Origin of the sequence: Stenotrophomonas sp. BIO128-Bstrain (genome assembly GCF_030128875.1) — a bacterium.
GTDB classification, from domain to species: Bacteria; Pseudomonadota; Gammaproteobacteria; order Xanthomonadales; family Xanthomonadaceae; genus Stenotrophomonas; species Stenotrophomonas bentonitica_A.
In genome coordinates this window covers 3,301,204-3,358,874 of sequence record NZ_CP124620.1, presented here as the reverse complement: position 1 = coordinate 3,358,874, position 57,671 = coordinate 3,301,204, and the positions used below count along the sequence as shown (strand labels likewise).

The window sequence follows — 57,671 nt, the reverse complement described above, 5'->3', positions numbered from 1 at the left end:
GCTGCTCTGCGTCCATTACGCGCATATCCGCTTCCTGCGGGTCGACGTCGTGCTTTATGCGGCCTTGCTCGATGCAGTCGTGGCGATCGTCATCACCGCGCTCGGACTGTTTCTGTTTCGTCAGGCGGCCCATTTCTCCGGGCTGGAGCGCGCCCTGCTGGTCCTGTTCTGGGCGATGGGCGGGTATGCATTCGCGATCAGCGTGCCCACCGTGGTCGACCGCTCGCTCTCCTTCTACATCCTGGAGAAACTCCAGCAGCGCGGCGGTGGGATCCAGCAGGCGCGGATGAAAGATGTGTTCATCGACGAGTACATGGTCGAGCATCGCTTGGTGGATATCCGGCTGACCGAACAGCTCCAGTCAGGAACGATCACGATCAACGATGGATGCGTGAGATTGACGGAGAAGGGGCAGAACGTGGCCAGTCTTGGCCGCTTCTACCGCACCCATTTCCTGCCCAAACAGCGGCTGATCATGGGTAACTATTCGTCGGATCTGACCGATCCGTTCCGCAGCAGCGCACAGCAGGTGGACTACCAGTGCCGATGAGACTGACCGCCTTCCTTGCCAGCAAGGCCGGTGCCTGGACCCTACGGGTGGGCGGCATGCTGCTGGTGGCTGCATTCGCGGTCGCATGGGCGGCATTCGTGCTTGGCCCAGTGCCGCTGGATGTCCACGATACCCACTGGATCTGGGGCGACCTGGCACAGGTGCACATCGCCTGGCAGCAGTACCTTTCCGATCCGGATGTGCAGTGGCTGAGTTCCACTCGCCTGAGCTATCCGCAGCCGCTGAGCATCTCGTTGTTCGACCCGATGCCGCTGCTGCTGCTGCTCGCGCGCCCGTTCGCTGCGATTGCCGATCCTGGAACCCAGTTCTTCGGTTATTACTTCCTGTCCTGCCTTGTGCTGCAGGGTGTGTTCGGCTATTTCGCCGCGTTGAACGCGCTTCGCCTCGGCGGCGTGTCGAAGGGAATCTCTTCGATCGTCATCGCAATGCTGGTCGGTGTGCTGTTCGCGAGCATCCCATACACATTCTATCGTTTCCAGGGGCACACGGCACTGTCCTCCCACTGGATCCTGGTGCTGTCGATATGGGTTTCGCTGGCAGGCTGGGACTGGCGCGGCGCACGCTGGTATGCAGCAAACGGTGCGGTGGTGTTCATCGCGACGGGATTGAATCCGTATCTGGCGCTGCTGGTCTGTGCGAGCACGAGCGTGCTGGTCGTGATGTCCTGGCGGGTGCTTGGCCTGCGCGAAGTCGTGCAACGTGTGCTCGTGGTGGCAATGATCGCCGCGCTGGGCCTGGCCTTGTTCGGATTCATGGACGGATCAAATGCCTACAGCGGAGGTTACGGCGTCTATTCCATGAACCTGCTGGGCCCATTCGATTCAAACGGTGTGGCCCGCCTGCTGCCGCTGGACGTGCCCGATGCCACGACCGGGCAGACGTTCGAGGGCTACACCTATGTAGGACTCGGCGTACTGTTGCTGGTGCTGGCCGCGTTGCTTGCCTACGTGAACCATCGCGCCGGGCCGAACCGCTTTCCGTTCGTCCCCGCCCTGTGCGTGGTCGTCTGCTGCACACTGCTGGCCCTCTCGGCCACGGTGACGCTGGCTACCCACGTTCTCGAGATTCCGATTCCCAAGCTCGCGACCTACCTGCTGTCGCGGTTCCGCGGCAGCGGCCGCCTGTTCTGGATGGCCGGTTTCTGGCTCATTCTCATTTCCGTCGTCGCCTGTTCCATGCGATTCGGTGCGCGGCGTGCGGCGCTGCTGCTTTCCGTGCTGGTGGTCGTGCAACTCGTCGATATCCGCTCCATCGGTAGCAACGTGCGCACGACCATCGCCTCCGCGAACGCGCTCCGGATTGCAGGTGTGCCGGCCGGTTCCTACAGCGCACTGCTGGTTTTCCCGGCCTGGCAATGCGACAACCAAGGCACGCCCGGCGGCGGAGTGCGCAATTACGAGGCCGTCGGACAGCTCGCAGCGACGCTCGGCATCCCCACCAACAATTTCTACGCCGCCAGAACGCCGGCCGATCAGTCCGCGTTTCATTGCGACTACGCCGCCCGCCTGAAGCAGCCGGATCCGCGTGCTGTGTACCTCGTCTCGACAGCCTTGCTGGAGACGTACGGTGACGGCTTGCGTGCAGCGCATGCGTGTTCGCCGCTGGAAGGGGACGAAGGAGCCTGGAAATGCATGCCGCAACAGCCGTAAGGATGGCAGGGCGTCCCACTGTCGTGACGGCAGTCGGCTGGGCCGTGGCCCTGCTGGCAGTGGGGTGCGTGCTGTACGCCGCGCTTCGCATCGCGCAGTTCAACCCGACCGATTATGCAGCCTGGCAGGCGGACTGGCGGTTGGCTGCGGAATGCATAGGCCGCGATGCCTATCCCTGTCCAGGGATGAGCAAATTCCCCCTGTCCTATCTGGTGGTCGCCTGGATCGCGGCGACCTTCGATGGCAGTGATCGCGTTGCGTTGACATCGGTCAATCTGCTGTTTCTCACGCTTCCCCTGCTGTGTCTGATCCCACTGCACGGCGTGCGGCGGCTGTGGCTGACCGGCTGGCCCTTCGTGCTGGCCCTCGCGTTGAGCCCGCTGCCGGTGTTTTATGTGGCCAGCGGCGCGCTCGAAATCCAGTCGGGCATCCTTTCCGGCATCTACATCGGCGCGTTCGCAATGGCATTGGCCACGCCCGGTCTGAGGGTCCACGGCTGGCTCGCCGTCATCCTGGTCGTATCCGGCTTTACGTTCCCGCTCTACAAGGACACGATCGGTGCCTTCGCAGGGCTCGCCATCGTTGTTCTGCTGTGGCGGCAGCGTGCGCATCTGGTGGCCGTGTGGAAGCAGGACGGAGGGCGCCGGGCACTGATCCGTACCGCAGCCCTGGCCGCCTTGCCCGTGATGTTCGCGCAGATCGCCGGTGCGGCCTACAGCGCGTTCAAGTACGGGGTGCCGCTTCCGGTGGCCTACATGGAAGAAGCGCAGCACACCGCACCGGGCCTGGCCAAGAGCGCGGAGTTCCTGTTCGGATCGCTGTTCTCGCCTAACGGCGGTCTGCTCATCTTCTGGGGCCTGCCCGGCTTGGTCGCCCTGTGGTGCTGGCGCTGGTCAGGTTGGAAGCTTGATCGGGCTGCGGTCATGGCTGGCATCGCGGTGCTGGCCATCTCCTGCCTCGCATTCGCACGTTGGTGGGCACCATTTGGCTGGGATGGTTGGGGCAACCGTCTGCTGGTCCCGGCCGCGCTCGGACTAGTGGTGGCCATCATGATCTCGCTGCGTCCGGTCGAGCAGGGGGCTGCGGTGCCCGTCATGCACCGGCACCGTGCCTCGATGGTGGCCAGTCTGCCCCTCCTGGTCTGCTCGGCTTACTACGTCGCCATTCCCTATTTGTCACCGGTCGGCGCCGCAATGCCCGCCACGCTCTGGCCGGGTCCGCACTGCGCACGGCTGCAGCAGGCGATTCCCGACGAGGCGCTTGCCAATGGGCTCGCCTTCTGGAAGAGCGGCGTCTACTACAACTGTGCGAGGGAGCGCATGCTGCATGTGCCCGCTCCGCAATACTCACGTCATTGAGATGAGTCGCATGAAGATTGCAATTGCTGGTACCGGTTACGTTGGCCTTTCCAATGGTGTGCTGCTGGCCCGGCACCACGAGGTGGTCGCGCTTGACCTTGTCGCCGAGAAGGTAGAGAAGCTCAATCGCGGTGAGTCGCCCATCGTCGACGCGGACATAGAAGCGGCGCTGGCCGGGAGTGAACTCGATTTTCGAGCCACGCTGGATCCCCGTGATGCCTACGAAGGCGCCACATTCGTCATCATCGCCACGCCCACCGATTACGATCCGGTGACGAATTACTTCAACACGCGCTCGATCGAATCGGTCATCACGCAGGTGCTGGAGATCAATCCGCAGGCGACGATGATCATCAAGTCGACGATCCCGGTGGGCTTCACGACGAAGGCGCGCGATCAGTTCGGCACCGACAACATCATCTTCTCCCCGGAGTTCCTGCGTGAAGGTCGTGCCCTGCACGACAACCTCCACCCCTCCCGGATCATCGTGGGCGACCACTCCGAGGCGGCAAGGACCTTTGCATCGCTGCTGCAGGAAGGCGCAGAGAAGAAGGACGTCCCGGTCCTGTTCACCGATTCCACCGAGGCCGAAGCCATCAAGCTCTTCGCCAACACCTATCTGGCCATGCGCGTGTCCTACTTCAACGAGCTGGACACCTATGCCCAGACGCATGGCCTGGACAGCCGGCAGATCATCGAGGGGATCTCGCTGGATCCGCGGATCGGCGGTGGGTACAACAACCCGTCGTTCGGGTATGGCGGCTACTGCCTGCCCAAGGATACCAAGCAGCTGCTGGCCAACTACCAGGCGGTGCCGCAGAATCTGATCCGCGCCATCGTCGACTCGAACACGACCCGGAAGGACTTCATTGCCGCCGATATCCTCGCGCGCAAGCCCAAGGTCGTCGGCGTGTACCGGTTGATCATGAAGGCCGGCTCGGATAATTTCCGGTCGTCCAGCATCCAGGGGATCATGAAGCGGATCAAGGCAAAGGGCGTCGAGGTGATCGTGCATGAGCCGGCGCTCGAGGCCACGGAGTTCTACAACTCCCGTGTGGTCAACGATCTGGCCAGCTTCAAGGCTCAGTCGGATGTCATCATCAGCAATCGGATGGCGGAGATTCTCACGGATGTGGCCGACAAGGTGTATACGCGGGATCTTTTCGGCGACAACTGACGGTGTAGCGACGGCCCTCGTGCCGTGCAACGAAAAGGGCCGGGTATCGCTACCCGGCCCTTTTCCGTTTGCGAGCTCTGGCGGGCTCAGGCCCGCCCGTAGCTGTCCTCGAAGCGAACGATATCGTCCTCACCCAGATAGCTGCCGGACTGTACTTCAATCAGCTCCAGCGGCAGCCTGCCCGGGTTCTTCAGGCGGTGGGTGACGCCCAGCGGGATGTAGGTGCTCTGGTTCTCGGTGAGCAGGATGACCTCCTCGCCACGCGTCACCTCGGCGGTCCCACTCACGACGATCCAGTGTTCGGCGCGGTGATGGTGCATCTGCAGGCTGAGGGTCGCACCCGGCTTGACCGTGATGCGCTTGACCTGGAAACGCGTGCCGCTATCGATGGAGTCGTAGGCGCCCCACGGTCGGTAGACCTTGCGATGCGCGGCTGCCTCACTGCGGCCGTCCCGCTTGATCTTCCCGACGATCTCCTTGACATCCTGTACACGGTCCTTGTGACCGACAAACACGGCGTCGTCGGTTTCAACCACCACCACGTCCCGCAGGCCGACCATGGTGATCAGTCGCGTGCCGTATGCGTAGCTGTCTTTGCAGTCCAGCGCGATCACATCGCCGTGGTAGGCGTTGCCGTCGGCATCCTTGTCCGATACGTCCCAGAGTGCCGACCAGGAACCGACATCGTTCCATCCGGCATCCAGCGGCACGACGGCGGCATCGGCGGTCTTTTCCATCACTGCGTAATCGATGGAATCGTTCGGGCTGGCGGCAAACGCGTCTGCATCCAGGCGGACGAAGTCATTGTCGCGGCTGGCCTTGTCCAACGCGGTGCGGCATGCGGCAAGGATGGCCGGCTGGAGTGCTTCCAGTTCGGAAAGGTAGCGCGAGGCCTTGAACAGGAACATGCCACTGTTCCAGTAATACTCGCCGGAAGCGACATACTGCTCGGCGGTCTGCAGGTTCGGCTTCTCCACGAAGCGCTCTACAGCGCGTACGCCGTCCCCACTGACGGCCTTGATGTAACCGTAGCCCGTTTCCGGCGCGGTCGGCACGATGCCGAAGGTGACCAGCTTTCCTGCCTCGGCTGCAACCGCGGCCTGCTGCACGGCAGCGTGGAACGCCGGCTCGTTGCGCACCACATGATCCGATGGAAGCACCAGCAGCAGCGCATCGTCGCCATTGGACAATGCCTGCAGCGCGGCGATGGCAATCGCCGGCGCGGTGTTTCGACCAATCGGCTCCAAGATCAACGCTTGGGGAGCCACGTTGCACTCACGCAGTTGCTCGGCCGCCATGAACCGATGTTCCTGGTTGGCGACGACAATCGGCGGCTTGCCGGCGATGGAAGCAACGCGCTTCCACGTGGCCTGCAGCATGGTGTCGTCGCCGACGAGAGGCAGGAACTGCTTCGGATACACCTCGCGCGACAGCGGCCAGAGACGGGTGCCGGAGCCGCCGGAGAGGATCACGGGAATAATAGGCAACATGTTGTTTCTTCCTGAATCAATTATTGGATGGACTGCCGCCGATCAGCGCGGTCAGCTCATCGGTACGGGACTTCAGCAGTGCCGCGTCTCCACGGCTTTCCACATTCAGGCGTAACAGCGGCTCGGTGTTGGAGCTGCGCAGATTGAAGCGCCATTGTGCGAACTCGGCACTGACACCATCGGTATTATCCATGGTCGGCTGCTGGCTTTCGTAATGCGCCAGCACGCGGGCCACCGTCGCCTTGGCGTCATCGACGCGGAAGTTGATTTCGCCGCTGCAAGGGAAGGCTTGCATGCGATCGGCCACCAGCTCGCCGAGCGTCTTTCCGGTGCTGGAAACCAGGCCGGCGATAAGCAGCCACGGAATCATGCCCGAATCGCAATACGCGAATTCACGGAAATAATGGTGGGCGCTCATCTCGCCGCCATAGATGGCGTCTTCAGCACGCATGCGCTCCTTGATGAATGCATGGCCCGTCTTGCTCATGATCGGCACGCCGCCGGCCTGCTCGGCCATCTCCACGGTGTTCCAAGTCAGGCGTGGGTCATGGATGATCTTGCCGCCGGGCGTACGTGCGATCAGGGTGGGGGCCAGCAGGCCAACGAGGTAGTAACCTTCGATGAAGTTGCCCTCGGCGTCGAAGAAGAAGCACCGGTCGAAATCGCCGTCCCAGGCGATACCGAAGTCGGCACCGTGTTCCCGTACAGCGTCCCGGGTCGCGCTGCGGTTTTCCTGCAGCAGCGGGTTGGGAATGCCGTTGGGGAAGCTGCCATCCGGTGCGTGCTGGATGCTGATGAATTCGAAGGGCAGGTGAGGGGCCAGCGCGTCGATGACGATGCCTGCACCGCCGTTGCCGGCATTGGTGACGATCTTCAAGGGCTTCAGATCGTTGAGGTCGACATAGCCCAGAAGATGCTGGATATACGCCGACTTGCCCGTATCCCGGGTCACACTGCCCTTACCCTGGCCCAGCGGCGTATCCGACGCTGCGAAATCCCGGACGGTGAAAAGCCCAGTGTCGCCACTGATTGGCTTTGCATCCTCGCGGACCAGCTTCATCCCGTTGTAGTCCATCGGATTATGGCTGGCGGTGACCATGATGCCGCCGGCCGCCTTGCGATGGAATGTCTGGAAATACACTTCCTCCGTTCCGCACAGGCCGATATCGATGACATCGCGAGCACTGGCGGTCAGCCCCTCGATCGCCGCAGCGTGCAGCTCGGGGCTGCTGAGGCGGATGTCGTGACCCACCACGACGGGGCCAGGCCCGAGCAGGGCGGCGGTGCCTGCACCAATGCGGCGGGCAAGGCGCTCGTCCAGCTCATCCGGAACGCGACCACGGATGTCATAGGCCTTGAAACACGAAAGGGTCATCAATGCACTCCTGACGGGGGTGACCGCTAATTATATGGACAGCTTTCGCAAGGCCGGGTGATCCCGGAGGCATCGCTGTGCCAATGCCGACAGAATCAGTGACGCTGGATAACCCGTTGATTATCCAGCGTCTTGATGCCATGTTCAGCCCAACGCGGCTTCCAGCTCCGGCAGCAGGGTGAACAGATCCCCCACCAGGCCGATATCGGCGATCTCGAAGATCGGCGAGTCCGGGTCCTTGTTGATCGCCACGATGGTCCCGGCGTCCTTGATGCCGGTCAGGTGCTGGATGGCACCGCTGATGCCGACGGCCACGTACAGCTCCGGCGAGATGATCTTGCCGGTCTGGCCGACCTGCAGGTCGCTCGGCACATAGCCGGCGTCCACGGCGGCGCGGGAGGCACCGACCGCGGCACCGAGCTTGTCGGCCAGCTGGAAGATCACCTTGAAGTTCTCTTCCGAGCCCACGCCACGGCCGCCGGACACTACACGCTTGGCGCTCTGCAGGTCCGGGCGGTCGGTGGCACCGGCGGCGAGGCCGATGAAGCGGGTGTGGCTCGGCAGAGTCGCATCGACGCTGGCCGCTTCCACGCTGGCGCTGCCGCCCTTGGCTGCTTCCGGCCAGGAGGCGGCACGCACGGTGGCCACGACGATCTGGTCGGCCGGGACCTCCACGGTGATGATCGCGTTGCCGGCGTAGATCGGGCGCTTGAAGCTGTGGCTGCCTTCGACGGTCATCAGGTCCGAGACCTGGTTGACGCCCAGCAGGGCGGCCACGCACGGCATCAGGTCCTTGCCGAAGGTGGTCGAGGGGCCGAACACGTGGGTGTAGCCGGTGGCCAGCTGCGCGATCTGCGGAGCCAGCACCTGGGCGAGCGCCTGCGCGTTGGGGGCGTTGGCTACGGTCAGCACCTTGGCCACGCCCGCCAGCTGCGCAGCCTCGGCGGCCACGGCGGCCGGATCGGCGGCCAGCACCAGCACGTCGATGCTGGCGCCGCTGATCGCGAAGGCCGCGCTGACGGTCTTGGCGGTGGCGGCGTTGAGCTTGCCGTCGTGGTGTTCAGCGACAACGAGGATCTTGGTCATTACAGCAACCCCTTCTGCTTGAGTGCGGCGACCAGTTCGGCCGCGTCCTTGACCATCACGCCCTTGCTGCGCTTGACCGGCGCGGCGTACTGGGTGGTCTTGAAGGTATCGGCGGCATCCACGCCGAGGTCGGCCAGCTGCAGGGTCTCCAGCGGCTTGGCCTTGGCCTTCATGATGTCGGGCAGCTTGATGAAGCGCGGCTCGTTCAGGCGCAGGTCCGTGGTGACCACGGCCGGCAGGTCGACTTCCAGCGTTTCCAGGCCGGCGTCGACTTCACGGGTGACCGTGGCCTTGCCGTCGGCAATGTCCAGCTTGCTGGCGAAGGTCGCCTGCGGGCGGCCCCACAGCGTGGCCAGCATCTGGCCGGTCTGGTTGGCGTCGTCGTCGATGGCCTGCTTGCCCAGGATCACCAGGTCCGGCTGTTCCTTCTCGACCAGCTTGAGCAGGGTGCGGGCGGCGGTCAGCGGCTGGATCGCCTGGTCGGTCACGACATGGATGGCGCGGTTGGCGCCCATGGCCAGGCCGTTGCGCAGGTGCGCCTGGGCATCGGCCGGTGCGATCGTGGCGACCACGACCTCGGTGGCGATGCCCTTGTCGCGCAGGCGAAGCGCTTCTTCCAGGGCGATTTCATCGAACGGGTTGGGGGACAGCTTGACGCCGTCGGTGACCACGCCGGAACCGTCCGGCTTGACCTGAATGCGGACGTTGTAGTCCACCACGCGCTTGTACGCGACGAGGATTTTCATCTGGTGCTGGATCCTTCAATAACGGGAGAACGTCCGGTTCTTTGACTAGCAACCGGTTCGGGGGTGGGACAGCGATTCTAACTGGCGCAAGGGCACCATGCGAATGCGTATGGTTATGCTGCAGCGCGTCATGAAATCGACGGAAAACGCCGACTGTTCAAGCTGCACGGGCAGTCGTGAAGACGGCCGCCATGTACCCTGTGGCGCTGAGTCGGGGCGCCACCAGGCCCCCTGCACGCACATCGAACAGGAGAACGGGTAGTGCCCACATGGCTTGTCACCGGCGGAGCCGGATTCATTGGCGGTAACTTTGTCCTCGAAGCGGTCGCCAAAGGCGTGCGCGTCATCAATCTCGATGCGCTGACCTACGCGGGCAACCTCAAGACGCTGGCCTCGCTGGACGGCAACCCGGACCACGTGTTTGTCGGGGGCGACATCGGCGACCAGGCGCTGGTCTCGCGCCTGCTGGCCGAGCACCAGCCCGACGCGGTGCTGAACTTCGCCGCCGAAAGCCACGTGGACCGTTCCATCGACGGCCCGGGCGCGTTCATCCAGACCAACGTGGTGGGCACCCTGGCGCTGCTGGAAGCCGTGCGCGATTACTGGAAGGCGCTGCCGGACGACAAGGGCCAGGCGTTCCGCTTCCTGCACGTCTCCACCGATGAGGTCTACGGCACCCTCGGCGAGACCGGCAAGTTCAGCGAGACCACCCCGTATGCGCCCAACTCGCCGTACTCGGCGTCCAAGGCGGCCTCGGACCATCTGGTGCGCGCGTTCCACCACACCTACGGGCTGCCGGTGCTGACCACCAACTGCTCCAACAACTACGGCCCGTACCACTTCCCCGAGAAGCTGATCCCGCTGGTGATCGCCAAGGCCCTGGCCGGCGAACTGCTGCCGGTCTATGGCGATGGCAAGCAGGTGCGCGACTGGCTGTTCGTGTCCGACCACTGCGAAGCGATCCGCACCGTGCTGGCCAAGGGCCAGGTCGGTGAGACCTACAACGTCGGCGGCAACTCCGAGAAGCAGAACATCGAAGTGGTGCAGGCGATCTGCGCACTGCTCGATGCACGCCGCCCGCGTGAGGATGGCCAGCCGCGCGCCGGCCAGATCACCTACGTGACCGACCGCCCCGGCCATGACCGCCGCTACGCGATCGATGCCTCCAAGCTCAAGGACCAGCTGGGCTGGGAGCCGAAGTACACCTTCGAGCAGGGCATCGGCTTCACCGTGGACTGGTACCTGGACAACCAGGACTGGGTCAACGGCGTGCTCGACGGCAGCTACCGCCTGCAGCGCATCGGCACCACCGCCTGAGCGCGGTGATCACCAGACAGAGGACAACCGCATGACTCAACGCAAGGGCATCATCCTCGCAGGTGGTTCGGGCACGCGCCTGTATCCGATCACCAAGGGCGTCAGCAAGCAGCTGCTGCCCGTGTACGACAAGCCGATGATCTACTACCCGCTCAGCGTGCTGATGCTGGCCGGGATCCGCGACATGCTGATCATCAACACGCCGCACGAGCAGGCGCTGTTCCAGAGCCTGCTCGGCGATGGCTCGCAGTGGGGCATGAACATCGAGTACGCCGTGCAGCCGAGTCCGGACGGGCTGGCGCAGGCCTACCTGATCGGCAAGGACTTCATCGGCGGCAAGCCGAGCTGCCTGGTGCTGGGCGACAACATCTTCCATGGTCATGGCCTGCGTGAAGTGCTGCGCAATGCCGACCAGCGCGATACCAGTGCCACGGTGTTCGGTTACTGGGTCAATGATCCGGAGCGCTACGGCGTGGCCGAATTCGACAAAGCCGGCAAGGTCATCGATCTGGTCGAGAAGCCCGAAAAGCCGCGTTCGAACTATGCCGTCACCGGCCTGTACTTCTACGACGGCAACGCGAGCGATTACGCCGCGGAACTGAAGCCGTCGCCGCGCGGCGAGCTGGAGATCACCGATCTCAACCAGCGTTACCTGCGCGAGGGCAACCTGCATCTGGAAGCGCTGGGTCGTGGCTACGCGTGGCTGGATACCGGTACGCACCAGTCGCTGCTGGAAGCCTCCAACTTCATCGAGACGATCCAGACCCGCCAGGGCTTGCAGGTCTGCTGCCCGGAAGAAATTGCGTTCGGCCAGGGTTGGATCACTGCTGAACAGCTGGAGGCGCTTGCCGCCCCGTTGATCAAAAACGGCTATGGCCAATATCTCCATAAGCTGGCTGTGCGAGGAGTGGTGCCGTGAAGATTGTCGAAACCAAGCTGCCGGGTTGCGTGGTGATCGAGCCGGCCGTGTTCGGCGACGAGCGCGGCTTCTTCTTCGAGACCTGGAACGCGGCCCGCTTCGGTGAGCATGGACTGCCGACGAAATTCGTACAGAGCAACGTCTCCAGCTCGTCCAAGGGCGTGCTGCGCGGCCTGCACTATCAGTGGCCGCGGCCGCAGGGCAAGCTGGTCAGCGTGCTTGAAGGCGAAGTCTACGACGTGGCGGTGGATATCCGTCGTGGCTCGCCGACCTTCGGCCAGTGGGCCGCCGTGGTGCTGAGCGCGGAGAACAAGAAGCAGTTCTGGATTCCGGAAGGCTTCGCGCATGGTTTCGCCGTGCTGTCCGAACGGGCGATTTTCAGCTACCTCTGCACCGAGGTGTACCTGAAGGACTTCGACGCCGGCGTCCGCTGGAACGATGCCGACATCGCCGTCGACTGGCCGATCAGCGCACCCACGCTGTCGGCCAAGGACGAGTCTGCGCCGTTCCTGAAGGACATCGCCGAGGACCGCCTGCCGGTCTACCAGCCGTGACGATCCTGCTGCTGGGGGCCAATGGCCAGCTTGGCCAGGAACTGCGACGCGCGCTGGCCCCGCTGGGTACGATCGTGGCGACCACCCGCAGTGGCGCGCTGCCCGATGGCAGCGCGTGCGAAGTGGCCGACTTCGATCAGCCCGCCTCGCTGGCCGCACTGCTGGACCGCGTCCGGCCGACGGTTGTGGTCAATGCCGCCGCCTACACCGCGGTGGACCGGGCCGAGGACGACCGGGAGGCGGCCTTTCGTGCGAACGCCGAAGCCCCCGGTGTACTGGCGCACTGGTGCGCGCAGGCCGGCGTCCCGTTGGTGCATTACTCCACCGACTACGTGTTCGACGGGCAGGGCACGCGCCCGTACCGGGAAGACGATGCGACCGCCCCGCTGGGCGTGTATGGCGCCAGCAAGCTGGCCGGTGAGCAAGCCATCCGTGCGGCCGGGGGACGACACCTGATCTTCCGCACCGCGTGGGTATACGCTTCCCACAGCGCCAACTTCCTGCGCACGATGCTGCGGGTGGGGGCGGAGCGCGACGTACTGCGCGTGGTGGCGGATCAGATTGGTACGCCGACGCCGGCAGCGTTGATTGCCGATGTGACCGCGCAGGCGCTGCAGCACGACGGCGCACTGTCGGGCACGTGGCATCTGACCGCCAAAGGCGAGACCAGCTGGCACGGCTTTGCCGAAGCGATCTTTGCGGACGCGGTCGCAACAGGCGTGCTGCCGCGGGCACCGATCGTCGAGGCGATCTCCACGGCCGAGTACCCGACGCCGGCCAAGCGCCCCGCCTATTCGCACCTGGATGTGGCGAAGCTGGAGCAGGACTTCTATGTCAGCTTGCCAAGCTGGCAGGAAGGACTGAAGCGGGTCATCGCGGACTGCTGACCCAGGCGTAGAGCCACGCCACGCGTGGCTGACGCGGTGTCAGGATTCCAGGCAGGGCAGCCACGCATGGCGTGGCTCTACCCGCAATAAAAAAAACCCGGCCTTGGCCGGGTTTTTTGTTTATCTGTTTGCCGTCGATCAGGTACGCCCGTACGTATCCTCAAACCTCACGATATCGTCCTCTCCCAGATAGCTGCCGGACTGCACTTCGATCAGCTCCAGCGGCAACTTGCCCGGGTTCTTCAGGCGATGGGTCACGCCCAGCGGGATGTAGGTGCTCTGGTTCTCGGTGAGCAGCAGCACTTCCTCACCCCGCGTGACCTCAGCCGTACCGCTGACCACGATCCAGTGCTCGGCACGGTGGTGATGCATCTGCAGGCTCAGCGTTGCGCCCGGCTTGACCGTGATGCGCTTGACCTGGAAGCGGGCGCCATTGTCGATCGAGTCGTAGGCGCCCCACGGGCGGTACACCTTGCGGTGCCAGGTCGCTTCGGGACGGCCATCGGCCTTGATCCGGGCGACCACCTGCTTGATCTCCTGCATGCGGTCGCTCTTGCCGACCATGACCGCATCATCGGTCTCGACCACGATCACGTCATCCAGGCCGACCAGCGCGATCAGGCGCTCGCCGTAGGCGAAGGTGTTGCGGCAGTCGATCGCGATCACGTCGCCGTGGTGCGCGTTGCCCTCGCCATCCTGTTCGGACACGTCACGCAGGGCGGTCCACGAACCGACGTCGTTCCAGCCGGCATCCAGCGGCACGACCACGGCGTCGGCGGTCTTTTCCATCACCGCGTAATCGATGGAATCCGACGGCACGGCGGCGAAGGCGTCTTTGTCCAGGCGGGTGAAATCGCTGTCGCGGCGCGCCTGCTGCCAGGCGGTGCGGCTGCCGGCCAGCATGGCGGGATTGAACGTCTCCAGCTCGGCCAGGAAGCGCGAGGCCTTGAACAGGAACATGCCGCTGTTCCAGAAATACTCGCCCGACTGCACGTACGCGCTGGCGGTTTCCGCATCCGGCTTCTCGACAAACCGATCCACGGCGCGGACATCACCTTTGGAGGCCGCCTTGATGTAGCCGTAGCCGGTTTCGGGGCCGGTCGGCACGATGCCGAACGTCACCAGCTTGCCGGACTCCGCGGCCGGTACCGCACGCAGTACGGCAGCACGGAACGCCTGTTCGTCGGCGATTACATGGTCCGACGGCAGCACCAGCAGCAGCGCATCATCACCCTCGCGCGTCGCTTCCAGCGCGGCCACCGCGATCGCCGGGGCGGTGTTGCGGCCAATCGGCTCCAGCAGGATTGCCTGCGGCTGCACGCCCAGCTGCTGCAGCTGCTCGGCGGCGACGAAGCGGTGCTCCTCGTTGGCGACGATCAGCGGCGCGCGGCCGGCGATCGCTGCCACACGCTGCCAGGTGGCCTGCAGCATGGTCTGTTCGCCGGCCAATGCCAGGAACTGCTTGGGGTAGGACTCGCGCGACAGTGGCCACAGGCGGGTGCCGGAGCCGCCGGAAAGGATGACGGGAAGAAGGTTCTGCATGGTGGGGGTACTCGCCTCAGGCGTCCTTGAGCAATTGGGAAATTTCATCGGTGCGTGCGCGCAGCAGCGCTGCGTCGCCGCGGGTTTCAACATTCAGGCGCAGCAGCGGCTCGGTATTGGAACTGCGCAGGTTGAAGCGCCACTCGCCGAAATCGGCGCTGATGCCGTCGGTGTGGTCCAGCGCCGGCGCCTGCGCGGCGTAATGCTCCATCACGCGGGCGACGGAGCGCTTGGCATCGGCGACCTTGAAATTGATCTCGCCGCTGCACGGGAACTTCTGCATGCGCGCTTCGACCAGATCGGCCAGCGAACGTCCGGACTCGGACACCAGCGCGGCGATCAGCAGCCACGGGATCATGCCGGAATCGGCGTAGGCGAACTCGCGGAAATAATGGTGCGCACTCATCTCGCCGCCGTAGACGGCATTCTCCGAGCGCATTTTTTCCTTGATGAACGCGTGGCCGCTCTTGCACAGCACCGGCTGGCCACCGGCTTCCTCGACCATTTCCACCGTGTTCCAGGTCAGGCGCGGGTCGTGCACGATCTTGCCGCCGGGCTGGCGCGCGAGGATCGCCTGGGCAAGCAGACCGACCAGGTAATAGCCTTCGATGAAGCGGCCGTTATGGTCGAAGAAGAAGCAGCGGTCGAAGTCGCCATCCCAGGCGATGCCGAAGTCCGCGCCATGCTCGCGCACGGCCTGTGCGGTGAGCTCGCGGTTTTCCGGCAGCAGCGGATTGGGGATGCCATTCGGGAAGCTGCCATCGGGCTCGTGGCAGATGCGGATGAACTCCAGCGGCAGGTGCGGGGCGAGCAGATCCACGATCGTGCCGGCGCCGCCGTTGCCGGCATTGACGACCAGCTTCAAGGGCTTGAGGGCCTTGGGCTCGATGTAGCTCAGCAGGTGCGCGATGTAGGCGCTCTTGTCCGGATGCGACTGCAGGCCGGCGCTCGGCTCGGCGGCGGGGGCCTGGTCGGCCTCGACCGCATCGGAGATCGCGAACAGGCCGGTATCGGAGCTGATCGGGCGGGCCTGCTCCTTGACCAGCTTCATGCCGTTGTAATCCATCGGATTATGGCTGGCGGTGACCATGACCCCGCCGGCCGCTTTCAGGTGGTCCACCTGGAAATAGACTTCTTCGGTCCCGCACAGCCCGATGTCGAGCACTTCGCGGCCGGCGCCGCGCAGGCCGGCTGCCAGCGCATCCTGCAGGGCCCCGCTGGTGAGGCGGACATCGTGGCCAACCACCACCGTGCCGGGCGACAGCTGCGCCGCCAGGGCCACGCCGATGCGACGGGCCAGATCTTCGTTCAGTTCATCCGGAACCCGGCCGCGGATGTCGTACGCCTTGAATGCGGGGAGCGTCATCTATTCAGTCCTTCTGACAGTCAGCGCACTAGTTTAGCCGCTGCCGTGTATGGGAATCGTTTTCACCGGGGCGGGCCGGGTCAATGCCGGAGCCCGGGGGCAGGGAAAGCCCCGGGCAATGGCTACAATGGCCGCTTACATCAACGAGGTGAGGGCGTAGATGAGCAAGTCCCCAGACAACGCCGGGCGACGTGGAAAGCAGTACGCCAGTGCGGCTGAAGCGCTGCAAGGCGCCATCGCCGATGGCCAGACCCTGGCGGTCGGCGGGTTCGGCCTGTGCGGTATTCCCGAGGCCCTGATCGCCGCGCTGCGCGATTCCGGTGCCAAGGATCTGACCGTGATCTCCAACAATGCGGGCGTGGATGGCTTTGGCCTCGGCCAGCTGCTGGCGACCCGCCAGATCCGGAAAATGATCTCGTCCTACGTGGGCGAGAACAAGGAATTCGAGCGCCAGTACCTGGCCGGTGAGCTGGAGCTGGAGTTCAACCCGCAGGGCACCCTGGCCGAGCGCCTGCGTGCCGGCGGTGCCGGCATCCCGGCCTTCTTCACCGCAACCGGCTACGGCACGGTGGTGGCCGAGGGCAAGGAAACCCGCGAATTCGATGGCAAGCACTACGTGATGGAGACCGCGCTGCGCGCCGACGTCGCGCTGGTCAAGGCGTGGAAGGCCGACGAGGCCGGCAACCTGGTGTTCCGCAAGACCGCGCGCAACTTCAACCCGGCCTGCGCGATGGCCGGCAAGCTGTGCATCGTGGAAGTGGAAGAGGTGGTGCCGGTGGGCAGCATCGACCCGGACCAGGTGCACCTGCCGGGCATCTACGTGCACCGCATCGTGCACAACCCGCACCCCGAGAAGCGTATCGAACAGCGTACCGTGCGCCAGGAGGCGAACTGAGATGGCCTGGACCCGCGATGAAATGGCACAGCGCGCCGCGCGCGAACTGACCGACGGCGCCTACGTGAACCTGGGTATTGGCCTGCCGACCCTGGTCGCCAACCACATTCCCGACGGTGTGGATGTCTGGTTGCAGTCCGAAAATGGCCTGCTCGGCATCGGCCCGTTCCCGACCGAGGCCGAGGTCGACGCCGACCTGATCAATGCCGGCAAGCAGACGGTGACCGCACGCGCGGGCGCCAGCTACTTCGGCAGCCACGACAGCTTCGCGATGATCCGCGGCGGCCACATCAACCTGGCCATCCTCGGCGCGATGCAGGTCACCGACAAGGGCGACCTCGCGAACTGGATGGTGCCGGGCAAGATGGTCAAGGGCATGGGCGGGGCGATGGATCTGGTCGCCGGCGTGCAGCGCGTGGTGGTGCTGATGGAGCACACCGCCAAAAGCGGCGAGCACAAGATTCTGCCCGAGTGCAATCTGCCGCTGACCGGTGTCGGCGTGGTGGACCGCATCATCACCGACCTTGCCGTGTTCGATGTCACTGACACGGGCCTGGTGCTGGTCGAGGCGGCTCCGGGCGTGGGTATGGATGAGTTGAAGGAAAAGACCGGCGTGGCGTTCAGCGACTGACCGATCCGGCTACACCGGCCGCAACTCTGCCGCGGCCGGTGAAGCTGTCATCCGTGGCGAGCTCCTCCAGCCAGGAGCCCGCTGACCAATGGCCATCAGCCACGCACTGAAGGGGCACTAGTACTCCAGCGCCTTCCAGCTGCAAGTGCTCCACATCCTCGCCAATGGCGGCGCAGGTGTTGCTCAGGAAAGCCAATGCGCCCTCATGGACCTGAGCAAGAGATGCCATCCCGTCATCGGACAGTTCCGGTGAGGAGAATTGAGCCTCGCGCCCGTTCTCAGTGTTCCGGAACCCGCAGAACTGCCCGGTCGGAGCGGCCAGGAGTGCCTCTAGCAGCAAGTCATGCTTCAAGATCGATGAGGTGCTGTCTGGTGCAGAACGACCGTCGTGATAGCGTCCGGCGGCCCAGCCAAAACCGTCCAGTTTGCTCACACTCGCGCGTAGCGCAAAGTACGCTCCGTCCAAGGGGCGGCCGATCATCATGGACAAGTAGGTTTGGATGGTGCCTGCGTAACCGAGGTCTGAGATCAGGACCTGCTGATCGCCGACGGTCTCTTCCCAGTAGCCAAGGTAGTCATCCCGCTCCCGCGCTGCGATGGCCAGTAACGAGGGCAGCGCAGGCTCAACAAGCGCGACAACTTCTGTGAGCATATCGGGCAGGTAGATTTCCTTGTCAGCCTGTGAGCGCAACGCGCCACGTACTACAGCAGCGGCCTCCTCGCCCAGTCGCGAGGACACCATGTTTATCAGAGGGCCGGTGTAGCTTCCATGCAACAGGCGCGGCAAATCGGCTTCGCCTCGGAGGCTGGCCATGCCAGCGGCCCGGCGGGATACGAGCAGGTAATGCGAGTCGAATCCAGTGAGGGCAGGCACCTTGCTGGAAAGCAGATCCCAGGCGCGCTTCAGCAGATACCCTTCTCGGCTGAGAAACAGCACGGCTGCGGTTCCTCTCTCTTTGGCGACGCGAGATACCCAGACCAAGTAGTCCAGGACAACTGGGCCGAGCACGGCATATCCCGTTGCATAGGCATCCAAGGTGGGGGTAGGCGCAATGCTGGCGGGATCCAGATCGCCACGGGCCTGGAACTGGTTGACGACAAGGCCCCGCCACAACTGCTCTGACCAGGGTGCCTGGGTGCCTTCCCGATGTCGAAGAGGGCGTAGGCCTGGCACTACGTCCAATAGGGCAGAACCACGCAGGGCATGCACGGGCGTCAACAATCCAGCCAGTTGTGGCATCTGCACGTCCGCATGCTCATTGTCACCAACATGCAGCCACCGGGTTTTTGGCACGGATTCGCGTGCAGAAATATCTGCCCAGGTGGCAATTTCGTCTTTGCGCCTGCCTGTCTGACATGAGACCCACCATTCTTGCGTCAGGTCTGAGATGGATGCAGGAAGGACGCCCAAGAGCGCCGACGTTGGCAAATACATGTCTGACAATGCCACCAAGCGCTTTCCCTTCAGCGATCGCACTGCCGCTACTAGGCCATCACGCGGGCTCAGCATTCGCCGTTCCATCGATAGCTCCACGTCAAGCAGGAGGCTCGGCTTCTCTACTGAACGGGTCTCAGCGAAGCGCGCATAGATCTCGTCAATTGTTGGGTCGCGACCCAAAGAAAGCCTGGCGCGTTCTTCAGCCTGCTCCCGAAGCTGGTGAAAATCGGGGACGCCGTACCTCGTCGCCACGTGGAAAGAGAGATAAGCCCGTGCTGCCTGCGGCGTCAGGAATGGGCGAGTCACCAACGTATCAAAGACATCCATTGTTACCAGATCTGCATCGAGAGCAGAAAAGAGGAGGCGCTCTGCGACCGGCATCGAGAAGGCATCCAGCCAGTTCCGCTGGCCCTCGCTGGTGAGCATGGGCGTGTCCTGTCCAGCCAAGACGCCAAGAAGGTAGCTTTGCTGTCGGATCAATGTCGCAAAGATCCGCTCCACGGCATGCTGCAGAGTTCCGTCGATCTGTCCCTTCTCTTCAGGGAACTCAGCAATAGCCAGATTCAGCTCGAACAGCGGGCGTAGGGCATCGACCCGTGCCCAGAACATGGAGCCTGCCGGGAAATCGATGTAGGCGTTGCGGTCGATGACAATGCCGAGCCGGGCAGCCAACGCTTCGCCCACCTCTGCATTGCTCAGCCAGGTGTGCGCCCACAAAGGCACACCTTCGTAGCTTTCGGGATAAACCAGCCCCAGACGCGGTTCTGCCTGGAACATGCCGAGGATCCAAGCTACTCGTTGCTCGGTACCTAGCAGGGACGTCAACAGGTAGTGGCGCCAGCTCTCTTGCTCGCTCCCTGTATACAGCGACTTCTTGGTATGGATGTGGCCAATGACATCCAGGCTCAGGATCTCATCCCTGAAGGTAACCAGCATGGGCGCAATGTCTCGGCCACGATTCGGCACGATGCGCACATGCAGAGCAGATACTCGCGAAAGCAAGCCGAAGCGCTGTTCTGCGCGTGCTTTGGCATCTTCATCCATCACGGAGACGAGCAACTCAAAGGGTACGGGCACATTGCCCAGCAAGGTGGCGAACTCCTCGATCAGATCCGGGTAGAAGACGTGTGCCATGATGCCGACGCGCTGCTGGAGCTGCGCCAATGGAATAGGATCTGGGAACGTATGCTCCGCCGGTTGGGCGACCCGACTGCGAGAAGCACTTGCTTGCCGCAGGCGGGAGGAAAAGCCTCTAAGTCCCATCGCGCGAATCACCTTGAATGACCGGCACACAACAGACCACAGTCCCGGCAGCCCTCCGCCGTGACGCGAAATCGCTTGTTCAGCTGCGAGAAAATAGCGCGAAAGCCGCCACATCATGGTTGCAGACCCGCGTCATGTTTGACTACGGAGCATACCGCTGAGCCGGTAAAGACGCTTCGCATGGGCACTTTTGGGGTAGCCGGGCTACTCGCGGGGCTGCCGAGGCAAAACATGACCATTTGTTGCGGTTTCCAAGATGCCGGTCTGGCTGGCATCCATTTTCGATCTTTGGCGGGCAAGGGGCAAATCAACCTGGCCGGTGCTGAGATGCGCATGCCGGCGAAGGGATGCTAGCGTTCCCCCATGGATCTCCACCTCCCCGACGCCCAGGTGCACTGGCACCGCCACTGGCTCTCCCGTGACGCCGCCGACACCCTCCAGCGCACGCTCCGCGACGACGTCCCATGGGAGGTGCACACGATCCGCATGTTCGGCCGCCAGGTCGATTCCCCGCGCCTGAGCTGCTGGATGGGCGACCCGGCCGCGCGCTACCGCTATTCCGGTACCGAGTTCGTGCCGCAGCCCTGGCATCCGGCGCTGCTGCCGCTGCGCGATCAGTTGGCGGCCTTCTGTGGCCATGCGTTCAACAGCGTGCTGCTCAACCGCTACCGCGATGGCGATGATGGGATGGGCTGGCACAGCGACAACGAGCCCGAACTGGGGCCGGCACCGGTGATCGCGTCATTGAGTCTGGGCGCGGCGCGGCGGTTCCTGCTGCGGCGCCGGGACGACCATGCGAAGAAGGCCGAGGTCCTGCTGGACCATGGCGATCTGCTGGTGATGGGCGGGCAGACCCAGCGCCATTACCAGCATTCGCTGCCGAAGAGCGCCCGGCCGCTGGCCGAGCGCCTGAATCTCACGTTCCGCTGGATCAACGCACCCGGGCAGGGGTGACCGCGCTGCGGGCGTGATCCTGCTCGCCGGTCACCAGCGTCCAGCCCACCACGTTCGTGGTCAGTGTCTGCAGCCCCTGTTCCAGCGCGGCGGTGACCTGGGCAACGTCGGTGCTGCCGACCGGGTTTTCCTGGCGGAAGGTGCGGTCGGCGACCACGCGCTGGTCGATCACGTGGATCAGCTTGGCGTTGACTTCGATCAGCGCGGTCGGCGTAGCCTGGCCGCGGTAGTCGGCTTCGAAGCGGCGCACGTCCATGGCCAGTTTGTAGTCGGCCCGGATGCCGGTGGTGACCCGGGCCACCCCGTTGATGCGGCCGGAATCCTCGAAACCGCGCACCAGCGCGTCATCGAGCATGTCGGTGGCCGGCTGGGCCCAGCTCACGCCCTTGTAGACCTCCAGTTCGGAGGGAGTCGGGCGCACGTTGATGCGCGGGCTGTCGACCACGCGCGCGGCGCTGGGCTTGACCAGCACCAGCTGCCAATCGACGGTCGGCCAGCTCGGGTCGGCCTGGATGCGGACCACGGGCGAATAGATGGTCACCGCGCTGCGCTCGTTGCTGCCCAGCAGCGAGCAGCCGCCAAGCGCGGCGATCAGGGCGATCGGCAGCAGGGGCCGGAACAAGGTCGGGCGGCTCATTTGGGTTCGAACTCCTTGGGTGCGTCGCGGCCGAGCAGATAACGTGCCGGGTTGTTGTCCAGGCGGTCGCTGACCCGGCGCAGGTCGCGGATCAGGCCGCGCAGCTCGGTCAGGGTCGGGCCGAGCTGGGCCAGGCCATCGTTGGCGAAGCTGTTGATCGCCGCACGGTTCTCGCCAAGGATCGAATCGGCGTTTCCGGCGGCCGAATCCAGCTTGCTCAGCGTGGTTTCCAGCTTGTCCAGGATCGGCGGCAACTGCTGCACCAGGTTCTTGTCCAGGCGCTGGATGGTGCCGTTGGTGCTCTTGAGGGTGACATCCAGGCTGCGCGCGGCGTCGCGCGCGCTGAGCAGCAGCGCCTGGGTGCCCTGGTCGCGGTCGGCCAGGCCGCCGCTGATGGTTTCCAGGTTGGCCAGGGTCGCGTTGATGCTGGCCACGTTGCGGTCGCTCAGCACCTGGTCCATGCGCTCGACGATGCGGTTGGCCACGTCGGTGATGTTCTGCAGCGCCGACGGCGTGGTCGGGATGATCGGGGCCGGGTCCTTGTTGACCGCGGTCAGCGCGGCGGACTGCGGCGTGCCGCCACTGAGCTGGATGATCGACGGACCGGTCAGGCTGGTGATCGCCAGTTTGGCGCGGGTGTCGGTCTTGACCGGCGTATTGGAGTTCAGCCGGATCCGCGCGACCACCTGGCGCGGATCGTCCGGGACCAGGTTCAACTCGGTGATCGAGCCGACCGCGATGCCGTTGTACTGCACCGGGCTGCCCACCGACAGGCCGGTGACGGCCTCGCGGAACACCACGCGGTATTCCGTCCAGGTGCGGTCGGAGGAGTACTTGGCGGCCCACAGGCCGAAGGCCAGCAGCGCCAGTCCCACCACCAGGGTGAAGGCGCCGATCAGGACGTAATTGGCTTTGGTTTCCATGGCTTACTCGCTCTCGTGCTTTGCATCGCGCGCAGCACGCGCGCGCGGTCCGTGGAAGTACTCCTGGATCCACGGGTGGTCCAGTTGTTCGATCTCGTGCAGCGGGGCATTGGCGATGACCTTCTTGTCGGCCAGCACCGCCACCCGGTCACAGATCGCATACAGCGTGTCCAGATCATGTGTGATCAGGAAGACAGTCAGGCCCAGCGCTTCCTGCAGGGTCTTGATCAGGCGGTCGAAGGCGGCCGCGCCGATCGGGTCCAGCCCGGCGGTGGGTTCGTCCAGGAACAGCAGCGGTGGATCCAGCGCCAGCGCACGGGCCAGGCCGGCGCGCTTGCGCATGCCACCGGACAGCTGCGAGGGCAGCTTGTTGATCGCATCGGCGGGCAGGCCGGCCAGCTTCACCTTGAGCAGGGCCAGTTCGTAATGCCAGCGCTCGGGCAGCTCGCCGTGATGTTCCTTCAACGGCACCTGCACGTTCTCGCCCACGGTCAGCGAGGAGAACAGTGCACCATCCTGGAACAGCACGCCGGTATTGCGTTCGATATGCAGGCGGTTGGCCGGGTCGCTGGAGCGGGCATCGACGCCGAGCACCTCGATCTGACCATCGTCAGGCGTGCGCAGGCCGAGGATGCTGCGCATCAACACTGATTTGCCGGTGCCCGAGCCGCCGACCACGCCGAGGATCTCGCCGCGACGCACATCCAGGTCCAGCCCGTCGTGTACCACCTGCGCACCGAAACGGTTGGTCAGCCCGCGCACGCGGATCAGCAATTCGCCGTCATCGGTGGCGGCAGCGTCGCGGTCAGGGGCCGGGGCGGTGTCGGTGATCATCGGTTACCAGCCCATCTTCATGAACCACAGCGCGGCGAACGCGTCGAGGATGATCACCAGCGAAATGGCCTGCACCACGCTGGAGGTGGTGCGCTCGCCGACCGACTGCGCGGTGCCTTCCACCTTCAGGCCTTCCAGGCAGCCGATCAGGCCGATCACCAGCGCGAACACCGGCGCCTTGGACAGGCCCACCAGCATGTTGCGCACTTCCATGGTGTCGTGCATCCGCGCGATATACATCTGCGGCGGGATATCCAGATCGAACGCACCCACGGTGATGCCACCGGCCAGGCCGGCGACCATCGCGATGAAGGTCAGCAGCGGCAGGGTGATCAGCAGGGCGATCAGCCGCGGCAGCACCAGCAGATCGACCGGGTCCAGGCCCAGCGTCTTCATCGCGTCGATTTCTTCGCGCGCCTTCATCGCACCGATCTGCGCGGTGAACGCACTGGCGGTGCGGCCGGCCAGCACGATCGCGGTCAACAGCACGGCGAACTCGCGCAGGAAGGCGATGCTGACCAGTTCGACCACGTAGATCTCGGCGCCGAAGTCGCGCAGGATCGTGGAGCCGAGGAAGGCGATCACCGCACCCACCAGATACGACAGCAGTGCCACCAGCGGCACCGCATCCAGGCCGACCTGTTCCATCTGGGCGACGGTGGCGGTGAGCCGGAAACGGCGCGGTTCCTTGATCAGGCGCGCGCCCTTGACCAGGTTCTCGCCGAGGAAGCTGGCCAGCGCCACGATGTTGTGGCCCATGCCGTGCACGCTGACACCCAGCCGTTCCAGTGCGGCCAGCACGCCGAAGTCGCGCTTGGCCTTGGGCCGGTCGTCGGCGACTTCCTCGATGGTGGAGACCAGCGCACGATGCTCCTCGCGGAACGTCACCGCGTCCTCGCCGAGATCGGCGCGGTGGGCCACGCGCAGCAACTGCAGCACGCCGGCCGAGTCGAGCAGGGTGATCCCGCTGGCGTCCAGACCGGTCACCTTCTCCGGAAGGCCACGCAGCACCTCGGCCGCGTCCAGCGCGGTGCGTAAAGTCCAATGACCAGACAACCGGATCAGACCGGGGTCTTGGGCATCCTGCTCGAGATGGGGGGCTTGGTCTGAGGTCATGTAGGCGTCCTGCGCGCAGCATAACCTGTCCGGGTGCATGGCTCGCGTATGCGCCGGACCGGGCTGAACGCGTTGCTCGGCAACACCGGGGGCGTCATGCCGCGATGCGATGCCACCGGGATTCTTCAGGCCGGGGCGTGTTCGGGTAATACTACGCCGCATGTCTGCCGACGCCCCCACCATCGTTGCACCACCGGCCACCTACGCACAGCGCGTGGCCTTCGTTTCGGAAATGGCCGGGCGCCTGCACAGCTATGGCACTACCGCGCAGCGGCTGGAAGCCGCCGTGGTCGCGCTGGCGCAGCGGCTGGACCTGGATTGCGAGCCGTGGTCGAACCCGACCGGCCTGATCCTGAGTTTCAGCGACCCGACCAAGGCGATCGGTTCGTCGGACATCACCCGCGTGATCCGGCTGGCGCCGGGCGAGAACGACCTGCATAAACTCAGCATCGCCGATCAGATCACCGATGCGGTGGCCAGCGGCACCATGAGCATCGCGCAGGGCCATACCGCGCTGCGCCAGCTGGACAAGGATCCGGGCCGCTGGGGCAAGATCCGCACCATTCTTTCCTACAGCCTGGGCGCGGCAGGCGTGGCCGGCCTGTGGAAGTTGCCGTGGCTGGATATCGCCACCGCAGGCGTGATCGGCCTGCTGATCGGCGTCATGGGCATGTATACCGACCGCCGCCCGGCCACGCGCGAGGCCAATGAAGCATTGGCGGCGCTGCTGGCCGGCTCGGTGGCGACCCTGGTGGCCTCCTTCATCGGGGCGCTCAACCTCAACACGGTGATCATCGCCTCGCTGGTGGTGCTGCTGCCCGGGATGTCGCTGACCAATGCGGTCAACGAGCTGGCCAGCCAGCACTGGGTCTCCGGCACGGCGCGGTTTGCCGGTGCGGTGACCACGATTCTGAAGCTGACAGTGGGCGCGGTGATCGCAGTGACGCTGTCGGGCATCGTCGGGCTGGAGCCGCTGGTGCGCGCCTCGCGGCCGCAGGCCGATTGGGTCGAATGGGGCGCGTTGCTGCTGGCCGCGTTCGCGTTCGCGATGCTGTTCAAGGCCAACCGTCGCGATTTTCCGTGGGTGATGGCGGCGGCCGTCGCCGGCTATGCGATCTCCAAATTCGCCGGACAGGCGTGGGGCATCCCGGCCGGCATTTTCATGTCCGCGATGCTGCTCACCGCCGCAGGCAATCTGTTTGGTCGGCTGGCGCAGCGCCCGGGCGCGATCATCCGCCTGCCCGGCATCATCATGCTGGTGCCCGGCAGTACCAGCCTGCGCGGCGTGTTGACCCTGGTCCAGCAACAGGACATGAGCGCCGGCCAGACCGTGCTGATGACCGTGCTCAACGTGGTGATGGCGCTGGTGGCCGGCCTGCTGTTCGGCAATCTGCTGATCCCGGCGCGCAAGAATCTTTGACCCTTCCGGTCACCGCGCGCGCCATCAACGGGTACGAAAACGCCGGCGCGAGGCCGGCGTTTTCATGTGAAGCAGTGACTGACCGGCTTACTTCTTGATCAGGAACTCTTCAACCTTCTTGCCCTTGGCAGTATGCGCAGCCAGCCAGCGCGGCTGCTTGCCACGGCCGGTCCAGGTTTCCTTCGGGTTGGCCGGGTTGCGATACTTCGGAGCGACCTTGCCGAGCTTGCGCACGGCCTTGGCCGGGGCCTTGGTGGCCTTGCTCGCGGCACGGCCACGTGCGGCCGGGGCGGCACCGCCGAACAGTTCTTCCACCGAATAGCCCTGGGCCTTGGCCAGCTTGGTCAGCTGTGCGCGGACCTTGGTGATCGCCGGACGCTTGGCCACGATGGTCTGCTGCTTCTTGGCGTTCTTGATCAGCGCGCCCAGCTCTTTGGCGGACAGGCCGCTCAGGTCGATACTCATCTACTACTCCGCAATATATGAAGGACAGGGTGAGCCGGTCCTTGGCGTCGGAAACAGCATACATTCTCTTTTGCGAAATACACAAACAAACCGGAGTTATTGAAACCGGGTCCGCCATTGAAAAGGCCGGGTTATTCACCCGGCCTTTGTCATTACTTCGTCAATTTTGCCAGCAGCGCGTCCTTGTCGAGGACCTCCGCTTCGGCGGCATTGCGCGCGCGGTACTCGAACGTGCCGGCGGCGACGCCGCGTTCGGACACCACGATCCGGTGCGGGACGCCGATCAGTTCCATGTCGGCGAACATCGCGCCCGGGCGCAGGCCGCGGTCATCCAGCGCCACATCCAGGCCGGCGGCCTGCAACTGCGCAAGCAGCTCGGCGGCGGTGGACGACACGGTCTCGTCCTGCTTCGGATTGATCATGCAGACCACGACCTGCCACGGCGCCATCGCGTCCGGCCAGATAATGCCGGCATCGTCGTGATTCTGTTCGATCGCCGCCGCCACGATGCGCGAAATGCCGATGCCGTAGCAGCCCATCGCCAACACCGCAGCCTTGCCGTTTTCGTCAAGCACGGTCGCATTCAACGCCTGCGCATACTGGCGGCCGAGCTGGAACACATGGCCGACTTCGATGCCGCGCGCGATCTTGAGTTCACCGCCATCGGCGGCACGATCACCGGCCTTGGCGTTGCGGATGTCCGCCACTTCCGGTTCGGGCAGGTCGCGGCCCCAGTTGACGCCGGCGATATGGGCACCGGCTTCGTTGGCACCGATGACGAAATCGGCCAGCGCGGCGACGTCGCGGTCGGCCACGATGCGGATCGGCTGGGCCGGATTGAGCGGGCCGAGGAAGCCCGGCTCGCTGCCCAGATGCGTGGCGATCTCCGCCTCGCTGGCCATGCGGTAGCCCTGCAGACCCTCGACCTTGCCCAGCTTGATTTCATTGACGTCGTGATCGCCGCGCACCAGCGCCAGCACGAAGCCGGCCTCGCTCATGATCGCGACCGACTTGACGGTGCGCTCCAGGCCCAGGCCGAGCAGGGCGGCGACGGCTTCGCAGGTCTTCTGCGTGGGCGTATCGATCCTGCGCAGCGCTTCGCTGGCGGCCGGGCGCTCGCCCGGGGCCGCGGCGATGGCCGCTTCCATGTTGGCCGCGTAATCCGAGCCGGTGGAAAACACCAGCGCGTCTTCGCCCGACTCGGCGATCACGTGGAATTCCTGCGAGGCGTCGCCACCGATCGCGCCGGAGTCGGCCTGCACCATGCGGAAATCCAGGCCCAGGCGGGTGAAGATGCGGCTGTAGGCCGACTTCATGTTCTCGTATTCGCGCACCAGGCACGCATCGTGCAGGTGGAAGGAATAGGCATCCTTCATCAGGAATTCGCGCGAGCGCATCACGCCGAAGCGCGGGCGGATCTCATCGCGGAACTTGGTCTGGATCTGGAAGAAATTGACCGGCAGCTGCTTGTAGCTGGACAGCTCCTGGCGCGCGAAGTCAGCGGCAGCCTCTTCCGCGGTCGGGCTGTAGCAGAACACCTGCTCCTTGCGATCCTTGAGCTTCAGCAGCTGCGGGCCGAACTTTTCCCAGCGGCCGGTGGCTTCCCACAGTTCCTTGGGCTGGATGGTCGGAATCTGGAATTCCACCGCGCCGGCGCGCTCCATTTCCTCACGCACGATGCGCTCGACCTTGCGCAGCACGCGCAGGCCCAGCGGCGACCAGGTGTACAGCCCCGAGGCCAGCTTGCGGATCATGCCCGCGCGCAGCATCAAGCGGTGGCTGGTCAGCTCCGCGTCGCTGGGGGTTTCCTTGGTGGTGTGCAGGTGGAACTGGGAGAGGCGCATCGTCGGCTTCGCTGAACGGCAGAAGCCGATATTCTGCCAGTCCGGCCGCCGCGATGGGTGTTGCGGTTGGTTTTGGCCGCCTCGACGGGGCCGGTGGCTCAGGCCTTGGGGGTGCAGTAGGCCTGGATGGCGGCCTCGGCCAGGGTCTTCTGGGCGCTGCGCTGCTCGTCGGTCAGGGCGGTATCGGCCGTGCCGTCGCCATCGGCGTCCTGCATGACCTTGCCCGGCCCGTTGAGCAGGGTGAGATTGCCGCGGGCGTCGGTGCAGGCCTTGTTCTCGGCCGGGGCGGCGGCGGTCTCGCGCGGGAGCGGGTCCCGGTTCTCGACCTGGCGGGCCTCGTACTTCTGCCCGGCCGGTGGCTTCTCCGAATACTGGGTGACGCCGTTGGCATCTTTCCACTTGTAGACAGTGCCGGCGCTGGCCGTGGCGCTGGCGAGCAGCAGCAGGCCGCTCAGACGGGACAGGGCACGCATGGCAACTCCGGGAACGGGGCAGAACCGCGATTGCAGCACCCCGGGCCGGTGCTGGCAAGCTAAACTGGCCGCATGGATCAGATGAAACCCCCGCCGCGCTCGCGCAGCATTTACCTGCTGCCCAACCTGTTCACCACCGCAGGCCTGTTCGCCGGCTTCTACGCGATCATCGCCGCGGCCAACGGCGACTTCGTGAATGCCGCGGTCGCGGTGTTTGTCGCAGCGGTCATGGACGGCCTGGACGGCCGCGTGGCCCGCCTGACCGGCACCAGCAGCGAATTCGGCGTGCAGTACGACTCGCTGGCCGATCTGGTCAGCTTCGGCATGGCCCCGGCCCTGGTGATGTACCACTGGTCGCTGTCCTGGCTGAAGTTCGACGACCCGGTGATGGGCCGCGTCGGCTGGGCGGTCGCCTTCCTGTATGCCGCCTGCGCCGCGCTGCGCCTGGCCCGTTTCAATACCCAGGTCAGCGTGGTCGATAAACGCTGGTTCATCGGCCTGGCCAGCCCGGCCGCCGCGGGCCTGATGATGTCCTTCGTCTGGGCCTTCGCCGATGGCAACCTCGGCTGGGACGGCAACCAGCTGCGCTATGTCGCGCTGGGCGTGACCCTGGTGGCGGCGCTGCTGATGGTGAGCCGGATTCGCTTCTGGAGCTTCAAGGGCAGTGGCGAGAAAGGACCGCGCGCCGATCGCGTGCCGTTCCTGGCGCTGGCCCTGGTGCCGATCGCCATCGCGATCATGGTCATCGATCTGCCGCGCGTGCTGTTCGCGGTAGGCGTGGTGTATGCCTTGTCCGGCCCGTGCTACTGGGCGTGGCAGCGCACCCGCAAGACGGTCGAGCCGAACGCGTGAGCGGGCAGGCGCTGCCGCCATTGTGGTCGCCGGCGCAGCAGTCCTGGCTGCAGGCGATGGGCTATACGGTGTTCGTCGACGGCAGTGTCGAGCCGGAGGCCGCTGCCGTACCTGATGTGCAGCTCAGCGCGGCGCCGCTCGCAGAGTCGTCCGTGCCCGTGCGCCAGTCGCGGCCGGCACCGGCGGTGGATGCGCCCGCACCGGTGCGCCGAAGCGCGCCGCGCACGGTCGAAGAAGGCGCGCCGCCGCCCGTTCCGGCGGCCACGCCGGCACGCGCAGGCGGAGGCCGCCGCGCCGCGGTGCGGATGCCCGATCGCCTGCAGATCGCCCTGCTACGCGCCTCCGGCTGCAACCCGGCCGAGCCGGACACCCAAGTCTTGATGGCCAGCTGGAACCTGGATGAACTGCGCAGCAGCGCCGCCGCCAAGCGCGCGTTGTGGCCGCAGCTGCGCGCCCTGCGCAAACGGGGCCGGTCGTGAGTGCGGTGAGCTCGCCGCGGCCGTTGTCGCTGCGCGCGCTGCGCGAAAGCGACCTCAATGCGGTGATGGCCATCGAGGTGCGCGGTTACCCGTACCCGTGGACCCGCGGCATCTTCCAGGACTGCCTGCGTGCCGGTTATCCCGGCCTGGCGATGGAAGAGGACGGCCTGCTGATGGGCTACGGCCTGCTCAGCATCGCTGCCGATGAAGCCCATATCCTCAACATCTGTGTGGACCCGCTGTGCCAGTCCCGTGGCCACGGCCGCTACCTGCTGCGCGCGCTGGTGAAGCTGGCACGCGACCATGGCGCGCACCGCGTGTTCCTGGAAGTGCGCCCGTCCAATACCTCGGCCGTGGCCCTGTACCACAGCGAAGGGTTCAATGAGATCGGCCGCCGGCCGCGCTATTACCCCGCCCGCGACGGGCGCGAGGATGCGCTGGTGATGGCGATCGAGCTGGTCGACGACGACATCCAGGTGATGCCGCCGCTCTGACGTCCCGATGTAGAGCCACCCCATGGGTGGCTGCTGTTCGATCCGGCCCGTACGGGGTGTGGCTGTCGTAGACAGGCGCAGCCACCCATGGGGTGGCTCTACGTGATCCGCAGCACCACTGCCCCGAGCACGATCAGGCCGGCGGCGATCCAGCGTTGGCGGGTGACCCGTTCGTGCAGGATCCAGGCCGAGATCAGGATGCCGAACAGGATCGAGGTTTCGCGCAGCGCGGCGATCATCGCAACCGGCGCCACGGTCATGGCCCACAGCGCCAGGCCGTAGGAGATCAGTGTCCCGAACCCGCCCACGATGCCGTAGGCCCAGTTGCGGCGGGCATAGTCACGCAGCGCGCCGGCGCGGGTGCACAGCGCCCACAGGGGCAGGGGCAGGCCGGAGAGCAGGAACAGCCACAGGGTGTAACTCACCGCGGCGCCCGAGTGGCGCGCGCCCCAGGCATCGACCAAGGTGTAGGTGGCGATGACGCCGGCATTGAGCAACGGCAGCCACAGATGCTGGCGCGAGGTGCCGCGGGTCATGCACAGGATGCCCAGGCAGATCAGCGCGATTCCGCTCCACGCGATCCACGCCAGGCGCTCACCCAGAAACAGCGTGCTGATCAGCGCCACCAGGATCGGCGCGCAGCCGCGCATCAGCGGGTAGGACGCGCTCATGTCGGTCAATTGGTAGGTACGTGCGACGAGGACGTAATACCCGACCTGGAGCAGGGTCGAGGTCGCCAGCCATGGCCAGCTCTGCGCGGCGGGTGTGGGCATGAACGGCAGCGCGATCGCGGCGATCACCGCCGCCGAGCCGGTGACCAGGATCGTGGTCAGCAGCGTGTCGGTGCCGCGTTTGACGATCGCGTTCCAGCTGGCATGCAGCAGGGCGGCGAACAGCACGATGCAGAAGAGGGACAGCGACATCGTGTCGGCGGTCATTCAATCCGTGGACGAACCCGCATCATGCCGCAGATGGGCAGCCATCGGGCCCGTAACCGCGCGGGCCGGGCCCTACCTACGTTATCGGCCCAGGGTAGAGCCACCCCATGGGTGGCTGCACGCCATCCCGCCCCGGAAGGCAGCCACGCATGGCGTGGCTCTACCCTGGCCCCGCAGAAGCAGCCACGCATGGCGTGGCTCTACCCTGGCCCCGCAGAAGCAGCCACGCATGGCGTGGCTCTACCCTGGCCCCGCAGAAGCAGCCACGCATGGCGTGGCTCTACCCGTGCGCTTACAGCTTCGCGCGCTGCGAGCGCAGGCCATCCAGCTGGGCGGTCCATTCGACCAGGCGCACGCGCTCCTGCTCGACCACGGCCGCGGGCACCTTGTCGGTGAACTTGGCCAGCTTGGTCTCGCTCTTTTCCTTCTCCGATTCCACCCGGGCGATTTCCTTGTCCAGGCGCGCGCGTTCGGCGCCCAGATCGACCAGGCCCTCCAGCGGCACCAGCAGGGTGAGATCGCCCACGATCGCAGCGGCGGCCGGCGGCGTGTCGCTGCCGTTGGCCAGCCATTCGATGCGCTCCAGCTTGAGCAGGAAAGACAGCGACGAGGTGAAACGGGTCATGCGCGCGCGGTCGTCGTCGTTGCCACCCTGCAGCAGCAGCGGCACCAGCTTGGACGGCGGCACGTTCAACTCGCTGCGCACGCGGCGCAGCGCGTTGACCATCGACTTCAGCCATTCCACGTCGGCTTCGGCACGGGCGAAATCACCCGCGAACTCCTCGGCGGTCGGGTACGGACGCAGCGAGATGGTGTCGTCGGTGATGCCCAGGCGCGGGGCGACCTGGCGCCACAGCTGCTCGGTGACGAACGGGGTCAGCGGGTGCAGCAGGCGCAGCAGCGCTTCGAGCACGTACAGCAGGGTGTGGCGGGTGCTGTTGGCATCGTCGGCGTCGGCACCGTTGAGGGCCGGCTTGGTCAGTTCCAGGAACCAATCGCAGAACTCGTTCCAGGCGAATTCGTACAGGCACTGCGCCAGCAGATCGAAGCGGTAGTTGGCGTAATGCGTCTGCGCTTCGGCCGAGACCGCGGCCAGGCGTGCCAGAATCCAGCGCTCGGCATCGGTACGCGGCTGCGGCACGCCGGTGAAGCTGCTGCCCTCGGTGTTCATCAGGGTGAAGCGGCTGGCGTTCCACAGCTTGTTGCAGAAGTTCTTGTAGCCCTCGGCGCGGTTCATGTCGAACTTGATATCGCGGCCGTGGGTGGCCAGCGCGGCGATGGTGAAGCGCAGCGCATCGGCACCGTGGGCGATGATGCCCTCGGGGAATTCGCGGCGGGTCGCCTTCTCGATCTTCGGCGCGTCCTTGGGCTTCATCAGGCCGGTGGTGCGCTTGGCGACCAGGTCCTCGATGGAGATGCCATCGATGATGTCCAGCGGGTCGAGCACGTTGCCCTTGGACTTGGACATCTTCTGGCCCTGCGCATCGCGGATCAGGCCGGTGATGTAGACGTCCTTGAACGGAATCTTCCCGGTGAAGCTGTCGGTGGCCATGATCATGCGGGCCACCCAGAAGAAGATGATGTCGAACCCGGTGATCAGCACCGACGACGGCAGGTAGCGCTCGAAACCGCGCGCGTCCATCGCCTGCTCGTTCGGCCAGCCCAGGGTGGAGAACGGCCACAGCTGCGAGGAGAACCAGGTCTCCAGCACGTCGCTGTCCTGGTGCAGGGCGAGGTCGGCAGCGAGGTTGTTCTTCGCGCGGGCCTCGGCTTCATCACGGCCGACATAGCAGTTGCCCGCGTCGTCGAACCACGCCGGAATGCGGTGGCCCCACCACAGCTGGCGGCTGATGCACCAATCCTGGATGTTCTCCATCCAGTGGCGGTAGGTGTTGATCCAGTTGGCCGGGACGAACTGGATGCTGCCGTTCTCGACCAGCTCCAGGCCGCGCTTGGCCAGCACGTCCATCTTCACGAACCACTGGTCGGTGAGGTACGGCTCGATCACCTGCTGGGTACGATCACCGCGCGGCACCTGCAGCTTGTGCGCCTTGGTCTCGACCAGGATGCCGAGGTCTTCCAGCTCGGCCAGGATCACCTTGCGCGCTTCGTAACGGTCCAGCCCGCGGTACTTCTCCGGGGCGTTGTCGTTGATCGCCGCCACCGGGGTGAACAGGTTGATCATCGGCAGGTTGTGGCGCAGGCCGACCTGGTAATCGTTGAAATCGTGCGCGGGGGTGACCTTGACCACACCGGTACCGAACTCGCGGTCGACGTAATCATCGGCGATCACCGGGATCTCGCGGTCGGTCAGCGGCAGCTTCACCATTTTGCCGATCAGATGCGCATAGCGCTCGTCGTCCGGGTGCACCATCACCGCGGTATCGCCGAGCATGGTTTCCGGGCGGGTGGTGGCCACGGTCAGGGTGCCGCTGCCATCGGCCAGCGGGTAGCTGATCGACCACAGGAAGCCGTCTTCCTCAACGCTTTCCACTTCCAGATCGGAGATGGCGGTCTTCAGCACCGGATCCCAGTTGACCAGGCGCTGGCCACGGTAGATCAGGCCCTGCTCGTGCCAGCGCACAAACGCCTCGACCACCGCTTCGGACGGCTGCGGGTCCATGGTGAAGGTGCTGCGCGACCAGTCGCTGGAGGTGCCCAGGCGGCGCATCTGGCGCTCGATGGTGTCACCGGACTGCGCCTTCCACTCCCACACCTTCTCGATGAAGCCGTCGCGGCCCAGCGAATCGCGGGTCTCACCGGTGTTGGCCAGCGCCAGGTTGCGCGACACCACCATTTCGGTGGCGATGCCGGCGTGGTCGGTGCCGACCTGCCACAACGTGTCGTAGCCGCGCATCCGGTGGTAGCGCACCAGCGCATCCATCAGGGTCTGCTGGAAGGCATGGCCCATGTGCAGCGTGCCGGTCACGTTCGGCGGCGGCAGCAGGATGGTGTACGGCTCGCCCTTGCCGGACGGCTTGAAATGGCCGGCATTCTCCCACGCGTCGTACAGCGCGGTTTCAAAGGTTTTCGGGTCGTAGCTGGAGGCGAGTTGGGTCATGCGGGAACCAGGATCGAATACGGAAAGTGGGGGTGCCGGAAGCTCAGCGCCCGAAGGCGCGGCGGATCTTCTGGTCGGTATGGAACTGTGAGACCGCGTAGGCGGCCCAGATCGCGGCGGGCCGCCAGCCAGACAAGGACAGCCGACTGACAGTCGGCTCTACCTTCGAGACGTTGAGGATGCCTGTGATCGGGCGGCCGATGGTGAAGAAGGCGAACCAGGGAAAGATCAGGGCGATCAACAGGCGCATCAAGGGTCTCCGGGGGCGGCGGCGACCGGACGGGCGCCGCGCGGGTTACATGTCGTACTTGTTCAGCTCAAAGCCCAGCGCCTTGTACTGGCGCCAGCGCTCGCGCAGCGGTTCGCGCGCTTCCGGGTCGGCCGGGACCACCTCCAGCACGCGGTCGCAGGCGGCCAGGTAAGGATCGTCACGCAGGTTGATGACCAGCGGCCGGGCCGGGGCCTCGGTACCGGGAACGGCGATCAGCACCAGCGCCTCTTCCTCGTCCATGTCTTCGCCGGCGATCTGGTGCGGGATGTAGGCATCGTTGTCGAACGCCCACAGCAGTTCGTCCAGTTCTTCGGCCTGGGCCTGGTCGCGTGCCAGCACCAGGGTGAACAGCCCGGCGTCGTTGGCCTTGCGGGCCAGCTCACAGACCAGCCGCAAGGGCTCGGTCAGGAAGCGGGGCTTGGCGATCAGGTAAAAATCAGCACGGGACATGGCAGGGCCTGGAGCGAAGGGAGAACCCGGCGCCAGGCCGGGCGGGATCGCGGCTACCGATGGGCGGCCGCGATCGGGCAGGGCATCAGGCGCGGGCGACCTGGTCCAGCAGCCACTGGCTCAGCAGGCCGACCGGGCGGCCGGTGGCCATGCCGCGCTTGCCTTCGTCGCTGGCCACGCCGGCGATGTCCAGATGGGCCCAGCGCTGGCCTTCGGCGAAGCGCGACAGGAAACAGCCCGCGGTGATCGCACCGGCCCAGCGGCCGCCGATGTTGTAGATATCGGCGAAGCTGGAATCCAGCATCGGCTGGTACTCGTCCCACAGCGGCAGGCGCCAGGCGCGGTCGAACACATGCTCACCGGCGGCCAGCAGCTCGTTGGCCAGGTCGTCGTGCTTGGTCATCAGGCCAGCGGTCTGGTGGCCCAGCGCGACCAGGCAGGCACCGGTCAGGGTAGCCACGTCGATCAGCGCGGCCGGCTCGAAGCGCTGCGCGTAGGTCAGCGCGTCGCACAGGATCAGGCGGCCTTCGGCGTCGGTGTTGCCCACTTCGATGGTCTTGCCCGACATCGAGGTGATCACGTCCGAGGGGCGGTAGGCATTGCCGTCGATGGCGTTTTCCACCGCCGGCACCACCACCACCAGGTTCAGCGGCAGCTTGGCCGTGACGGCCGCGACGAAGGTGCCGATGACGTTGGCGCCACCGCACATGTCGTACTTCATCTCTTCGATGCCGCCCTGGGTCTTCAGGTTGACGCCACCGGTATCGAAGGTGATGCCCTTGCCGACCAGCACGTAGGGCTTGGCGTCGCCGCCGTTGTTCCACTTCAGCACCACCAGGTGCGGGCGGTTGGCCGAGCCACGGGCCACGGCCAGCAGCGAGCCCATGCCCAGCGCTTCCATCTGCTGTTCGTCCAGTACCTCCGCTTCGGCGCCTTCATGCGCCTGCGCGAACGCGACCGAGGACTCGGCCAGGTAGGCCGGGGTGCAGACGTTCGGCGGCAGGTTGCCCAGCTCGCGGGCGTACTGCACGCCGGCGGCGATGGCCTGGCCCTGGGCCAGCGCCTGGGGGTCGGTGCCGGCGATGGCCAGCGTGGTCAGGCCCGGTTCGTCGGCCTTCTTCTTGCCCAGCGTGGCGCTGTAGCGGTAGGCGGCGTGGTCGGCGGTGATGATGGCCTGGCGGATGTTCCAGGCGGCATCGCGGCCCTTGACCTCGATCTCGGTCAGGGTGAACAGCGCGTGGTGGTTGACCCCGCTCTTCAGGGCGCGGCTGGCATCGCCGACCGCCTTGAGGTACTGCGGCACGCCGAATTTGGCCGGTTCGCCCAGCCCGATCACCAGCACGCGTGCGGCGGTGACGCCGGGCAGATCGTGCAGCAGGGTCGTGTTACCGGTCTTGCCGCCCACGTCGCCGCGGGCGATCAGGGCCGACAGGCGGCCACAGGACGCGGTGTCCAGGGCCTGTGCCGCCGGGCTCAGGGTCTGGTCGGCATAGGCGCCGACGATGACGCAATCGCACTCGGCCGAGGCCGGTGCTGCGTGGTTCAGGGTGAATTCCAGGGCCATTGATCAGATTCCGTTGGCAAATCCGTACAATCGCGAGCTGTTTACGTCCCGTCAGTAGACTGGGCAGCACCGCGAACGAATCCGAGAGTTTAAACCACCGCCCCATGTCGAAGCTCGATCGCTATCTCCTGCGTGATTTCGTCCAGAGTTTCCTGGCCACCCTGATCGTGTTGCTGGTGGTGAGCGTCGGTGGTGTCCTGGTGGACATCCTCGGCAACATCGCCGACGGCCGCCTGCCTGCCCGCCTGCTGTTCTCCCAGCTGGGCCTGCAGTTCATCGTCTATATGCCGCTGATCCTGCCCCTGGCGCTGATGCTGGGCCTGCTGCTGGCCACGGCCCGGCTGTACCGGGACTCGGAAATGGCGGTCATCACCGCCATCGGGGTCGGCCCCAAGCGCCTGCTGCGCCCGCTGCTGATGCTGGTGGTGCCGGTGGTCGGGCTGATCGCCCTGTGCTCGCTGTGGCTGGGCCCCTGGGCCGATCGCACCGGCGAGACGATGATCGACGAGGCCAACCGCAGCGTGGTCATGGCCGGCCTGGAGGCGGGCAAGTTCACCCCGCTGCCCAATGGCGGCGTGGTCTACCTGTCCTCGGTCTCCCCGGACGGCACCCAGCTGGGAAAGGTCTTCCTGCAGCGCCAGAAGGAGGATCGCCTCGAGGTGATCTCCGCCGATCACGGCCGGATGTACTTCGAAGGTGCCAAGCAGCGCTATCTGGAACTGGACGATGGCCACCAGGTGGAAGGCCCGGCCAATGGCGCGCTGGACTACAAGCTGATGACCTTCGCCCGCAACGACGTAGCCATGCCCGACGGTGCCGAGACCCGCAAGGACGATGACCCCGAGCTGCTGCGCACCACCCAGCTGTTCGGCGATGAACGCCCCGAGGCCCAGGCCCAGCTGCACTCGCGTATCGCCCCGCCGCTGATCGCACTGGCCTTCGCCCTGATGACCCTGCCGCTGGCCCGCAGCTCGCCACGCCAGCAGCGCTATGGCCGGATGATGCTGGCCTTCCTGGCCTACATGGTCGGCATGAACCTGATGTTCATCGGCACCCGCTGGATCGCCGATGGCAAGATCCCCGCCGTGGCGGGCCTGTGGTGGCTGACCCTGCCGCTGCTGGGCCTGGCCCTGTGGATGTATTTCCGCGACGGCAAACTGTCGCGCCCCCGGAGGACCGCATGAACGTGTTGCGCCCCATGCGGTTTGATCTGTACCTGGGCCGTGCCGTGTTCGGCACCGTCCTGCTGACCTGGGCGGTGCTGGTCGGCCTGGACGTGGTGATGGCCTTCTCCGGCGAGTTCAAGGACGTCGGCAAGGGCAGCTATACCCTTGGCCACGCCGCCGCCTGGGTGCTGTACACCGTGCCCCGCCGTGCCTACACCTTTTTCCCGACCGCCGCCGTGATCGGCGCGCTGATGGGGCTGGGCCAGCTGGCCGCCACCTCCGAACTGACCGCGCTGCGTGCGCTGGGCCTGTCGCGCAAGCGGCTGAGCGTTTCGGTGGCGATCGCGCTGTCGCTGATGACCGCGGTGATGGTGTTCAGCGGCGAAACGCTGGGCCCGTGGGGCCAGAGCAAGGCCGACGACATCAAGATCAGCGCCAAGTGGGGCAGCAGCCTCAGCGCGGCCCGCTACTCGGGCGTATGGGCGCGCGAAGGCGATACCTTCCTCAACGCCCAGAGCGGCGATGAGCAGTTGCAGGCCGGCGGGGGCACGCGGCTGATCCTGCACGACGTGCGCCTGTACAAGATCGCCGACGACGGCCGCCTGGCCTCGCTCACCTATGCGACTACCGCCGAGCACGGCGCCGACGGCTGGGTGTTGAACAAAGTCCGCCGCGACACGTTCGGTGAGCGTTCGGCCACCCGCGAGACGGCCGAGTCCGAGCCGTGGGATTCACGCCTGGATGCGGCGGCGCTGGCCAGCGGCATTTCCAAGCCGCGCAATCTGACGGCGATGGATCTGCGCACCAGCATCGAGTACCGCAAGCGCAATGGGCTGGACGCGCGCGATTACGAGGATGTGTACTGGAGCCGCTGGTTCTATCCGATCAATGTGCTGGCGCTGTGCCTGGCGGCGGTGCCGTTCGCGTTCGGTTCGCTGCGCAGCGGTGGCATGGGCAAGCGCTTGTTCCTGGGCATTCTGTTCGCGCTGGGCTTCTGGTTGCTGCAGTTGTTCTTCGGGCGCATGGCAGGTGCGTTGAAGTTCGATTACCGGATTGCGTATGCGCTGCCCCCGATCGTGATGATGGTGGTATCCGGGTTGTTGTTCCGACGAAAGTCGGGCTGATTTTTCTGCTCGAGCGGAAGATGTCAAACGCTGCAAGAGCCAAAGACCAAAGCCAAAGACCAAAGCCAAAGCGGCCACCATGATCTCTCAGGCAGGCGCGACGGGCTCACCATTCCGGGACCCGCCGCAAGTCCCGCTCCGCGGCCGGCCCAGCTGCTGGCGGCTGTGCGTTCGACCGGATGCGAGGCAGTGCCTCGCGAGCCATCCGCTCTCACCCATGTAGGCTCGTGTGCTGCCATCCATGGCAGCACACGGTCCCGGCCTGGTAATCCCGCCGCGCCTCCGACAGTGTGCTGGTGGGGGAGGGAGAGCAGCCGGGCATGGCCCGGCTCTACCGTCCTGATGGGTTGGCGCAGTGCTTCGGTAACCGAACAACCCGCGTCCCGCTGGCCCGGTCATGCCAGGTCAACCGCTGCCGATCCACCAGCGCCCACCAGAACCCCAGGCCGGCCGTCAGCACCGACAGGGACCCCACCGCATACCGCAGCCACAACTGCCTGCGCGTCGGCCCTGTGTCGTCCAGCGACACCACCCGCAACCGCCACGGCCGCATCCCCAGCGTCTGCCCGCCGCGGCGCCAACTCATCGTCGCGTACAGGCCTGTCACGACCCAGCAGCATGCCCACAACGCCCACTGCCACGCGCTGAACGGGGCGATGTTCTCCCGCGCTGCGTGACCGCTGATCGTGTAGACCGCCACGAACACCGCCCCCAGCAGCATCCACAGCGCCAGGGCGGGGAAGAAGTCGTACAACAGTGACAACAGACGCCACAGCAGCAACGATGCAGGGCGATCAGCAGCGGGGGACGACAGCGCGGTATCGGTCATGACCCGGAGCATACCCGGCCCGCTGCCCGCGTTCGATGGCCCACGCACGGCCTGCTCCGTATGCTGTGCGCATGTCCGATGCCACCACCCCCGCACTGCGCCGCCAGCTCATCCAGCACCTGCCCGAGCTGCGCGACGACGACAACGTCCGCATCCAGCGCTTCCTCGACACGGCCTGGGCCGAACACGGCCTCGCGCGTGCCAGTCTGGACAGCTACCGGCGCGATCTGGAAGGTCTCGCGCGCTGGCGCGATGGCGCGGCCGGGGGGCTGGCCGGTCTCGATCGCGCCGGGCTGTTCGACTACCTGGCCTGGCGCTCCCGCCATGGCTGGTCGCCGCGCAGCAATGCCCGCCTGCTTTCCGCGCTGCGGGCCTTCTTCGCCGATGCGGTCCGCCGCGGCGAGCGCAGCGATGACCCCAGTGCGTTGCTCGATCCGCCGAAGCTGCCGCGGCTGCTGCCCAAGGCGCTGGCCGAAAGCCAGATCGATGCGCTGTTGGCCAGTCCCGACATCGACACGCCGCTTGGGCTGCGCGACCGCGCCATGCTGGAGTTGATGTATGCCGCGGGCCTGCGCGTCAGCGAACTGGTCAACCTGCCGGCCAATGCCGTGAATCTGCGCCAAGGTGTGCTGCGCGTGACCGGCAAGGGCAGCAAGGAACGGCTGGTTCCGCTGGGGGAAGAATCCCAGCACTGGCTCGAACGTTATCTGGCCGAATCGCGCCCGCAGCTCACCGGCAAGCGCAACGTGCCGACGCCACAGGACGGCGCTGTGCCGATGTTTTTGGAGCCCTCCCTGCATCCCTTGAGCCGCCAGCAGTTCTGGGGGCTGGTGAAGAAGTACGCGGTGCTGGCCCGGATCGACCCCGCCCGGATCAGTCCCCATGGCCTGCGCCACAGCTTCGCCACCCACCTGCTCAACCGGGGCGCCGATCTGCGCGCCCTGCAGATGCTGCTCGGCCACAGTTCGCTGTCCACCACCCAGATTTACACGCTGGTGGCCCGCGAGCACCTGCAGAAGCTGCACGCCAAGCACCACCCGCGCGGCTGAGGCGGGGCCAAACGCGGCCGCGCCTCACCGTTCCACTGCGGTCCAGCTGCGTGAGCAGGCAGCTGTGCGAGAATCCAGCCTGACCTCTTACACCGGAATGCTCGATGCTCCGTGTTGCCATTGCGGCGCTCTTCGGCGCGCTCAGCCTGTCTGCCTGCGCGCAGCAACCGTCCGCTCCGGCGGCCAAGACCACTGCCGCCACCCCGGCCACTGCCGGTGATGCCGACCAGCGCGTGCGCACCGCGCTGCAGCAGCTGGACCCCACCTTCCAGCCTGATTTCATCGGGGCCGCGCCGTTTGCCGGTTTCCGCGAGGTGCTGGTCGGTGGCCAGGTGCTGTACGTCTCTGATGACGGCCGCTACCTGATGCAGTCCCAGCCGTACGACATCCAGAACAAGGCGCCGGTCAGCAGCCAGGGCCTGCTCAGCTACCGCCGCAAGCTGCTCGATGGCGTGCCGCACAACGAGCGCATCGTGTTTGCCGCGCCGAATGCCAAGTACACCGTCAGCGTCTTCACCGACATCGAGTGCGGCTACTGCCGCAAGCTGCACCAGGACATCGCCGAGCTCAACCGCAACGGCATCACCGTGGAATACCTGGCCTTCCCGCGCATGGGCCTGGGCAGCCAGGACTACACCGACATGATCTCGGTCTGGTGCGCTGCCGACCGCAAGCAGGCCCTGACCGCCGCCAAGACCGGCAAGGCCGTCACCCCGAAGAACTGCACCAATCCGGTGGCCATGCAGTACAAGCTCGGCCAGCAGATGGGCGTCAACGGCACCCCGGCGATCTTCGCCGCCGATGGCACCCAGCTCGGTGGCTACCTGCCGCCGGCGCAGCTCAAGGCCGCGCTGGAACGTGTCTCGGCAGGCGGCAGCCGCTGAAGACAGAACGCCCCGGCCAGGCCGGGGCGTTTTCGTTGTTGCGATCAACGCGGCGCGTCCCTGCGGGATCCGCGAGGCAGCGCCCCGTGTCAGGCGGGCTTACTTCAAGCCGTCACTGATCGCCTTGGTCAGGGTGCCCTGCGCATCATCGCCGCTGAACTCCCAGAAGAATGCACCGCCCAGGCCCTGTGCTTTCACATAGCCCATCTTCTCGGTGACCATCGCGGGCGTATCCAGACTCCAGAACGTGGTGCCGTTGGAGATCCACGTGGCCTTGGCGACGTTGTCGGTGTACACCGGCCAGTTGAGGGTCTTCAGCACCTTCCAATCTTCGATACCGGCTTCGTACGTGCCCGGTGCCGCGCCGCTGGCGCTCTTGTAGAGCCCATTGTTGCCGCTGGCCACGCCGGTCCAGCCACGCCCGTAGTAGCCGATGCCCAGGTTCAACTTGCTGGCCGGTACCCCGCGGCTGAGGAAGGCTTCCATCGCATCGTTGCTGTTGTAGAGCTTCTGGTCGCCGGTGGAGGGATCAGCCGGTGAATCGAACAGGGCCGAGTGATGGTTGGTCTGCGGATCCCATGCGCCGTGGAAGTCGTAGGTCATCACGTTGATGAAATCCAGGTACGGGTGGTAGCTGGCCGGATCGGTCACCCGGATCTTGTCCACGCCTGCGCCCACGGCCACCGTCAGCAGCAGCCCGGGCCGCACTGCGTCGAGCTGGCGGCGGAATTCGGCCAGCAGGGCGGTGAAGTTGGCATTGTCGGCCGGTGTGCCGCAGCTCAACCCGCAGGCCACCGGGTACTCCCAGTCGATGTCGATGCCATCGAACACGCCGAGTGCCGCACCCGCGCCGCCGGCACCATCGGCGACCGGCAGGTTGCCCTTGATGTAGGCATCGATGCACGAGGCCACGAACGCCTGCCGGTTGGCCGGCTGCGCTGCGCTGGAGAACCCGCGCGACCAGGTCCAGCCGCCGAGCGAGATCAGCACCTTGATGTTCGGGTGTTTGGCCTTGAGCTGCTTGAGCTGGTTCCAGTTGCCACGCAGCGGCTGGTCCCAGGTATCGCCGACGCCACTCACGCTGGCCCCGGCAGCGAAGGATTTGCCGTAATCAGCGTACGCATCGCCGCCCACGCCGGTGTTCGGGTCGGAGGCCTGGGTCACGCCCACTTCGCAGCGGTTGTTGCGCACGTTGCCGAAGGCGTAGTTGATGTGGGTCAGCTTCGCTGCCGAGCCGCTGGTATCGATGTTCTTGACCTGGTAGTTGCGGCCGTAGATGCCCCATTGGGTGAAGTAGCCGATCACCCGCTTGTTGCCGCCGCCCCCGCCACCGGCGGCCGTGGTCACGCTGATCGAACTGCTCTGCGCCGACGCATTCCCGGCGTTGTCACGCGCGCGCACCGTGTAGGTGTAGGCCGTGCTCGCGGTGAGGCCGCCGTCGGTGTACTGGGTGGCACTCGGCGAGCCGACCAGGCTGCCGTTGCGGTACACGTCGTAGCCGGCCACGCCGCTGCCGCCGCTGTTGTCGGTGGCGGCATTCCAGGCCAGGTTCACCGTGGTGGCGGTCCTGGAAGGTGAAGCCAGCCCACCCGGCACGCTGGGCGGCGTGGTGTCGTTGCTGGCTGCGGTGACGGTCACGCTGACCGTGGCCGAGGAGGTCACCGCATTGTTGTTGTCGGTGGCCACCGCCTTGAAGGTGTGGCTGCCCGCCGAGGCATTGCTCCAGACCACGCTGTACGGCGCGCTGGTGTCGATGCCCAGCGAGGTGCCGCCGCGGAAGAATTCCACCTTGCTGACGCTGCCGTCGGTATCGCTGGCGTTGGCGCTCACGGTGATGTTGCTGCCGGCGGTGAAGCTGGCCCCGGCGGTGGGCGAGGTCAGGCTGACGGTGGGCGGTTGGTTGCTGCCGCTGCCATCGCAGGCGCCCAGGTTGGTGTAGTAGGGCGCGCCGGCCGGGTGGTCCGGCGGTGCGTTCCAGATGTCCTGGTTGGCGCGGTACAGCACGCCTCCCTTCTGCAGGGTCTGGCCGGCCAGATAAATGGCCGCGCCGTTCCATTCGGGCGCCCCGGTACAGTTCGCGGCCTGCACCAGGGTGGGCGTGCCGGCCGCAGCGGCCAAGGCCAGGGCCAGCAGCCAGCGCCGCGGACGCAGGGTGGGGGCTGGGGAGGTAAACGATGTCACTGCACGGCGCGCAATCGGGTCTGGCATGGTCGGTCTCCGATCAGGTGGTGTGTGCATGCCGCCGGGATGGCGGCATGCGTGCAGCAGTTCCGGACGCCGGTGAGAGAGGCCGGCAACGACATGGGGGACGGACGGCACCTGGCCGTGGGCCAGGTGGTGATAACGTTATCATGTAATCGGCGGCCAATCCGTGAACCAGTGCATGGTTCGGGTGTGAACTGGGCTGGGCACCGCCTGGGCCTGCCGATCCCCGGGGCCGGGCCGCGGCGGCCGAGTTGGGTACAATAGTGGGCCCCGTTCCCAACCACGGTTCCCCGGACATGATGGTCCTCGAGGGCGCATCCGCCCTTTCGCCGTTCCGCCGCGAACGTCTTGAATCCCGCCTGCAGTCCCTGGCCGCCGATCTGCGCATCACCGGTGCCTGGCATGTCTACTTCATCCAGACCGAGGGCGATGCGGCCCCGGACCCGGCGATCCTGAGCCGGATCCTGGAAGCCCAGCCCGCGCTGGCCGGGCGTGAGGACGGGGCGGTATCGCGCTTCGTGGTGCCGCGGTTGGGCACGCTGTCGCCGTGGTCGAGCAAGGCCACCGAGCTGGTCCGCGGTGCCGGGCAGCCGATCCGCCGGGTCGAACGTGGCCTGCGTATCGATCTGGCCGGATGGCCGGCCGACGCGGCCGCGCAGGAAGCGGTGATCCGCGCGCTGCACGACCCGATGACCCAGTCCGTGCTGGCCGAGACCGCGCAGGCGCAGGCGCTGTTCAGCGCCCCGGCCCGCGGTGAGCTGGAACGGATCGCGCTGGATGACCTGGAAGCGGCCAACACCCGCCTCGGCCTGGCGATGGCCCAGGACGAGATCGACTACCTGCGCCAGCGCTTCGGCGAACTGGGCCGCAAGCCGTCGGACGTGGAACTGATGATGTTCGCGCAGGCCAACTCCGAGCACTGCCGCCACAAGATCTTCAATGCCAGCTGGACCATCGACGGTGCCGAGCAGTCGCACTCGTTGTTCCGGATGATCAAGAACACCCACCAGCAGACCCCGCAGCACACGCTGAGCGCCTACAGCGACAACGCCGCGGTGGTCGCCGGTTTCCCGGCCGCGCGCTATCGCCCGGACCCGGCCAGCGGCCAGTACCGCAGCGAGGCCGTGGTCGATTCGGCGTTCTGCATCAAGGTGGAAACGCACAACCACCCGACCGCGATCGCCCCGTTCCCGGGTGCGGCCACCGGTGCGGGCGGCGAAATCCGCGATGAAGGTGCGACCGGCCGCGGCGGCAAGCCCAAGGCCGGCCTGACCGGCTTCTCGGTCTCGCATCTGCGCATCCCGACCCTGCCGCAGCCGTGGGAAGCGCCGCGCGCGCTGAACCCGCGCATGGCACCGGCGCTGGACATCATGCTGGACGGCCCGCTCGGCGGCGCCGCCTTCAACAACGAGTTCGGCCGCCCGAACCTGCTCGGTTACTTCCGCAGCTTCGAACTGCCCGAAGGGCAGGGCCTGACCCGCGCTTATGACAAGCCGATCATGCTGGCTGGTGGCCTGGGCGCGATCGACCAGAACCAGGTCGAGAAGCTGCGCCTGCAGCCCGGCGACGCGGTGATCGTGCTCGGCGGCCCGGCGATGCTGATCGGCCTGGGCGGTGGTGCCGCCAGCTCGGTGGCCTCCGGTGAGAGCGCCGAAGACCTCGATTTCGCCAGCGTGCAGCGCGACAACCCGGAAATGGAACGTCGCTGCCAGGAAGTGATCGACCGCTGCGTCGCGCTCGGCCTGGACAATCCGATCCGCTGGTTCCATGACGTCGGCGCCGGTGGCCTGTCCAACGCGATTCCCGAACTGCTGCACGACTCCGGCGTGGGTGGCGTGATCGATCTGGGCAAGGTGCCCGCCGATGACCCGTCGCTGTCGCCGATGCAGTTGTGGTGCAACGAATCGCAGGAACGTTATGTACTCGGCGTGCCGCAGGCGCGTCTGGCCGAGTTCGCCGCGCTGTGTGCGCGCGAACGTTGCCCGTTCGCCGCCGTTGGCGTCGCAACCGCTGAAGAGCGGCTCGTCGTGGCGTACGGCGCTACCGTGGGCAATACCCCGGTGGATGCCCCGATCGATCTGCCGATGGACGTGCTGTTCGGCAAGGCGCCGAAGATGCACCGCGACACCGTGCACCCGTCGGCGCCGCGCTGGCCGGCGCTGAAGACCGCGGGGCTGGACCTGCACGAAGCGGGTCTGCGCGTGCTGGCCCATCCCTCGGTGGCCTCGAAGAACTTCTTGGTCACCATCGGTGACCGCAGCGTCGGTGGCCTGACCGCACGCGAACAGATGATCGGCCCGTGGCAGCTGCCGCTGGCCAACGTCGCCATCACCTTGGCCGGTTTCGACACCGTGGCCGGCGAAGCGATGTCGATCGGCGAGCGCACCCCGCTGGCGCTGCTGGATGCGGCCGCGTCGGCGCGCATGGCGGTCGGTGAAGCGATCACCAACCTGTGTGCGGCGCCGGTGGATGCACTGGAAACGGTGAAGCTGTCGGCCAACTGGATGGCCGCGGCGGGCCATCACGGCGAAGACGCGCTGCTGTATGACGCGGTGCGTGCGGTCGGCATGGAGCTGTGCCCGCAGCTGGACCTGAGCATTCCGGTCGGCAAGGACTCGCTTTCCATGCAGGCGCAGTGGCAGGACAACGGGCAGGCGCACAAGTCGGTGTCGCCGGTGTCGCTGGTGATCTCGGCGTTCGCGCCGGTTGCCGATGCGACCGGCCAGCTGACCCCGCTGCTGGACCGTGACGCCGACAGCGAGCTGTGGCTGATCGGCCTGGGCGCTGGCAAACAGCGTCTGGGCGGCTCGATCCTGGCCCAGGTGCACGCCGACCATTCCGCGCTGCCGGCCTTCGCCGGTGCCGTGCCGGATCTGGACGATGCACAGCGCCTGCGCGCGTTCTTCGAACTGATCCGCGATGCGCGCCAGGCCGGCCTGCTGTTGGCATACCACGACCGCAGCGATGGCGGTGCGTTTGCCGCGCTGTGCGAGATGGCCTTCGCCTCGCGCCTGGGCCTGGACATCACCCTGGATGCCTGGGGCGATGATCCGTTCCGCAGCCTGTTCAATGAAGAGCTGGGTGCGGTGGTGCAGATCGCCAAGGAAGACCGCGCCGCGTTTGCTGATCTGGTCGAACGCCATGCACTGACCGAATGCGCGCAGCGCATCGCGCGTCCGACCACCGCCCCGGTGGTGCGTGTCTCGCTGCAGGGCGAAAGCCTGGTCGAGTGGCGCTGGGAAGCGCTGTTCGATGCCTGGTGGTCGGTCACCCACGCCATGCAGAAGCTGCGCGACAACCCGGACAACGCCGACCAGGAGCGTGCGATCGCGCGCAACTTCAACGCGCCGGGCCTGAAGCCCAAGCTGACCTTCGATATCAACGAAGATGTGGCGTCGCCTTTCATCAACACCGGCGCACGTCCGCGCGTGGCGGTGCTGCGCGAGCAGGGTGTCAACGGCCAGATCGAAATGGCGAACGTCTTCGAACGTGCCGGCTTCAGTTCGTTCGATGTGCATATGAGCGACCTGATCGAAGGCCGTGTCGCGCTGTCCGATTTCACCGGCCTGGTGGCCTGTGGCGGCTTCAGCTACGGCGACGTGCTCGGTGCCGGCCGCGGCTGGGCCACCTCGGTGCTGGAGCGCAGCGCGCTGCGCGATGCCTTCGCGGCGTTCTTCGCCCGCGAAGACAGCTTCGCGCTGGGTGTGTGCAACGGCTGCCAGATGATGAGCCAGCTCAAGGACATCATCCCCGGTGCCGAGCACTGGCCGCAGTTCCGCCGCAACCGCAGCGAGCAGTTCGAAGCGCGCACCGCGCTGCTGGAAGTGGTGGAATCGCCGTCGATCCTGCTGCGTGGCATGGCCGGTTCACGCCTGCCGGTCGCGGTGGCACATGGCGAAGGCCAGGCGGTGTTCGCCAATGCGGTCGATCAGGCGGCGGCGCGCGTGTCGCTGCGTTACATCGATGGCGACGGCAACGTAGCCACCCAGTACCCGCTGAATCCGAACGGCTCGCCCGACGGCATCACCGGCCTGACCACCACCGATGGCCGCACTACGATCATGATGCCGCACCCGGAACGCAGCCCGCGTGCGATCAACCACAGCTGGCATCCGCAGGACTGGAACGGCGATTCGCCGTGGCTGCGGATGTTCCGCAACGCAAGAGTATGGTGCGGCTGATACTGCGCATCGCCTCCCATTCGAGGCAGTGAAAACCGCGTGAAGAAACCGCCGGCTTGCCCGGCGGTTTTCTTTTGTACGCCCCACAACATGATCGGCAGCAATGAGTTACATCACGTTACAACGTGAAATGACGTTATCGCCGTTACTCACATGTATCTAACAAAATCCTTCAATAACGCGTGGTTTTTGTGACGCACTTCGCGGTCATATGAATTTCAATGTCAAAGTCTTGACGTTGTTCAAACTGTACGTTAACACTGCATCCTCATTTCGACAGCGTTCAGTTCCACAGTAACCGCATGGATGGCGTGCACGCTGTAGGTATCTGCCAGCCATTGCGCACAACGCAGTAAATCAAGCGAAAAAACGCCCCCAGGGGACGTTGGACCACGCGGTCCGGCGTTGGCGTCGCTTTGCCTAAAACCAGCCCAATCAGGAGCCGCATCGATGAATCGGATTTATCGCAAGGTCTGGAACAAAGCACTGGGGCAGATGGTCGTCGCCTCGGAATTGGCCAGCAGCCAGTCCTCGGGTGTCGTCATCGATCAGCGCCGAACCTCTGGCGGACGCAACACCGCACTGCTCTGCGCCGCCATCGCGTTGACGCTGGGAGTGGGCATGGCAGGCGGCGCGCAGACAGCGCGTGCGCAGTCGGTGGAGGTGGGTGGGAACGCGAACTGCGTGGTTCTGAACAGCACGGTCATCGACAGCTGTGTCGTTGATGGCAATGCCACCGCCTCGGGCACCAATGCGGTGGCGATCGGCAGCAACAGCACGGCCTCCGGGGCGAACAGCGTGGCGCTGGGCGCCGGCTCGAAGACCAACCGCGCCAACACGGTATCGGTGGGTGATGCGGGCAAGGAACGGCAGGTTACCAACGTGGCCGCCGGCACCGCCGCCACGGATGCGGTGAACAAGGCACAGCTGGACAAGGTTGCAGTGGCAGCCGAAGGCGCGACCCGCTATTTCAAGGCCGACGGTGACGGCAACGATGCCGACGCGGCGAAGATCGATGGCGAAGGTGCGCTGGCCGCAGGGGCGAGCGCCAACGCGGACGGTGACGGCGCAACGGCGCTGGGCCACAGCAGCCAGGCCATCGGCAATGCGACCACTGCAGTGGGCAGCGAAGCACTCGCGGTCGGCCTCGGGGCGAGCTCGTTCGGCCAGGGCAGCCTGGCCTTCGGTGATGCGAGCATCGCACTCGGCCAGAGCGCTGCGGCGTTCGGTCTGGGCGATGTCGCGCTCGGTGCATCGGCAGTGGCGGCCAGTGAAAACGGCGCGGCCACCGCGATTGGCGGTCTTGCCGAAGCCAGCGCCGATGGCGCGACCGCGATTGGTGGCGGCGCACTGGCCATCGGCCCTGGCAGCACCTCGCTGGGCCGCGGCGCGGCCAGTGCCGGCGAAGCGTCGGTGGCGGTCGGTGCGTTCAGCGTCGCGGTCGCCGATTTCAGTGCGACGCTGGGTGCGAATTCCGCTGCGGTTGCGGTAGGCAGCGTGGCGCTCGGCGCCGGCTCGTACGCCGATCGCGTCGACACGGTGTCGGTCGGCAATGCGCAGAGCGGCCTGCGCCGCCAGATCACCAATCTCGCCGACGGCACCGATGACAGCGATGCGGTGAACAAGGCGCAGCTCGATGCCGTCGGCGCCGTCGCCGCCAACACGGACAAGTACTTCCAGGCCACCGGCAGCAGCGACAGCGATGCCGGTGCCTTCGCGGCAGGCGACAACGCTACGGCGATCGGTGAAGCATCCAACGCGCTGGCCGACGGTGCGACCGCGCTCGGCAGCGGCGCCACGGTGACCGCGCAGAACGCAACGGCGGTCGGTTACAACGCCAGCGCCACCGGCCAGAACAGCGCGGCCTTCGGCACCAATGCGCAGGCCAATGGCCCGGGCAGCGTGGCGGTCGGCGGTGCTGCGGTGGATGCCGATGGCAATCCGCTGATCACCAATGGCGGCGTACCGGTCGATACTGGCGCGACCAGCGCCGGCGTGGGTGGCACGGCGGTCGGTGCAAGTGCGGAAGCCTCCGGGTTCGCTGCGTCGTCCTACGGCGTCGGCGCGTACGCGGCCGGTGCACAGGCGTCGGCCTTCGGCGCGGTGGCCAACGCCACCGGCGACTATTCCACTGCGGTCGGGACGCAGAGTGTGGCGACCGGCAACAGCAGCACGGCCATCGGTGGCCCGGCGGATCTGCTGCCGGGGCTGGGCTTCTTCGTGCAGACCCAGGCCAGCGGCGAAGCCGCCACGGCCGTCGGCGCAGGTGCGATCGCCAGCGGCGATTACGCCGTGGCCAACGGCACCCTGAGCGAAGCCTCGGGTACTGAAGCCACCGCCGTGGGCTACTTCGCCTATGCCCCGGGTGAGGGCGCCACTGCACTCGGCGCGGAGACCTGGGCCAGCGGGGAACTGAGCACGGCGGTCGGTTTCTACAGCACCGCGCGCGGCGCCAACAGCGTCGCGCTCGGCGCCAACTCCACTGCCACCCGTGACAACACCGTCTCTATCGGCGACGTTGGCAATGAGCGGCAGATCACCCATGTCGCTGCAGGCAGCGAAGCGACCGATGCGGTCAACAAGGCCCAGCTCGATGCAGTGGCCAGTTCGGCCTCGGCGACATCGGCGCAGTTCAAGGCGAACGGTGCGGCCGGCGGTGCGGTCGGTGCTTACGCGCAGGGTGAGGATGCGCTGGCGGCCGGTGAGGCCAGCAACGCATTGGGGGCCGGTGCAACGGCAGTGGGTGGCGGCGCGACCGCCGTCGGCGATGACACCGTCGCGCTGGGCCGTAACAGCAGCGCCACCGGCAATGGCAGTGTCGCCATCGGTGGGCTGGGCCAGGCCTATGACGAGTACAACCAGCCGCTGGTCGATGAGCAGGGCAATGCGATCCTGATCGGTGCGACCGCGGCGCCGGACAGCGTGGCGGTCGGTGCCGGTGCTCAAGCTACCGGCACCACCAGCAACGCCTTCGGCAGCGGCGCGCAGGCCACCGGCAGCAACAGCCTGGCCAGCGGCTACAAGGCCCGCGCGACCGGCGATTACAGCGTGGCGCAGGGCGACAATGCCTTCGCCAGTGGCGAAGAAACCACGGCCACCGGTGCCTATGCATGGGCCACTGCCGATGGCGCCACCGCCTTCGGTTCCAGTGCATGGGCGACCGAAGCCAACGCGACCGCAGTCGGCCAGTCGGCCTGGGCCAGCGGCACCGGATCGACCTCGATCGGCTACAACAGCTGGGCGCGCGGCAGCAGTTCCACCGCGCTCGGCCGTGGTGCCTTCGGCTACGGCGACAACAGCGTAGCCGTAGGATTCCAGGCCCTGGGCAACAGCATCAACACCATCGCCATCGGCACCAATGTGGTGGCCGGCGGTGAAAGCGCGATCGGTATCGGCGCCGGCAGCAATGCCAGTGCGTCCAACAGCGTGGCGCTCGGCGCGGGTGCGGTCGCTGATCGTGCCTACACCGTCTCGGTCGGCAACGATGGCCGGCAGCGCCAGATCACCCAGGTCGCCGCCGGTACCGAAGGCAGTGATGCGGTCAATCTCGATCAGCTGAGCGCAGCCACCGATCAGTTCCAGGCCAGCGGTGATGGTGTTGCCGTCGCCGGTGGCGAGGAGAGTGTGGCCGCCGGTGCAAACGCGGCGACCGATGGCGATTACGCCACCGCAGTCGGTTCGAGCAGCTTCGCAGCCGGCACCGGTGCAGCGGCGATCGGCAGCGGCGCGTTTGCGCTGGCGGACAACGCTAGTGCCGTCGGCTTCAACGCCGTCGCCAGCGGTGCCAACGCAAGCGCAACCGGTGCCAACGCACAGGCGACCGCCGAATACGCAACAGCCAGCGGTGCCGAAAGCCTGGCCTCGGGTGAGCAGAGCACCGCGACCGGTGCGGCCAGCGTCGCCTCCGGCGCCGGCAGCCTGGCCGGTGGCGCGCTGTCCGACGCGGCCGGTGAAGAATCCGTGGCGTTGGGCTACTTCAGCAGCGCCAGTGGCGACGGCGCGACCGCGGTAGGTGCCGAAAGCGTGGTCAGTGGCACGCTGTCGGCCGGTTATGGCTTCGCCTCCGAAGCCACCGCCAACTACACCACCGCGATCGGCGGGTATGCCGTGGCCTCGGCTTTCAACGCCACCGCGCTGGGCAGCTTCGCGCAGGCGACCGGCTCCAACAGCGTGGCCCTCGGTGGTGATGCTGAAGCCTCCGGAGCCTACAGCACCGCCACCGGCCAGGGCAGCCTGGCCAGTGGCATCAACAGCGTGGCCGTCGGTGGTGCGCTGTTCGGCCTGCTGCCTACCGAAGCGTCGGGCAATTACTCCACGGCTGTCGGTGGTGGAGCATGGTCGCCCGGCGTGAACAGCACCGCGCTCGGCAACGCAGCAACCTCCACCGGGGCCAACAGCGTTGCGCTGGGCGCGGACTCGATCGCCGACCGCGATGACAGCGTCTCCGTCGGCAGCGCCGATGCGCAGCGCCAGATCACCCACGTCGCCGCCGGTACCGACGGCACCGATGCGGTGAACGTGAACCAGTTGAATGCGGTGGCCGATGCGGCCGCCACCACTAGCAAGTTCTTCCAGGCCAGTGGCAGTGCCGACAGCGATGCCGGTGCCTACGTGGAAGGCGACAACGCGCTGGCTGCCGGTGAGGCCGCCAATGCCATCGGCAACGGCGCCACCGCGCTGGGCAGTGGCAGCACCGTGATCGCCAATGAATCCACCGCCCTGGGCTTCAATGCCACGGTCACCGGGGACAACGCCGTGGCGATCGGCAGCAACGCCAGCAGCAGTGCTGCCGGGGCAGTCGCCATCGGCGATCTGAGCGCGGCGTCCGGTGCGGCGTCCGTCGCCATCGGCGGTGGTTCGCTGTCGCAGGGCTTCGGTGCGGTCGCGATCGGCGCTGGCTCGGAGGCGGCAGGCCTGGCCGCGACGGCGGTCGGGTACGGTGCGTGGGCGCTGGGCCGCGAGTCCACCGCGATCGGCAACTTCGCCACCGCCGACGGCTGGCAGGCCAGCGCGTTCGGCGCCAATGCCAGTGCCGCCTTCTTCGGCACCGCGCTGGGCAGCAATGCGCAGGCGGGCGAGGTCGCCACGGCGGTCGGCCAGGGCACGCGTGCGGACATCGCCGGCGCCGCCTTCGGCGTGCAGGCCAACGCCGGCCAGTATGGTGTGGCGGTCGGCAACAACGCCGCCACCGCCGAGGACGGCGTGGCCGTAGGCTTCAACGCGTTGGCCGGTGCGGATGCGGGCAGCGTCACCCAGGGCATCCAGACCACGGCCATCGGCAGCGAAGCCTGGGCAACCGAAGACGGTGCCACCGTGGTGGGCTACAACAGCTACGCGCAGGCGCTGAACTCCACCGTGGTCGGCAGCAACACGTGGACCACCAAGGACGCCGACAACAGCGTCGCGCTCGGTGCCGGTTCGCTGGCCGACCGTGCCAACGCCGTGTCGGTCGGCGCCGCAGAAGCCTGGACAGACGCCGCGGGCGTGGTGCATGCGGCCATCGACCGGCAGATCACCAATGTCGGTGCCGGTACCGAAGACACCGATGCGGTCAACCTTGCGCAGTTGAAGGAGGTGGCGGCCACCGCCGAAGCCACCAGCAAGTACTTCCAGGCCAGCGGCAGCGACGACAGCGACGCCGGTGCCTACGTGGAAGGCGACAATGCGCTGGCTGCCGGTGAGGCCGCCAACGCCATCGGCAACGGCGCCAGCGCACTCGGCAGCGGCGCCACCGCCATCGCGGACAACGCCACGGCCGTCGGTTTCAATGCCCTGGCCAGCGCTGACGGCGCCGCGGCCCTGGGCAGTGACGCGCAGGCGACCGGCGAAGACAGCGTGGCGATCGGCAACGGCGCCAGTGCCAGCGAGATCGGTGCGAGCGCCACCGGCGCCGGTGCACAGGCCGGTGGTGCATACGCCACAGCGACCGGCAGCCAGTCCACGGCGGCCGGCCAGCAGGCCACCGCCAATGGCTTCCGCGCCAATGCCTCCGAAGCCGGTGCATCGGCCTTCGGCAGTTACAGCGAAGCGACCGGCCAGCTCTCGTCCGCGCTGGGCTACGGGGCGGTCGCCTCCAACGCCTACGCCGTGGCGGTGGGTGCGGCCTCGACGGCCTCCGGCGCTGGTGCGGTGGCGGTGGGTGAGTACTCCGAAGCCACCGGCGATGAGAGCGTGGCGATCGGTGGCACGACCTTCTTCGGTCTGCTGCCGTCGCGCGCATCGGGTACCGGTGCCTCGGCCTTCGGTGCGGGCGCGTGGGCAACCGATGATTACGCCACGGCGATCGGCTGGAACTCGTGGGCCGATGCGGGCAATGCCACGGCACTGGGTGCCAGTGCCAGCGCGGAAGGCGTGAACAGTGTTGCGCTCGGCGCCGGTTCCACCGCGGATCGCGACAACTCGGTCTCGGTCGGCACCGCCACCGCGCAGCGGCAGATCACCAACGTCGCCGCTGGTACGGAAGGCACCGACGCGGTGAACGTCGATCAGCTCAGTGCGGTCGCCGATGTGGCCGAAACCACCAGCCGGTTCTTCCAGGCCTCGGGCAGCGGCAACGGCGATGACGTCGGCAGCTTCGTCGACGGGGCGTATGCCACTGCGGCGGGTGAGGCGGCCAATGCGTTCGGTACCGGGGCCTCGGCCTACGGCAGCGGCGCGCTGGCGTCGGGGCGCAATGCCTCTGCGTCGGGCTTCAACGCCTCGGCCACGGCCGACTCGGCGACCGCCATCGGTGGTGCGTTGTATTACGAAGATGAGAACGGCAACGTGTTGCTCGACAAGGCCACCAGCGCCAGCGCCGTCGGTGCCACCGCGCTCGGTGCGGGGGCGCAGGCCGACGGAAGCTTCAGCACCGCGACCGGTGCCGGTGCCACGGCGGCCGGGTTGCAGTCCTCGGCCTTCGGCTACAGCGCCGAAGCCGGCAGTGACTACAGCACCGCCGTCGGCACGTTCAGCGCGGCCAGCGGCGCGCGCACCACGGCGTTGGGCTACGGAGCCGAAGCCAGTGGCGATTACGCCTCCGCACTGGGCTGGGGCAGCGCCGCCTCGGGCAGCTACGCCAATGCGATCGGCTACGCATCACAGGCCAGCGGCGACAACAGTGTGGCTGCCGGTTCCAACGCCTGGGCAACCGCGGCACGCACCACGGCGGTCGGGCAGCTGGCCTGGGCGACCTCGCAGGGGTCCACCGCCATCGGCCAGGACAGCTATGCCTACAGCGGCATCAATGCCACCGCACTGGGCACCAGTTCGTCGGCCAGTGGTGCCGGCAGCGTCGCGCTCGGCGCCGGTGCCCGCACCAGCGAGGCAAATGTGGTCTCGGTCGGCGGCGGTAACGGCACCACCGGCCCGGCGACGCGGCGCATCACCAATGTCGGGGATGCGGTCAATGCCAGTGACGCGGTGACCAAGTCGCAGCTGGATTCGGTCGCTACCACGGCCGATGCGGTCGGCAAGCACTTCCAGGCCAGCGGCAGCGGCGTGGCCACGGCCAGCGGCAGTGATGCACTCGCCGCCGGTTCCGGCGCCACGGCCAGCGCAACACGCAGCAGTGCACTGGGTACCGCAGCGGTCGCCTCGGCCACCGGTGCCACGGCCGTCGGTGCCGATGCCTCGGCACGCGGTGCCAACAGCACCGTGATTGGTCGCCAGGCCTCGACCAATGCGACCAACGGCGTGGCGATCGGCAACGGTGCGTTCGCCAGCAACGGGGCCAACAGCATCGCGATCGGGTCGGCGGCAGGCGTCTCCGGTGCCAACGCGGTGGCATTGGGCGCCGGCTCGCGCGCGGTCGAAGCCAATGTGGTCTCGGTCGGTGGCGGCAACGGCACCGATGGCCCGGCGACACGCCGCATCGTCAATGTGGGTGCCGGTCGCATCGCGGCGGGCAGCACCGATGCGGTGACCGGCGGCCAGCTCAACACCACCAACCAGCGCGTGGGTGCGGTGGAAACCCAGGTCGGTGATATCGACACCCGGATCGGCTCGGTCGAGAACGTCACCGCCAATGCGCTGACCTACGACGACAGCAGCCGCGACACGCTCACCCTCTCGGGTCTGCAGGGCACCACGCTGGACAACGTCGGCAGCGGTTCGATCGCATCCGGCAGCCGCCAGGCGATCAACGGCGGGCAGTTGTTCCAGTCGCTCACCGATGTCGCCACCTTCCTCGGCGGCGGGGCCAGTGTCGGCATGCAGGGCGTGTTCGTTGCGCCGAACTATGTGATCCAGGGCGCGACGTACAGCAATGTCGGCGATGCACTGGGTGCGCTGGACCGCAAGGTCAGCGACCTCGATCAGCGTGTCGCCGGTGGCAGCAGTGGCAGTGCACGTGCACGGACTGCCTCGCTGGCGACTGCCAGCGTCGCAGCGGACACCAGCGCTGTGCAGGAGGCCAGCGTCATCAGCGCTGCCAGCGAAACCGTCGTCGCCAACGTGCAAGGCGCGCCGACCGCTGCAAGTGTCGGCAGCAGTCAGCCAATCAACGCGCCGGCGGCCGCACCTGCCGCCGTCAACGCGGTGGCGATGGGTGACGGTGCCGTCGCAAGCGGGGCCTCGGCCACGGCCATCGGCCAGGGCGCGACCGCCTCGGCGGCCAACTCGGTGGCGCTGGGCCAGGGCTCGGTCGCCGATCGTGCCGACACCGTCTCGGTCGGCAGCGTCGGCAACGAGCGACAGGTCGCCAACGTCGCGGCCGGTACGCAGGCCACGGATGCGGTCAACAAAGGCCAGCTGGATGGCGGCATCGCGACCGCCAACAGCTACACCGACCAGCGCTTCACCTCGATGGCCGACAGCTTCGACATCTACAAGGGCGAGATCGACCAGCGCCTGCGTCACCAGGACCGCCGCATCGATCGCCAGGGCGCGATGAGCGCGGCCATGCTCAACATGGCCACCAGCGCCGCCGGCGTGCGCACCCAGAACCGCGTCGGTGTCGGCGTCGGTTTCCAGGGCGGTGAATCGGCCCTGTCGCTGGGCTACCAGCGTGCGCTCAGCGAGCGCGCCACGGTGACCCTGGGCGGTGCCTTCAGCAGTGATGACAGCTCGGTCGGCGTGGGTGCCGGCTTTGGCTGGTAAGCCGTTTCAACGCGGGGCCGTGCGCGGCCCCGCCGCAACGCAATGCAAGGCCTGAGGGGGCGGGTCACGGGAACCCTGGCCAGGGCCGGCCAGGGAGCTCGCATGGAGTGTTGGCC

Annotated in this window: 41 protein-coding genes and 1 pseudogene (1 of these 42 running past the window's edge); 21 read left to right on the top strand and 21 right to left on the bottom strand. The window is 66.5% G+C overall.

All coding sequences use genetic code 11. The features are described 5' to 3' along the window. The 4 genes in view from POS15_RS15355 to POS15_RS15340 are tightly spaced (at most 44 nt apart) and all read left to right on the top strand, a layout consistent with a single transcriptional unit that may run on beyond the window. Window positions 1–550, top strand: partial view of a hypothetical protein gene (locus POS15_RS15355; protein WP_284128410.1) — the 3' portion only. Its footprint begins 50 nt before the window's first position; 550 of the gene's 600 nt are visible here — the last part of the coding sequence; the start codon falls outside the window, past its left edge; the stop codon is at window positions 548–550. Continuing rightward, on the top strand, window positions 547–2,220 hold the full coding sequence (locus POS15_RS15350; RefSeq protein WP_284128409.1) for a DUF6311 domain-containing protein: 1,674 nt from the start codon (window positions 547–549) through the stop codon (window positions 2,218–2,220). The genes POS15_RS15355 and POS15_RS15350 overlap by 4 nt, the downstream gene beginning before the upstream one ends. Window positions 2,221–2,264: 44 nt before the next feature. Then, window positions 2,265–3,578, top strand: a complete 1,314-nt coding sequence (locus tag POS15_RS15345) for a hypothetical protein (RefSeq protein WP_284128408.1) — start codon at window positions 2,265–2,267, stop codon at window positions 3,576–3,578. 10 nt (window positions 3,579–3,588) lie between these two features. Next, window positions 3,589–4,755, top strand: a complete 1,167-nt coding sequence (locus tag POS15_RS15340) for a nucleotide sugar dehydrogenase (protein ID WP_284128407.1) — start codon at window positions 3,589–3,591, stop codon at window positions 4,753–4,755. A gap of 86 nt (window positions 4,756–4,841) precedes the next feature. On the opposite strand, the gene POS15_RS15335 is transcribed toward POS15_RS15340, so the two are convergent. The 4 genes from POS15_RS15335 to POS15_RS15320 form a co-directional block, all read right to left on the bottom strand. Then, window positions 4,842–6,245, bottom strand: coding sequence for a mannose-1-phosphate guanylyltransferase/mannose-6-phosphate isomerase (locus POS15_RS15335; protein ID WP_284128406.1), 1,404 nt, complete (start codon window positions 6,243–6,245; stop codon window positions 4,842–4,844). A gap of 16 nt (window positions 6,246–6,261) precedes the next feature. Beyond that, window positions 6,262–7,620 carry a phosphomannomutase gene (locus POS15_RS15330; protein ID WP_284128405.1) on the bottom strand — a complete coding sequence of 453 codons (1,359 nt, stop codon included), beginning with the start codon at window positions 7,618–7,620 and terminating at the stop codon, window positions 6,262–6,264. A gap of 144 nt (window positions 7,621–7,764) precedes the next feature. Further along, complete coding sequence (locus POS15_RS15325) at window positions 7,765–8,706, bottom strand: electron transfer flavoprotein subunit alpha/FixB family protein (protein ID WP_284128404.1); 942 nt, start codon at window positions 8,704–8,706, stop codon at window positions 7,765–7,767. Further along, on the bottom strand, window positions 8,706–9,452 hold the full coding sequence (locus tag POS15_RS15320; RefSeq protein ID WP_121042567.1) for an electron transfer flavoprotein subunit beta/FixA family protein: 747 nt from the start codon (window positions 9,450–9,452) through the stop codon (window positions 8,706–8,708). The genes POS15_RS15325 and POS15_RS15320 overlap by 1 nt, the downstream gene beginning before the upstream one ends. Window positions 9,453–9,713: 261 nt before the next feature. On the opposite strand from POS15_RS15320, the gene rfbB reads away from it, so the two are divergent. Genes rfbB through rfbD form a run of 4 tightly spaced genes read left to right on the top strand, consistent with a single transcriptional unit; the run spans window position 9,714 to window position 13,129 of the window. Further along, the gene (rfbB, locus tag POS15_RS15315) at window positions 9,714–10,769 is read left to right on the top strand and encodes a dTDP-glucose 4,6-dehydratase (RefSeq protein ID WP_284128403.1); all 1,056 of its coding nucleotides are present in this window, start codon (window positions 9,714–9,716) and stop codon (window positions 10,767–10,769) included. 31 nt (window positions 10,770–10,800) lie between these two features. After that, the gene (gene rfbA, locus POS15_RS15310; RefSeq protein ID WP_284128402.1) at window positions 10,801–11,688 is read left to right on the top strand and encodes a glucose-1-phosphate thymidylyltransferase RfbA; all 888 of its coding nucleotides are present in this window, start codon (window positions 10,801–10,803) and stop codon (window positions 11,686–11,688) included. Further along, window positions 11,685–12,242 (top strand): dTDP-4-dehydrorhamnose 3,5-epimerase, encoded by a 558-nt coding sequence (rfbC, locus tag POS15_RS15305; protein WP_019182577.1) that lies wholly within the window; start codon window positions 11,685–11,687, stop codon window positions 12,240–12,242. Before rfbA ends, rfbC begins: the two co-directional genes overlap by 4 nt. Then, window positions 12,239–13,129, top strand: coding sequence for a dTDP-4-dehydrorhamnose reductase (rfbD, locus tag POS15_RS15300; RefSeq protein ID WP_284128401.1), 891 nt, complete (start codon window positions 12,239–12,241; stop codon window positions 13,127–13,129). Before rfbC ends, rfbD begins: the two co-directional genes overlap by 4 nt. A 138-nt stretch (window positions 13,130–13,267) precedes the next feature. Here the strand turns inward: rfbD and POS15_RS15295 are convergent, their stop codons facing one another. Further along, on the bottom strand, window positions 13,268–14,671 hold the full coding sequence (locus POS15_RS15295; protein WP_284128400.1) for a mannose-1-phosphate guanylyltransferase/mannose-6-phosphate isomerase: 1,404 nt from the start codon (window positions 14,669–14,671) through the stop codon (window positions 13,268–13,270). Between the two features lie 16 nt (window positions 14,672–14,687). Beyond that, window positions 14,688–16,037, bottom strand: a complete 1,350-nt coding sequence (locus POS15_RS15290) for a phosphomannomutase (protein ID WP_284128399.1) — start codon at window positions 16,035–16,037, stop codon at window positions 14,688–14,690. Window positions 16,038–16,197: 160 nt separating this feature from the next. Here POS15_RS15290 and POS15_RS15285 point away from each other — a divergent pair, with 160 nt between their 5' ends. Both POS15_RS15285 and POS15_RS15280 read left to right on the top strand, forming a co-directional pair. Then, window positions 16,198–16,932: a CoA transferase subunit A gene (locus tag POS15_RS15285; protein WP_284128398.1), complete on the top strand. Its 735-nt coding sequence runs from the start codon at window positions 16,198–16,200 to the stop codon at window positions 16,930–16,932. A gap of 1 nt (window position 16,933) precedes the next feature. Further along, window positions 16,934–17,563: a CoA transferase subunit B gene (locus POS15_RS15280; RefSeq protein ID WP_284128397.1), complete on the top strand. Its 630-nt coding sequence runs from the start codon at window positions 16,934–16,936 to the stop codon at window positions 17,561–17,563. On the opposite strand, the gene POS15_RS15275 is transcribed toward POS15_RS15280, so the two are convergent. Continuing rightward, window positions 17,553–20,381, bottom strand: coding sequence for a rhamnan synthesis F family protein (locus POS15_RS15275; protein ID WP_284128396.1), 2,829 nt, complete (start codon window positions 20,379–20,381; stop codon window positions 17,553–17,555). The genes POS15_RS15280 and POS15_RS15275 overlap by 11 nt on opposite strands. Before the next feature lie 246 nt (window positions 20,382–20,627). Here POS15_RS15275 and POS15_RS15270 point away from each other — a divergent pair, with 246 nt between their 5' ends. Continuing rightward, complete coding sequence (locus POS15_RS15270) at window positions 20,628–21,218, top strand: alpha-ketoglutarate-dependent dioxygenase AlkB (RefSeq protein WP_284128395.1); 591 nt, start codon at window positions 20,628–20,630, stop codon at window positions 21,216–21,218. On the opposite strand, the gene POS15_RS15265 is transcribed toward POS15_RS15270, so the two are convergent. From POS15_RS15265 to POS15_RS15250, 4 genes are read right to left on the bottom strand one after another with little or no spacing between them, the layout of a single operon-like run. Beyond that, a complete protein-coding gene (locus tag POS15_RS15265; RefSeq protein ID WP_284128394.1) occupies window positions 21,196–21,855 on the bottom strand; it encodes an ABC-type transport auxiliary lipoprotein family protein in 660 nt (219 codons plus the stop codon). The genes POS15_RS15270 and POS15_RS15265 overlap by 23 nt on opposite strands. After that, a complete protein-coding gene (locus POS15_RS15260; protein ID WP_121042588.1) occupies window positions 21,852–22,778 on the bottom strand; it encodes an MlaD family protein in 927 nt (308 codons plus the stop codon). Before POS15_RS15260 ends, POS15_RS15265 begins: the two co-directional genes overlap by 4 nt. 3 nt (window positions 22,779–22,781) lie before the next feature. Next, window positions 22,782–23,612 carry an ABC transporter ATP-binding protein gene (locus tag POS15_RS15255; protein WP_284128393.1) on the bottom strand — a complete coding sequence of 277 codons (831 nt, stop codon included), beginning with the start codon at window positions 23,610–23,612 and terminating at the stop codon, window positions 22,782–22,784. Between the two features lie 3 nt (window positions 23,613–23,615). Beyond that, window positions 23,616–24,728, bottom strand: coding sequence for an ABC transporter permease (locus POS15_RS15250; RefSeq protein ID WP_070426576.1), 1,113 nt, complete (start codon window positions 24,726–24,728; stop codon window positions 23,616–23,618). A 160-nt stretch (window positions 24,729–24,888) separates the two neighbouring features. Here POS15_RS15250 and POS15_RS15245 point away from each other — a divergent pair, with 160 nt between their 5' ends. Beyond that, the gene (locus POS15_RS15245; RefSeq protein ID WP_284128392.1) at window positions 24,889–26,148 is read left to right on the top strand and encodes a threonine/serine exporter family protein; all 1,260 of its coding nucleotides are present in this window, start codon (window positions 24,889–24,891) and stop codon (window positions 26,146–26,148) included. A gap of 90 nt (window positions 26,149–26,238) precedes the next feature. Here the strand turns inward: POS15_RS15245 and POS15_RS15240 are convergent. From POS15_RS15240 to POS15_RS15230, 3 genes and pseudogenes are all read right to left on the bottom strand, one after another. Continuing rightward, a pseudogene (locus tag POS15_RS15240) lies at window positions 26,239–26,613 on the bottom strand (H-NS histone family protein); the annotation flags it as partial. Between the two features lie 152 nt (window positions 26,614–26,765). Beyond that, complete coding sequence (locus POS15_RS15235) at window positions 26,766–28,457, bottom strand: proline--tRNA ligase (protein ID WP_284128391.1); 1,692 nt, start codon at window positions 28,455–28,457, stop codon at window positions 26,766–26,768. A gap of 98 nt (window positions 28,458–28,555) precedes the next feature. Then, complete coding sequence (locus POS15_RS15230) at window positions 28,556–28,930, bottom strand: DUF4124 domain-containing protein (protein WP_284128390.1); 375 nt, start codon at window positions 28,928–28,930, stop codon at window positions 28,556–28,558. A gap of 72 nt (window positions 28,931–29,002) precedes the next feature. Between POS15_RS15230 and pssA the strand changes: the two genes are divergently transcribed. Genes pssA through rimI form a run of 3 tightly spaced genes read left to right on the top strand, consistent with a single transcriptional unit; the run spans window position 29,003 to window position 30,755 of the window. Continuing rightward, the gene (gene pssA / locus POS15_RS15225; protein WP_284128389.1) at window positions 29,003–29,782 is read left to right on the top strand and encodes a CDP-diacylglycerol--serine O-phosphatidyltransferase; all 780 of its coding nucleotides are present in this window, start codon (window positions 29,003–29,005) and stop codon (window positions 29,780–29,782) included. Continuing rightward, a complete protein-coding gene (locus POS15_RS15220) occupies window positions 29,779–30,261 on the top strand; it encodes a hypothetical protein (RefSeq protein ID WP_284128388.1) in 483 nt (160 codons plus the stop codon). Before pssA ends, POS15_RS15220 begins: the two co-directional genes overlap by 4 nt. Continuing rightward, entirely contained in the window at window positions 30,258–30,755 is a 498-nt protein-coding gene (gene rimI, locus POS15_RS15215; protein ID WP_121042847.1) for a ribosomal protein S18-alanine N-acetyltransferase, read from the top strand. The genes POS15_RS15220 and rimI overlap by 4 nt, the downstream gene beginning before the upstream one ends. A 98-nt stretch (window positions 30,756–30,853) precedes the next feature. On the opposite strand, the gene POS15_RS15210 is transcribed toward rimI, so the two are convergent. From POS15_RS15210 to POS15_RS15190, 5 genes are all read right to left on the bottom strand, one after another. Further along, the gene (locus tag POS15_RS15210) at window positions 30,854–31,678 is read right to left on the bottom strand and encodes a DMT family transporter (RefSeq protein WP_284128387.1); all 825 of its coding nucleotides are present in this window, start codon (window positions 31,676–31,678) and stop codon (window positions 30,854–30,856) included. A 307-nt stretch (window positions 31,679–31,985) separates the two neighbouring features. Next, window positions 31,986–34,754 carry a valine--tRNA ligase gene (locus POS15_RS15205; RefSeq protein ID WP_284128386.1) on the bottom strand — a complete coding sequence of 923 codons (2,769 nt, stop codon included), beginning with the start codon at window positions 34,752–34,754 and terminating at the stop codon, window positions 31,986–31,988. Window positions 34,755–34,797: 43 nt separating this feature from the next. Then, complete coding sequence (locus tag POS15_RS15200) at window positions 34,798–35,004, bottom strand: YqaE/Pmp3 family membrane protein (RefSeq protein ID WP_284128385.1); 207 nt, start codon at window positions 35,002–35,004, stop codon at window positions 34,798–34,800. A gap of 45 nt (window positions 35,005–35,049) precedes the next feature. Further along, window positions 35,050–35,475: a DNA polymerase III subunit chi gene (locus tag POS15_RS15195; RefSeq protein WP_046273804.1), complete on the bottom strand. Its 426-nt coding sequence runs from the start codon at window positions 35,473–35,475 to the stop codon at window positions 35,050–35,052. Window positions 35,476–35,560: 85 nt separating this feature from the next. After that, window positions 35,561–37,039, bottom strand: coding sequence for a leucyl aminopeptidase (locus POS15_RS15190; RefSeq protein WP_284128384.1), 1,479 nt, complete (start codon window positions 37,037–37,039; stop codon window positions 35,561–35,563). 104 nt (window positions 37,040–37,143) lie between these two features. Here POS15_RS15190 and lptF point away from each other — a divergent pair, with 104 nt between their 5' ends. Then, window positions 37,144–38,223: an LPS export ABC transporter permease LptF gene (gene lptF, locus POS15_RS15185; RefSeq protein ID WP_046273806.1), complete on the top strand. Its 1,080-nt coding sequence runs from the start codon at window positions 37,144–37,146 to the stop codon at window positions 38,221–38,223. Window positions 38,224–38,237: 14 nt separating this feature from the next. Next, window positions 38,238–39,329, top strand: coding sequence for an LPS export ABC transporter permease LptG (lptG, locus tag POS15_RS15180; RefSeq protein ID WP_026069680.1), 1,092 nt, complete (start codon window positions 38,238–38,240; stop codon window positions 39,327–39,329). A 331-nt stretch (window positions 39,330–39,660) separates the two neighbouring features. Here the strand turns inward: lptG and POS15_RS15175 are convergent, their stop codons facing one another. After that, on the bottom strand, window positions 39,661–40,158 hold the full coding sequence (locus POS15_RS15175; RefSeq protein WP_254427829.1) for an RDD family protein: 498 nt from the start codon (window positions 40,156–40,158) through the stop codon (window positions 39,661–39,663). Between the two features lie 71 nt (window positions 40,159–40,229). Here POS15_RS15175 and xerD point away from each other — a divergent pair, with 71 nt between their 5' ends. Continuing rightward, window positions 40,230–41,207 carry a site-specific tyrosine recombinase XerD gene (xerD, locus tag POS15_RS15170; RefSeq protein ID WP_102788996.1) on the top strand — a complete coding sequence of 326 codons (978 nt, stop codon included), beginning with the start codon at window positions 40,230–40,232 and terminating at the stop codon, window positions 41,205–41,207. Between the two features lie 104 nt (window positions 41,208–41,311). Next, complete coding sequence (locus POS15_RS15165) at window positions 41,312–42,091, top strand: thioredoxin fold domain-containing protein (RefSeq protein ID WP_070471687.1); 780 nt, start codon at window positions 41,312–41,314, stop codon at window positions 42,089–42,091. A gap of 99 nt (window positions 42,092–42,190) precedes the next feature. On the opposite strand, the gene POS15_RS15160 is transcribed toward POS15_RS15165, so the two are convergent. Next, entirely contained in the window at window positions 42,191–44,299 is a 2,109-nt protein-coding gene (locus tag POS15_RS15160) for a glycosyl hydrolase family 18 protein (RefSeq protein ID WP_070471688.1), read from the bottom strand. Window positions 44,300–44,592: 293 nt separating this feature from the next. On the opposite strand from POS15_RS15160, the gene purL reads away from it, so the two are divergent. Next, entirely contained in the window at window positions 44,593–48,477 is a 3,885-nt protein-coding gene (purL, locus tag POS15_RS15155) for a phosphoribosylformylglycinamidine synthase (RefSeq protein WP_284128383.1), read from the top strand. Between the two features lie 450 nt (window positions 48,478–48,927). Next, window positions 48,928–57,555, top strand: coding sequence for an ESPR-type extended signal peptide-containing protein (locus POS15_RS15150; protein ID WP_284128382.1), 8,628 nt, complete (start codon window positions 48,928–48,930; stop codon window positions 57,553–57,555). The last annotated feature ends 116 nt before the right edge of the window (window positions 57,556–57,671 follow it).

Coding starts and splice junctions, on each gene's coding strand:
- POS15_RS15350 (WP_284128409.1), top strand. CDS start 547: ATGAGACTGACCGCCTTCCTTGCCAGCAAGGCCGGTGCCTGGACCCTA.
- POS15_RS15340 (WP_284128407.1), top strand. CDS start 3,589: ATGAAGATTGCAATTGCTGGTACCGGTTACGTTGGCCTTTCCAATGGT.
- POS15_RS15195 (WP_046273804.1), bottom strand. CDS start 35,475: ATGTCCCGTGCTGATTTTTACCTGATCGCCAAGCCCCGCTTCCTGACC.
- POS15_RS15325 (WP_284128404.1), bottom strand. CDS start 8,706: ATGACCAAGATCCTCGTTGTCGCTGAACACCACGACGGCAAGCTCAAC.
- POS15_RS15255 (WP_284128393.1), bottom strand. CDS start 23,612: ATGATCACCGACACCGCCCCGGCCCCTGACCGCGACGCTGCCGCCACC.
- POS15_RS15285 (WP_284128398.1), top strand. CDS start 16,198: ATGAGCAAGTCCCCAGACAACGCCGGGCGACGTGGAAAGCAGTACGCC.
- POS15_RS15230 (WP_284128390.1), bottom strand. CDS start 28,930: ATGCGTGCCCTGTCCCGTCTGAGCGGCCTGCTGCTGCTCGCCAGCGCC.
- POS15_RS15275 (WP_284128396.1), bottom strand. CDS start 20,381: ATGATGTGGCGGCTTTCGCGCTATTTTCTCGCAGCTGAACAAGCGATT.
- POS15_RS15200 (WP_284128385.1), bottom strand. CDS start 35,004: ATGCGCCTGTTGATCGCCCTGATCTTTCCCTGGTTCGCCTTCTTCACC.
- POS15_RS15150 (WP_284128382.1), top strand. CDS start 48,928: ATGAATCGGATTTATCGCAAGGTCTGGAACAAAGCACTGGGGCAGATG.
- POS15_RS15335 (WP_284128406.1), bottom strand. CDS start 6,245: ATGTTGCCTATTATTCCCGTGATCCTCTCCGGCGGCTCCGGCACCCGT.
- lptF (WP_046273806.1), top strand. CDS start 37,144: ATGTCGAAGCTCGATCGCTATCTCCTGCGTGATTTCGTCCAGAGTTTC.
- POS15_RS15260 (WP_121042588.1), bottom strand. CDS start 22,778: ATGGAAACCAAAGCCAATTACGTCCTGATCGGCGCCTTCACCCTGGTG.
- POS15_RS15210 (WP_284128387.1), bottom strand. CDS start 31,678: ATGTCGCTGTCCCTCTTCTGCATCGTGCTGTTCGCCGCCCTGCTGCAT.
- purL (WP_284128383.1), top strand. CDS start 44,593: ATGATGGTCCTCGAGGGCGCATCCGCCCTTTCGCCGTTCCGCCGCGAA.
- xerD (WP_102788996.1), top strand. CDS start 40,230: ATGTCCGATGCCACCACCCCCGCACTGCGCCGCCAGCTCATCCAGCAC.
- POS15_RS15190 (WP_284128384.1), bottom strand. CDS start 37,039: ATGGCCCTGGAATTCACCCTGAACCACGCAGCACCGGCCTCGGCCGAG.
- POS15_RS15175 (WP_254427829.1), bottom strand. CDS start 40,158: ATGACCGATACCGCGCTGTCGTCCCCCGCTGCTGATCGCCCTGCATCG.
- POS15_RS15250 (WP_070426576.1), bottom strand. CDS start 24,728: ATGACCTCAGACCAAGCCCCCCATCTCGAGCAGGATGCCCAAGACCCC.
- POS15_RS15235 (WP_284128391.1), bottom strand. CDS start 28,457: ATGCGCCTCTCCCAGTTCCACCTGCACACCACCAAGGAAACCCCCAGC.
- POS15_RS15265 (WP_284128394.1), bottom strand. CDS start 21,855: ATGAGCCGCCCGACCTTGTTCCGGCCCCTGCTGCCGATCGCCCTGATC.
- POS15_RS15205 (WP_284128386.1), bottom strand. CDS start 34,754: ATGACCCAACTCGCCTCCAGCTACGACCCGAAAACCTTTGAAACCGCG.
- POS15_RS15280 (WP_284128397.1), top strand. CDS start 16,934: ATGGCCTGGACCCGCGATGAAATGGCACAGCGCGCCGCGCGCGAACTG.
- POS15_RS15320 (WP_121042567.1), bottom strand. CDS start 9,452: ATGAAAATCCTCGTCGCGTACAAGCGCGTGGTGGACTACAACGTCCGC.
- POS15_RS15160 (WP_070471688.1), bottom strand. CDS start 44,299: ATGCCAGACCCGATTGCGCGCCGTGCAGTGACATCGTTTACCTCCCCA.
- rfbA (WP_284128402.1), top strand. CDS start 10,801: ATGACTCAACGCAAGGGCATCATCCTCGCAGGTGGTTCGGGCACGCGC.
- POS15_RS15165 (WP_070471687.1), top strand. CDS start 41,312: ATGCTCCGTGTTGCCATTGCGGCGCTCTTCGGCGCGCTCAGCCTGTCT.
- POS15_RS15245 (WP_284128392.1), top strand. CDS start 24,889: ATGTCTGCCGACGCCCCCACCATCGTTGCACCACCGGCCACCTACGCA.
- POS15_RS15295 (WP_284128400.1), bottom strand. CDS start 14,671: ATGCAGAACCTTCTTCCCGTCATCCTTTCCGGCGGCTCCGGCACCCGC.
- POS15_RS15330 (WP_284128405.1), bottom strand. CDS start 7,620: ATGACCCTTTCGTGTTTCAAGGCCTATGACATCCGTGGTCGCGTTCCG.
- lptG (WP_026069680.1), top strand. CDS start 38,238: ATGCGGTTTGATCTGTACCTGGGCCGTGCCGTGTTCGGCACCGTCCTG.
- pssA (WP_284128389.1), top strand. CDS start 29,003: ATGGATCAGATGAAACCCCCGCCGCGCTCGCGCAGCATTTACCTGCTG.
- POS15_RS15290 (WP_284128399.1), bottom strand. CDS start 16,037: ATGACGCTCCCCGCATTCAAGGCGTACGACATCCGCGGCCGGGTTCCG.
- POS15_RS15270 (WP_284128395.1), top strand. CDS start 20,628: ATGGATCTCCACCTCCCCGACGCCCAGGTGCACTGGCACCGCCACTGG.